Consider the following 57,671-nt stretch of genomic DNA (forward strand, 5'->3'; position numbering starts at 1 on the left):
CCATGTCTGCAGGAACAGGATGACGACGATGACAACGAGCGCCACGGCCTCGAGCAGCGTGTCCACGACCTTCTCGATCGAGGCGCGCACGAACTGCGTCGTATCGTAGACGATCTCGTACTTCACGCCCTCGGGCATCGCCAGCTGCAACTCGTCCATGGTCTTGACGACCTGGTCCGAGATGGTGATGGCGTTGGAGCCCGGCGCCTGGAACACGGGAATGGCCACCGCCGCCTTGCTGTTCAGCAGCGAGCGTAGCGAGTAGTCCGACGCGCCGAGTTCGACACGCGCGACATCGCGCAGACGCGTGATCTCGCCATTGGCGCCGCTCTTGACGATGATGTTGCCGAATTCCTCGGGCGTCTGCAGACGACCCTGGGCGTTGACGTTCAGCTGGATATCGACGCCGGTCAGGCTCGGCGACGCGCCGATCGTGCCGGCGGCGGCCTGCACGTTCTGGGCGCGGATGGCATTGGTGATGTCGCTGGCCGCCAGATTATGCTCGGCCGCCTTCTGCGGATCGATCCAGATGCGCATCGAATAGTCGCCCGACCCGAAGATCTGCACCTGGCCGACGCCCTCGATGCGGGCGAGCCGGTCCTTGACGTTGAGGACGCCATAGTTGCGCAGATAGGTGATGTCGTAGCGATTATCCGGCGATGTCAGGTTCACCACCATCATCAGGTCGGGCGAACTCTTCACCGTCGTGATGCCGAGCGCGCGCACCTCCGTCGGCAGGCGCGGTTCTGCCTGGCTGACGCGGTTCTGCACCAGCTGCTGCGCCTGGTCGGGATTGGTCCCGAGCTTGAAGGTGACCGTCAGCGTCATCACGCCGTCGGATGTCGCCTGGCTGGACATGTAGAGCATGCCCTCGACGCCGTTGATCTGCTCTTCGAGCGGCGTGGCGACGGTTTCGGCGATGACCTTCGGGTTGGCGCCGGGATAGGTGGCGCGCACGACGATCGACGGCGGAACGACCTCAGGATATTCGGAAATCGGCAGCGATCGCATGCCGATCAGGCCGGCGACCACGATGAGGACCGATAGCACACCGGCAAACACCGGACGGTCGACAAAGAATCTGGAGATATTCATTTCAAAGCCCTCTCCGGGATGAAATTTGGGATGCAACGACCCTCTCCGGCGGTTGGGATACCGCCGGTGGGGGTAGAACTGGATGCTTAAAAGGCCCTCTCTGGCCTGCCGGCCATCTCCCCCACAAGGGGGGGAGAAGACGTGTGGCACTGTCCTGCCAAATCCTGGCTTGGGCGGTGCGGCAGACTTAGCCCCTCCCCCTTGTGGGGAGGGGTTGGGGAGGGGTCTTAGCTCTTACTTGGACGCGACCTTCTCTTCCATCTGCGGTGCCACCACCGCGCCCGGACGAATGCGCTGCAGGCCGTTGACGACGATCTTGTCGCCGACGGCAAGGCCGTTTTCGATCACGCGATCGCCACCCTCGGCGATGCCGAGCTGGACCGGCCGGTAGCTGACCTTGTTCTCGGCATCGACCACGAAGACGAACTTCTTGTCCTGATCGGTGCCGATCGCGCGTTCGCTGACGAGGATCTTGGTCTCGGCCTTCGGCTGGCCCATGCGAACCCGCACGAACTGGCCGGGGATCAGCTTGCCACCCGGATTGTCGAACACGGCGCGAACGCCGATCGTGCCGCTGGAGGCATCCACCTGGTTGTCGACCAGCTGCAGCTTGCCCTTGATCGGGGTGCCCTCGTCGGCGAGCGTGCCGACTTCGACGGGGATCTGTTCAAGCGCCGGGACCGCGCCATCGGCGGCCGGAAGCTCGGCGAGCGCCCTGGCGACCATGCCTTCGCTGGCGCTGAAGCTGGCGTAGATCGGATCGACGGAAACCAGCGAGGTCAGCTCCGACGAGGTCGATCCGGCCGCGACCAGATTGCCGACGGTGACTTCGAGCTTGCCGACGCGGCCGGCGACCGGTGCCTTGACCTCGGTATAGCCGAGTTCGAGCTGTGCCGAGCGAAGGGCGGCCTGCGCGGTGCGAAGACCGGCCTGCGCTTCGGTGAATGCGTTCTGCCGCTGGTCCATGTCGCTCTGCGAGATGGTCCTGTTGTCCGAGAGCCTGCGGCCGCGTTCGAGCTCGATCTGCGAGAGGTTGACCTTGGCTTCGGCCGAAGCCACCTGGCCCTCGGCCTGCGATACGGCGGCCTGGTAGGGTGCCGGATCGATGGTGAAGAGCAGGTCGCCGGCCTTCACCAGCGCGCCTTCGCGGAAATGCACCGACTGCACGGCGCCGGCGACACGCGAGCGGATCTGCACGCGATCGACGGCTTCGAGCCGGCCGGAAAACTGCTCCCATTCGGTGACGTCGCGGCTGGCGACGACGGCGATGGTGACAGGCACGGCCGGCGGAGCCGCCTGTGCCTCGGTGGTTGCAGCCGTGGCGGTTGCGCTCATCGGCAGTTCGAAAAACAGTGCTGCGGCTGAAACGGACGCAACAAGGCTCAGACCGGCGCCCACAAGGGCCCAGCGCTTCTTACTGGACGTCATTGGTATTCTCCTTACGGCCCCCACGGCCGAATATAAATCAGGTCTTCAAAGGAACGGGTTGCCTTCGCATATCGCGAACGAAGCTTCCGAATTCATTGGTAATACAATCATGCCAACCCGGAGGCTTGTCTGTTACCCCGCCGTAAATCGACGGCCAGCCTGTCCCGGCGGGAGAGACATGCTGACGAACGGCCACGCCTGCCTGTTTCAGGCGATCGGCGAAGCCAAGCGTTTCATCGCGGAGCGGGTCATCTCCGGCGGTGAAGATCAGTGCGGGCGCGACGCCCGAAATACGCGAGCAGAGGCACGGCGCCGCATAGGGATGACAGCCGCCACCGCTGAGATAATGGCTCCAGCCCTGCGCCCAGCGCTCCCGCATGCCGATGGCATCGGCCTCGCGGATCGACTTCGATCCCATGAACGGATCGACCAACGGCGAGATCAGCACCTGCCCGTCGAGCGCGTCGGCATAGTGGTCTCGCGCCTTGAAGGCGACGCTGGCGGCGATGTTGGCGCCCGCCTCCTCGCCGGCGACGAGCAGTGCGGAATTGCGGTCGCCGAGACCCGAGGCGCGTTTGTTGGCCATGTAGGAAAACAGCGAGTAGCCGACCTCGAGAGGCTTCGGAAAAACGCCGCCGAACGGTGCGTTGTAATCGGCCACGACGACGATGGCGCCGGCCCGCGCAATGCTTTCCGCGACGGCGTTGTCCTGCAGTCCCGAGGACTGGAAAGCACCGCCGTGGAAATACAGGACGATCGGCGAACCCTTGCCATATTCGGCGCCCTGATAGATACGCGTCGACACGGGGCCAATGGCCACCTTGTCGAACACCATGTCTTTCACTTGCACCGTCATCGTATCGATCCTTGCGTCGCTGGTGTAATATTGCTGATGCAACATATTGCCCCAGGCGACGGCTTGCAATTTCTGAAAAAAAGATATTGTTATTCCACTCACGGAATAAGAAGCCTCTATGCGATTACACTGTTCCGTATTTCGAACAATACCGCACTGCAACCTAGTCAGGTGAATTCCGATGGACCAGCTCTCGGCAATGCGCGCTTTCATTCGCGTCGTGGAGACAGGCAATTTCACACGGGCCGCCGACACGCTCGCCATGCCCAAGGCGACGGTGACCAATCTCATTCAAGGGCTTGAAGCACATCTGCATACCAAGCTCCTCAACCGCACCACCCGCCGCGTCATGGTGACCACCGACGGCGCGCTCTATTACGAGCGCGCGGCCCAGATCGTCTCAGAGATCGCCGAGCTGGATGGCAGCCTCACCAACTCGCAGGGGCTTCCCAACGGACGACTGCGCGTCGAGATGGCCGGCGCCTTCGCCGACTGGATCGTCGTGCCGGCGCTCTGCGATTTCTATCAGAAATATCCCGATATCCGCATCGACCTGGGCGTCGGCGACCGGACCGTCGATTACCTCGCGGAGAACGTGGACTGCGCGCTCCGCGCCGGCACGCCGACCGACCAATCCCTGATTGCGCGCCGCGTATCCGAGGTGGAGCTGATCACCTGCGCCTCGCCGCTCTATATCGAGAAGCATGGCGTGCCGGCGAGACCGGAAGAGCTTGAAAACGATCACTATTCCGTAAGCTACTTCCGTGCCCAGACCAACCGGACGCTTCCGTTCGAGTTCCGCAAGGACAACGAGGAGTTGGAGATCAATCCGCGCTACCTCGTCTCCGTCAACGACAGCAGGACCTTCGTGGCGGCAGCCACGAGGGGGCTCGGTATCGCGCAATTACCGCGCTTCATGATCCGCGACGCGCTCGAAAGCGGTGAACTGATACAGGTGCTGCCGGAATGGAACCGTGAACCGCTCGGGCTCTACATCGTCTACCCCCCGAACCGCCACCTCAGCAACAAGGTCCGCGTCTTCGTCGACTGGATGGTCAAGCTCCTGACCGACGCCAAGCTGGACGCCCGCTGACAGAACTGCGGCCCGCGAGGCGTTTACCTTCAACGGGCCGCAACCATGTGTTTTGCCATTTCTTCTTTCACTCTCTGCCGGGTCACCAGGGAACAATGGCTCGGCAGTCGTTGAGGTCTGACGCGCGGAATTGGAGGAGTTCCGCACATCCCTACATTGCTAATATAGACAATCATGATGCAAATGTAAGAGGATATTGCAGGCCCGCCGCCTCAAGCCCGAGCGCTCCCCTATCCTCTTCCAGATGCTGGCATTTTTCAGCACACGATATCCACAACAGGGGCCGGCTCGAAGGCGAGCGGCCCGAAAGCCGCCCACCCCGACGCACAAATCAGATCATGCCGCCATTGGCGCGCAGCACCTGGCCGTTGATCCACGAACCATCGGGACCGGCGAGGAACGACACCGCCGCGGCGATATCCTCGGGCGTGCCGAGCCGCTCCAGCGGGTTCATCTTGGCCATCCGCGCCACCAGCTCATCCGACTTGCCATTCAGGAAGAGATCGGTGGCCGTCGGCCCCGGTGCGATGGCATTGATGGTGATCTCGCGGCCGCGCATTTCCTTGGCCATGATCGCCGTCATCGTCTCGACGGCGGCCTTGGTCGCGGCATAGACGCCATAGGTCTCGAGCTTCAGCCCGACCACCGACGTTGAGAAATTGACGATCCGGCCGCCATCGCGCAGCCGCTTGCCGGCCTCGCGCAGCGTGTTGAACGTGCCCTTCAGATTGACGTCGATCATGCGCTGGAAATGCGCGTCGTCGGCATCTGATATCGGAGAGAGCGCCATGATGCCGGCATTGTTGACCAGCACGTCGACCCCGCCGAACGCCGCCTCGGCCGCGTCGAACATCCGCCGCACGGCCTCCGCGTCGCTGACATCGGCCTTCGCCGTCAGCGCCCTGCCGCCGCGTTTTTCAATCACGACAGCGAGTTCCTCGGCCGGCGTGGCGTTGCCGGAGTAGTTGATCACGACGGTAAACCCGTCGCGCGCAAGCCGATCGGCGACCGCCGCTCCGATGCCTCGGGATGCGCCGGTCACGATCGCGACCCTGTTTTCCGATACCGTCATTGTCGTTCTCCTTGCTTTGAAGCGCGATATCGCGCCGTTGGAGAGAAGATGCCGCTTTTCTCGCGGCGGATAATCATCCATTATTCGCCATCACTATCCGGAAGTAGCGAACAGACAGATGGACAGATTCGATGCCATGCGCGTCTTTTGCCGTATCGTCGAGCGACGCAGCTTCACCGCCGCCGCCGAGGATACCGGCCTGCCGCGCTCGACGGTGACCGACGCGGTCAAGCAGCTTGAGGCCCGCCTCGGCGTCCGCCTGCTGCAGCGAACGACGCGGCATGTGAGCCCGACGCTCGACGGCGAGGCCTATTACCGCCGCTGCCTGTCGATTCTCTCGGACATCGAAGACGCGGAAGGCGCATTCGCCGGCGCCAAGCCGAAAGGCATGCTGCGTGTCGACGTGCACGGCACGCTGGCGCGCCATTTCGTGCTGCCCAACCTGCCCTCTTTCCTCGAGGCCTACCCCGATATCGAACTCTACATGAGCGAGGGCGACCGCCTCGTCGATCTCGTGCGCGAGGGCATCGACTGCGTGCTGAGGGTCGGCATCCCCGCCGATAGCGACATGGTCGCGCGCCGCGTGGCGATGCTCGAAGAGGTGACGCTCGCCTCGCCCGCCTATCTCGCCCGCTACGGAACGCCGGAGCATCCCGACCGGCTCGACGGCCACCGCATGGTCGGTTTTCACTCCAGCGCCACCGGCACGCTGGTGCCGCTCGAATTTCTCGTGAGTGGCCAGATCCGCAATGTCACCTTGCCGGCGACGTTGTCGGTCAACGCCGCCGAAAGCTTCCACGCGGCGGCACGCCTCGGCCTCGGCATCATCCAGGTGCCGCGCTACCATGCCCAGCGCTACATTGATTCCGGCGAACTTATGCCCATCCTTGAGGACTTCCCGCTGACGAAAACGCCGGTTTCGCTGCTCTATCCGCGAAACCGCCAACTCTCGCCGCGCGTCCGCGTCTTCATCGAATGGTTGACGAAGGTCTTCGCGAGGCAAACATAGTCATACGATCAAGACGTCGGCAAACCCCATCACCGGGAGCGAGACCATGACCATCACAGACATATCAGTGAATGCGCGCGAGGGCGGCTTTACCGTCATGTTCGGCGACAAGACCGGCAACAGCATTTCCGTGACGCTTTACAATGCGGCGACACCCGGCCTGACCCGCGACAACGCCGTCGCCCACGCCCGCCATCTGCTGCTCGCGGCGCACGACGGCTCGGCCGGCGACGGTCCCCGCAGCAAGGACGCGGCAACGCTGGAAGAGGAACTGGACGAGGGCCTCGAAGACACCTTCCCGGCAAGCGACCCGGTTTCCGTCACCGGCTCGTCGATCCCGCTGCACGATCCGAAGCCCGGCCGATAGATCAGATGGACGACAGGACAGGCGCGCTCGGCGCGGCACCGATCGCGGGCGAAGCGCTCACCCGCTTCTTCGAGCGCGATGCGATCTCGGTCGCCCGCGAGCTGCTTGCCTGCCGCCTCACCGTCGGCGGCATCGGCGGACGCATCGTCGAGACCGAGGCCTATTTCCCCGATGACGAAGCCTCCCACAGCTTTCGCGGCCCGACGCCGCGCAACGGCGCCATGTTCGGCGGACCGGGGAATGTCTACATCTACCGCATCTACGGCATGCACTGGTGCCTGAACTTCGTCTGCACCCCCGGCTCCGCCGTGCTTATCCGCGCCATCGAGCCCGAGATCGGCATCGCCACGATGATCGAACGCCGTGGCACCGATGCGCTCGCTCAACTCTGCAGCGGCCCTGGCAAGCTCTGCCAGGCGCTCGACGTCACCATCGCCCTCAATGATCGCCTGCTCGACCGCGAACCCTTTTCGCTGACATCGACGGCACCGGCGCCGATCGTCAGCGGAAAACGCATCGGCATCACGAAAAATGCCGAAGCGCCATGGCGCTTCGGCATCTCAGGGTCCCGCTATCTCAGCAAGCCGTTTCGCTGATCACTCCATCACGGCACTGTGGTCCATGGCCGGCGCCACCTTGGGTTTGCGCAGCAGCAACACCAGCGGAATGACCGCCAGCGACATGATCATCAGCAGCTTGAAGTCATCGATATAGGCGATGACAGTCGATTGCAGCGTGATCAGCTCGTTGAGCGCCGCGCGACCTGCGGCGGTGAACGGGCTCATTCCCTGCGCGGCCGCGGCATCGAAAGCCCGGTTGAACGGCGTGACATAGGCGGCGATGTTCTCGTGGTTCACCTGCGCGTTTTCCACCAGCAGCGCCGAGACGATGGAGATCCCCACGCTCGAGCCGATGTTTCGCGACAGGTTGTAGAGGCCGGTCCCGTCGCCGCGCATCTCCGCCGGCAGTGTCGAAAACGCGATCGTCGTCAAAGGCACGAACAGGAAGCCCAGCCCGGCGCCCTGAATGAAGCCGACCGAGATGATCGTCCACTGCGAGACATCGGGCGTCCAGCCCGTCATGTCGTACATCGCCCATGCCGTCAGCCCGAGGCCAAGCACCAAAAGCAGGCGCGTATCCACCTTGCCGATCAGCCGCCCGACGATGAACATGCACAGCATCGTGCCCATGCCGCGCGGCCCCATGACGATGCCCGCCGTGATGACCGGATAGCCCATCAGCGTCTGAAGATAAGGCGTCATCAGCGCCAGCGAGGCCAGATAGGTGATCCCGATCACGAAGATGAAGATCATGCTGACGGAGAAGTTCCGATCGAGAAACAGCTTCGGATTGACGAAGGATTTCTTCGCCGTCAGCGTGTGGACGACAAGCAGATAGAAGGCCGCGGCGCAGATGATCGCCTCGATCATGATCTCGCCCGATGCGAACCAGTTCAGCTGCTCGCCACGATCAAGAAAGAGCTGCAGCGATGCGATGCCGAGGCTCATCATCCCGAAACCGAACCAGTCGAGCTTGGCGAGCGCGTCCAGCTTCGTCTCGGTGACGTAGATCATGATGCCGGCGAAGGCGAGCGCCCCGATCGGCACGTTGATGTAGAACACCCAGCGCCAGCTGATATTGTCGGTCAACCAGCCGCCGATGACGGGGCCGAGCACCGGCCCGACCATGACCGACACGCCGAACAGCGCCATGGCGGAGCCACGTTCCTCGGGCGTGTAGATGTCGAGCAGGATGCCCTGCGACAGCGGCACCAGCGATGCGCCGAACAGCCCCTGCATGAGGCGGAAGGCGACGATCTGGTTCAGCGATTGCGCCAGGCCGCACAGCACCGACGCGACGACGAAGCCGATGATCGCCGTCAGCAGAACCTTCTTGCGGCCGAACTTGGCGGCGAGAAAGCCCGACGGCGGCGTCATGATGGCGGCCGCGACGATGTAGGAGGTGAGCACCCAGTTGATCTGGTCGGCGCTCGCCGAAACGCTGCCTTGGATATAGGGCAACGCGACGTTGGCGATCGTCGTATCCAGCGCCTGCATGATAACGGCAAGGATGACGCAGGCCGTGATCATGCCGCGATTGGCGACCGGGGAAAAGGAGGCGGCGGCGGCGTTACTCATGATCTCCGCCCGAGCGGCCCAGAAGCTTGGACACGAAATCCGGCAGGCCGCGCGCACGACCGGTATCGACATCGACGACGGCGCTCATGCCGACGCGAAGCGGCGGCTTGCCGGCGGCATCCTCGATGCTGACGCGCATCGGGATACGCTGCACGACCTTCACCCAGTTGCCGGTCGTGTTCTGCGCCGGCAGCAGCGAGAAGCTGGAGCCGGAGGCCGGGCTGATGCTCTCGACCTTGCCCTTGAAGGTCACACCCGGATAGCTGTCGACATAGATGGTGGCCGTCTGGCCGGGCTTCACATAGGTGAGCTCGGTTTCCTTCGGGCTGGCGTCGATCCAGAGATTGTTGGTCGCGACCAGCGAGAAGGCCTGCGTCGATGCCTCGAGATAGGAGCCCGGCTGCAGGGAATTGACGTTGGTGGCGATGCCGTCGAACGGCGCCCGGACGACGCTGTGGTCGAGCTGGCGCTGCGCGTCGTCGACCTTGGCCTTGGCTTCGAGATAGAGCGGGTTCTGCTCGGCCGGCTGGTCGGCATTGCCGCCGAGCTGGGCGAGCGTGGCAGCCGCCTGCGCCTTGGCGACGGCAACCTTCTGCTGCCCGGCCTGCAGGTTGTGCTTGGCCTGGTCGAACGCCGTGCGGGTGGCCGCCGAGCTGTTCAGCAGGTTCTGCTGGCGGTCGAATTCGGTCTGGAAATAGGGAATGTCGGCCTCGGCCTGCGTGATCTCCGCCAGCGACTGCTGGTAGCTTGCCTCCAGGTTGAGGATCTGGTTGCGCACCGCGCCGAGCTGCGCCTTGGCGCCGTCGAGCGCGATCCTGAAGGAATCCTGGCGAAGGCTGAAGAGCACCTGGCCCTTCTTCACCGTTTCGTTTTCACGCACGTCGATCGTGTCGACGAGGCCCGAAACGTCGGTCGTCAGGCCCACCATGTCGGCCTTGATATAGGCGTTGTCGGTCGACATCACCTGGCCGCCATTGACGTAATAATAGCCGCCGACCACGAGCGCGACGGGCAGCAGCGCGAAAAGCACCGGGCGGGTCATGCCGCGCTTGCGGCGCGGCGGCGTGGTCACGGGCGGCGCGACGGCGGTGACAGGCGCCGTATTGGAGGATGGCGCCTCGGCGACGGTTTCCTCGCGGGGAGAAACCTCGTTCGTTTCGGCGGCGGTGTTGGCATCGGCGTCGGAAACGACGCGCAGGGGAGTTTTATCAGCCATGGTTGGTCTCGTTTTCGGCCAATGCCAGGGGGGTCCGGCAGGCCTGCACTAGGTTGGTCTTCATCTGCGACAGGATCTGGAAAAGCTGCTCCCGCTCTTCGGCGGCAACATCCTCCAGGGCTTCGCCTCGCGTCACATCGCCAAGTCCGCGCATTTCCGCCAGAAGCGGATGCGCCTCCTCGCGCATGTAAAGCAGCCAGATCCGGCGGTCCGTCGGGTGCTGGCGGCGCTCGATCAGCCCGCGCTCGGCGAGCTTGTCGAGAATGCGTACAAGTGTGATCGGCTCGATTTCCAGCATCTCCGCCAGCCCACCCTGGTGTATCCCCTCGTTGTTGGAGAGATACGCCAGCGCCTGCCACTGCGACGACGTCAGCCCGAGACACTTCGCCCGCTGCTCGAAACGCTTTCGAAGCAGACGTGCGACATCATGCAGGAGGAAGCCGAGGGGCGGATTGCTGTTCATTGAAGACTGCGCCAATAGTAAGCACACTTATAATGTGCCTAGATATATTGAGCAGGTGCAACATACAAGTCACCTCTGCTTGATATTCGTCATATGCGACCAAATTGTCGCACCCGGCTAACGAAAATGCCGGCGAACGCGTGGGAATGGAAGCGTCGCCCGGCACCCTTCATGATTTTATTGGCTCGGAGAATTTCAACCCACCGGGATTTGCAATTCGACGCGCCACCCGTTTATATTGAAATCCAGAGGCTTACCGGGAGAATTGCCCGGCCGACCGATGTCGACAGCATGCACGGCGCAAGCGGCATCCACGCCACGAGCGCCCAAAAGCAGTCCGCCGGCATTCAGACAGCATTGACAATAGGCGAGCGATCCGCGTCGCTCGAGCAGCGCCTGACATGAAACGCATTCCTTCAGCATGATCATGGCGGCGCGTTCGGCCGCCCGAATGGGGAGCCGCCATGCCTTTCTCGCTTCGATACGTCCTGGCCTTCAGCAGCGTCGCCTTCCTCCCCCTCGCCTCGTCCGCCCAGCAGGCCGCCGCCCCGCCCCCGCCGCCCGTCACCGTGGCCAAGCCCGTGGTGCGCGACGTCGTCGACAACGACGAGTTCATCGGCCGCTTCCAGGCGGTCGACGAGGTCGCGGTGCGCTCTCGCATCGGCGGCTATCTGAATGAGGTCGATTTCACCGACGGCGCGCTGGTGAAGAAGGGCGAAAAGCTCTTCGTCATCGACCAGCGCCCCTTCGTCACCGCGCTCAACGAAGCCAATGCCGCGCTCGAAGTCGCCAAGTCCACGCAGACCTACGCCGAGGCACAGTTCAACCGCGCGCAAAGCCTCGCCACCAGCGGCAGCCAGTCGGTCTCGACGCTCGACGACCGCCGGCGCGAATGGCTCACCGCCCAGGCCAATGTTCGCGGCGCCCAGGCAACGGCGGAACGCGCCGCGCTCGACATGGAATACACCACGATATCGGCGCCGCTCAGCGGTCGCATCGACCGCCGACTGATCTCCCCCGGCAATCTGGTGCAGGCCGACCAGACCATCCTGACGACCATCGTTTCGCTCGATCCGATCGATTTCTACTTCGACGTCGACGAACGCCGCCTGCTGAACTTCGCCGATACGGCGCGCAAGCTCGGCAAGGATCTGCAGCAGGGCGGCGGCGGCGTGCCCGTCATCGTGACGATTTCCGACCCGACCGCCAAGCCCTTCACCGGCAAGCTCGACTTCGCCGAAAACCGCATCGACAACGAAAGCGGCACCATCCGCATCCGCGCTCGGCTGGCCAATCCCGACCTGATCCTGCAGCCCGGCCTCTTCGGCCGCGTGCAGGTGGAGGCGTCCAACACCTACAAGGCGATCCTCGTGCCGGACGAGGCGATCGGCTCCGACCAGAACGAACGCGTGGTCTTCGTCGTCGGCCCCGACGGCAAGGTATCGACCAAGCCGGTGCGCCCCGGCCCGCGCCTCTATGGCTACCGCGTCATCCGCGAGGGCCTCGATGGCACCGAGACGATCATCGTCAACGGCCTGATGCGCGCCCGCCCCGGCGCCACCATCACGCCGCAGATGACCGAACTGCCGCAGGAGCGGCGCGACACCCCGCCGGATAACGCCGCGACGGAGACGCCACAATGAGGTTCGCTCATTTCTTCGTCGATCGCCCGATCTTCGCGGCGGTCATCTCGATCGTGCTCCTCGTCGTCGGCAGCATCGCCTATACGCAGCTGCCGGTATCGCAATATCCCGAGATCGCGCCGCCGACCATCGTCGTGCGCACCTCCTATCCGGGCGCCGACCCGCAGACCATCGCCGACACGGTGTCGACGCCGCTCGAACAGCAGATCAACGGTGTCGAGGACATGCTCTACATGTCCTCCTACTCCAGCGCCGATGGCGCCATGTCGCTGACCATCACCTTCAAGCTCGGCACCGATCTCGACAAGGTGCAGGTGCTCGTCCAGAATCGAGTATCGATCGCCCTGCCCCGCCTTCCCGAGGAGGTGCAGCGCCTCGGCGTCACCACCGACAAGAGCTCCCCCGACCTGATGATGGTGGTGCACCTGCTGTCGCCGTCGCATCGCTACGACCAGCTCTACGTCTCCAACTATGCCCGCAACCGCATCCGCGACGTTCTCGTGCGCCTCGATGGCGTCGGCGACGTGCAGGTATTCGGCGAGCGCCAGTATTCGATGCGCATCTGGCTCGATCCGCAGAAGCTCTCGGCCTACGGCATGACCTCCGATGACGTGGTCTCGGCGCTGCGCGACCAGAACGTCCAGGTCTCCGGCGGCAAGATCGGCGCACCGCCGGTCACCGGCCAGAACGCCTTCGAATATACGGTCAGAACCGACGGCCGCTTCTCCGACGTGCGCGAATTCCGCTACGTCATCGTCAAATCGACGGGCGCGGGCCGGCTCGTGCAATTGCAGGACGTCGCCCGCATCGAGCTCGGGGCGCAGGACTACGTCACCAACAGCTATCTCAACAACGACCCCGCCGTGGCGCTCGGCATCTTCGCCCGCCCCGGAACCAACGCGCTCGACACCGCGCGTCAGGTCCAGGCGATCATGAAGGATGTCGCCGAGACCTTCCCGCCAGGTCTGGAGTACCGCATCGTCTACGACACCACCGAATTCATCTCCGACTCGATCTCCGAGGTCTACAGGACGATCGCCGAGGCCGCGATCCTGGTGGCGATCGTCGTTCTCGTCTTCCTGCAATCCTGGCGAACGGCGATCATTCCGATCATCGCCATCCCGGTCTCCCTGATCGGCACCTTCGCCGTGCTGCTCGCCTTCGGCTTCTCGCTGAACATGCTGACACTGTTCGGCCTGGTGCTCGCGATCGGCATCGTCGTCGACGACGCCATTGTCGTGGTCGAGAACGTCGAGCGCAATCTCGCCCGCGGCATGTCGCCGAAGGAGGCCGCCCATGTGACGATGGACGAGGTCGGCACCGCCGTTATCGCCATCTCGCTGGTGCTGATCGCCGTCTTTGTCCCAACCGCCTTCATTCCAGGGATCTCAGGCCAGTTCTACAAGCAGTTCGCCGTGACCATCTCGGTCACCACCGCGATCTCGGCGCTGAACTCGCTGACGCTCTCGCCGGCACTCGCCGGCATTCTGCTGAGACGCCACGATCACCAGCACACGCGCAACAACATCGCGCTGCGTTTCGGACGCGGCCTTGCCAACGGCTTCAACCACGGCTTCGAGCGGCTGAGCTATGGCTACTCGTGGATCATCAGGCATCTGGTCAGAAGCTGGATCGGCATCACCTGCTCGCTGCTCGTCTTCGCCGCGCTGCTCGGCGCCACCTGGTTCATGAGCACCAAGGTTCCGTCGGGCTTCATCCCGACCATGGACCAGGGCTACGCGATCGTCGTCGTCCAGTTGCCCGATGGCGCATCGCTGGCGCGCACCGATGCGGTCGTCAAGCAGGTCGGCGATATCGCCCGCACGGTACCCGGCGTCGGCAATGCCGTGCAGTTCGCCGGCTTCAGCGGCGCCACATTCACCAACGCCTCCAACTCCGGCGTCGTCTTCGTGCCGTTCAAGTCGTTCGCCGAGCGCGAGGAAGGCGGCGAGACCGCCAACAAGATCATCGGCGAGCTGTTCGGTAAGCTGCAGAGCATCCAGGAAGCCTTCATCATCGCCGTGCCGCCGCCATCCGTGCGTGGCGTCGGCAATTCCGGCGGCTTCAAGATGCAGATCCTTGACCTTGAAAATCCCGACATGACGCGCGTGCTCGGCCTTGCCCGGCAGATGATGGGTGCGGCCGCGACGACGGAGGGACTGACCGGCGTCTTCACCACCTTCTCGGATGCCAGCCCGCAATATTATCTCGCCATCGACCGAGACAAGGCCCGTTTCCTCAACGTGCCGATCCCCAACATCTTCAACGCGCTGTCGATCAATCTCGGCGTCGCCTATGTCAACGACTTCAATGCCTTCGGCCGCGTCTACCAGGTCCGCGCCCAGGCCGACCGGCAATACCGCATGGACCGCGAGGACATCTTAGGCCTCAAGGTGCGCTCGGCCACCGGCGCGCTGGTGCCGCTCGGCACGCTGATGGATATCCAGGATTCCAGCGGCCCCGCCCTTGTCCAGCGCTACAACATGTATGTATCCGTGCCGCTGCAGGGCAACCCGACGCCCGGCACCTCGACCGGCGACGCGCTGAAGAAGATGGAGGCGCTGGCCGCCAAGATCCTGCCGCCGGGCACGACCTTCGAATGGACCGAACTCGCCTACCAGGAAACCAATACCGGCAACACGGCGGTCTACATCTTCGCGCTCTCGGTCATTTTCGTCTTCTTGGCGCTCGCGGCGCAATATGAAAGCTGGATATTGCCGCTCGCGATCATTCTGATCGTTCCGCTGGCCGTGCTTGCCGCGCTGATCGGGGTCTGGCTGAGAGGCATGGACAACAACGTGCTGACGCAGATCGGCCTGATCGTGCTGATCGGCCTTGCGGCCAAGAACGCCATCCTGATCGTCGAGTTCGCCCGCCAGGCGGAAGAGGAAGGCAAGTCGCCGGTGGAGGCTGCCGTCGAGGCGAGCCATCTGCGCCTTCGCCCGATCCTGATGACGGCGTTTGCCTTCATCTTCGGCGTGCTGCCGCTCGCCATCGCCACCGGCCCCGGCGCCGAAATGCGCCAGTCGCTCGGCACGGCCGTCTTCTCGGGCATGCTCGGCGTCACGATATTCGGGCTGTTCCTGACACCGGTCTTCTATGTCGCGCTGCGCTCGCTGCGGAGAAAGCCCGCCCGGCCGGCCGAAGCCGCCACCCCGGATACGCAAGCGCCGCCGGCCGAAGCCTCGTCATGAGGCTCGGCGGGCGAGTGTTCCCTCTTTCGAACGCCAGCCCGTGAACAGCTTTCGCAGCGGCTTTTCGATCAGCTCGTAAGCCATGGTTCCCCCTGCCACGCCGGCAACGACGCCGGCCGGCACGATGAGCACCGATGAGAAGCCCATCATCTGGCCCGCCTTGGCAACCACGGAGATCGCGAGCGTGTGCCAGAGATAGATGGAATAGGAAGCGTCGCCGAGATAGGTGAGCAACGGCACGCGGCCGAGGCCTCCGTCGGCCTCGAGCGAGACCATCCCGTAGACCAGCATCAACGCCAGCGGGCCGCAGATCCCGGCATTGAATTCGGCGCCCATCAGATAGATCGCGGCGAAGCCGGAAAGCGAGGCACCCACGCAGGCAAGCCCGAGGCTGATGCCAGCGATCCACCGGCGCAGCCACAGTTCGGCGAGAAACACGCCGCCGAGAAACTCCACGATGATCGGCCGGGTGTAGGTGTAGAGGGCCGGTGTCGCCGGCTGCAGGATCTGGCCAGCCAGGAAGAACCCGCCGAACAGGCCAAACAGGAAGGGCAGCCGCCATTTGCGCGGCAGGAACAGCGCGCCGGCGAAGAGAACATAAAAGAAGATCTCGAAATTCAGTGTCCACCCCTGCACCAGCACCGGCCAGATGTCGCCGGTGCTGGGCGACTGCGCCGGAATGAAGAACAGCGACGCAAGGATGTGCGATGTCGTCAGTTGCAGGTTCGGAAACAGCCCGGCCATGGCGCCGGCGATCATGATTGCCGTCACCAGCCAGTAGGACGGGGCGATGCGGCACAGGCGATCGACGAGAAAGCTCTGCGGCGTCATCGGCCGTCGCTCGCTGATCACCCACATGATGAAGCCGCTGATGACGAAGAACACATCGACACCGGCGGCCCCGATGGCGAAGTGTTCGCCCGACTTCTCGGTCGCATGAAAAACGACGACGGCAAGCGCCGCGAAGGCGCGCAGATATTGGATGCCGTAAAGGGTCTTCATCCGGTTTCCTCAAATGGCCGGTCAATGCCGGCCGACAATGCGGGTGACGCTAATGCGCTAAAGGTTCGGGCTGCGCCTGGCGTGCCCATGCCGAGAAGTCAGGCTGGCGGCGGGCGCTCATCAGTTTTCCGGCGCAGAAATAGAACAGGAACGTTCCGACGGTATAAGGCGTCAGAATGTCGATCTCGACGAAGGAGCGGGTCGTCAGAAGCACGGCGATGGCAAACAGCAGATAGGATTCGTCGTTTCTGACATCTTCGATCAACCGGCGAAGATGCCCCCAGAGGATCGTCAGCAGCGTCAGCACCACGATGATCAACCCGACCAGACCAACCTCCACCGCCGCTTCGATATAGGTGTTGTGGAAGTGGAAGCCGCTGCGCGAGCCGATGAAGAACTCTTCCCAGAGGCGCTCCGGCTCGGAAAAGCCCTGAACCCAATAGGCCTGGTAGCCGACGCCGAAATAGGGATTTTCGGCCGCGGCCGCGATCCCCTGCTGCCACAGATAGGTGCGCCCCGTGAGCGTCGAATCCTTGCCGAATATGCCGAGCACGGCATCGACCGCGCCGAGATAGACACCAGCCACCGCCAGCACGACCAGAGCGGTACCGCCCCCGATCACCAGAAGCTTTCGCTGGTCGGGTGTGAGCGTCAGCACGACACGCAAGCCAACCATCAGCGCAAGCACGACAACGGTGGTCAGGACCGAGGTCGCCGACTGGCATATCGCAAGGACGTAGGCCGAAAGCAGCCCGACGATCGCGGCGACGGCCATCCATAGACGACGTTCGCCGAAGATGAAGACGGTGGCGACGCATGCGATCACGCCGAGCGAGGCATAAAAGCCGAGCTGGTTCTTCGACGCGAATGCACCGACGAAGCTGTAGGTGTTGTCGATCACGTCGAGTTCGTAGCGACCGAATAGCAGCGAATAGACGATGACGAAGGCGATGCCGACGACGATACCGAGCGTCAGCGTCTTGACGTCCATGACCCTGACGGCGATCAGCGCGCACAGCACTTGCGTCAGATACTGGATCGCGGCGCGCAGCGACACGCTGGGCGCCGCCGACCAGAAGACGGACAGGAAGGCGAACGCGGCGAAGGCGTAGATCCAGATGTAGCGGTTGTAGTTGCCGAGCACCTTGCGGTAATCGACCGCGATCAGCGGCAGCCAGAGCGCATAGTAAAGCAGGATCGCCACTTGCCCGAACCTGAGCGAATAGGCGAAGGCAAAAAGCGAAATCGCCACGGCGGAAACGGCATAGGCCACATTCCCGCCGGGCTGGATGAGCGCCGACTTAGCGATACGCATACTGCCTCGTTACCTCATGGCCAGTCCGGCGGTGACCTTGATCAGATCGCCGGGCTGCAACGCGGTGCTTTCCTGCACCGGGATTTCCTTCGGCTTGCCATCCACGTCGCGGATGACCGAATAAGCGATGCTGGCGGCCCCTGTCGACGTGTCGAAGCGAGCCGCGTCCGTCGATTGGGTGAGCGCCTCGGCCATCAACGAATTGCTGGTCGTGAGCTTCAGGTTGAGCTGGTCGATCTGCGCATCAGCGCTTTGCTTTTCCTGCGCCAACTGGGCGTCCCAGTCGTTGCGAAGCGTGATCTCGTCCTGATTGGCCTTGCTGATATCCTGCTTGGCCTTCAGCGAGTTCGTGTCGATGTCGAGCAGCATTGCCTCGAGGTCGGCCGCGCGTTGCTCGGCCGTCATCTTGCGGGCGCTCAGCACCAGCCCCTTCTCGGCGAGATCGTCGACCTTGTCGCGATCGGCCGTGGCCAGCTCCAGCTGGCGGGTCTGGGTCTGGGTCTTCTTGGCCAGCGTCTCGACTTCGCTCTGCAACAGCGCCCTGAGATCGTTGAGCGCCTGAAGCTGCAGGGTCAGCCGCTTCTTGCGCGAGGCCATCAGAGCGGTCTCGCTGTCGACGAGCGCCCGCGCCTCCGGCTTGTCCTTCAATTCGGCCGGAATCTCGAACGTGTCCTTGTTGTCGATTTCGGCCTGCAGGCGGGCCTGCTTCACCAGAAGCCGCGCCCGGTCCGCCATGTAGACGACCGCGTCGCCCTTGGCGTTGATGAAATCGCGAGCGAACCGCTGGCCGGAATCGGCCCGGCGAAGGCCGCCGGCAAGGCTGACGGCCTTGGCGACGGTCAGGTTCGGCGCGAACGGAAACTCACCCGGCTTCTCCACGTCTCCGGAGAGATAGACCGGGCGAAACTCCGACAGTTCGACGGATGCGGACGGCCGGTCCTTCAGGGCGAACTGCTTCTGCAGCGCCACGCCGATCTGCTTGGCGATGGCGTCGGTCGTCTGCCCGGAAGCGGGAAGATCGCCGAGGAATGGCAGCGAAATACTGCCGGACGGACCAACCGTGTAGTCGCCGCTGACGACGGACCAGTCACGGATCGTCCCATCCGCGGTCTGCCATTCGGCCACTCGAATCTTCACTTTATCCATGGTTCCAAGGCGGTAATCTTCCGCGCTGGCAATGAATGAGGACAGCAGGAATGCACTCAACCCGGCAGCGACTGCGACACCGGATCGAAGGGCACGGGATTGCCCAGCCTTGCTGCCAAATAGACGTTCGTTCATATTTTTCCCCGTGTTTCGTCCCGACGGCGCAGCCACAAGACGGCTCGTCGGGCCTCAAGGATGCCGTTAGTAGCTTCCGCGCTGAGCGCAGACGGCGGGAATGGTCTTTGCGATGATCGCAACGTCCCGTGCCATCGACCAGTTTTCGACGTAGTGGGTGTCGAAAGCGACGCGAGCGGCATAGGAGACATCGTTGCGTCCGCTGACCTGCCACAGACCGGTAAGGCCCGGGCGGGACTGCAGATAGAAGACGGCGGCGTGCTCGTACATTTCAAGTTCGTCTTGAACGACGGGACGCGGGCCGACGACACTCATCTCGCCGCGAATGATGTTGAAGAGCTGGGGAAGCTCATCAAGGCTCAGCTTGCGCAGCACGGCGCCAACGGCAGTGACCCGGGGATCGTTCTGCAGTTTGCGCGTGGCGCGCCACTCTTCCATGGCTGCAGGGTTGTTGCGCAGGTAGTCCTGCAGCACCTTGTCGCCATTGGTCACCATTGTCCGGAACTTCAGGCAACGGAATTCCTGGCCGTTATGGCCGATACGGCGATGTCCATAGAAGGCCGGACCCTTGTCCGTGAGCTTCACAAGCAGCATCACCATCAAAAAGATTGGGCTCAAGAACAAGAGCCCGAGGCAGGCGGCGGACACATCGAATGCCCGTTTTGCGAAGCCGCCTGTGGGCGGAAACGCGTTTTCGTGAACTGCGCCATAAAATGGCGAACTGTCCGATCTCGTCGCAGACTTCATAGAGGTAACTCCACTTATGTTTGCCGTTTGGTCGGTTAAGGCTCAGGACGCTAAGCTAGCGCTGACGAGTTGGGAGTGTATGAGCGGATTTTGTTTTTTTAAGCCACGTTTTTAAAACCGCTCGTTATCGAACGTTTTTGGAAACATTTGTTCAACTTTTTGTATTTCAGGGATCGCTGAAACATATTTAGATTCCACCAAAGCGATCAAAACTATATTTGGAGATCGAAATAAAATGTCCCACGACTTCTTATCAATACAGCGACACCGAAGTTTACAGGGGTAACCGATCTCGGTCCAAAGTTCTTGGGTGCGGGCATCACTTCTCGAACAGACCTGTTTTTAGACTTGCGGAACGACGTTTTATTGCATCGCAACATCAATTTTGCGCCGCACTCACAAATCGTTTGAAATTAAAACTTTGTAATAAAAGTTGAATGCGAAACGCGTCCACTACACCCCTGCGGGTATCGATTGTGGCATAAACAAGAACGTGCATTGCCAAATTCGATGCAACCCTCACATCGAAACCCAACTTTAACGATCTTTTTCGATTGCCGGGGCCGCCGGGCCGATAAGTGGCATTTTTACCAATACCCGGAACAAACCTTTAAGATGACGCTTGTAGTTACTGAATACAGGCGCAAAAGACGTCTTCACCGCTTTAGTTATATGACGAAGTCCTGTAAAAAGAATCTACAAAAGGGTCCTGGTGGGGCCGCGTATTCAATGGCTGTTCATTGAAGGGCACCATCTGGGGAGGCAACAAATGTATGCACCTCGCGTTTTTGTCAGCATGTTGGGCGCACTCGCCGTGTTCGCCGTCGCGACCTATTGGCTGAGCGGCTCTTTATCCGGCGCCCTCATCAAGACCGCGATCTGTGCGATCCTGCTGCAGGCGGGCTATTTCGGCGGCGTGCTTTATCTTGTCTGGAAGGAAGGCAAGGAGCGCAGCGGCGCCAAGCGCACGGCCGGCCGCGCGGAAGAGGCCGAAAAGCGGCACGTACCGCCCTTCAACAGCTCCGAGCCGTTCAATCGCTAAGCGCTGAGGGCAGCTAAGACCCCCGTTCGTCGCTCACGAACCCACCCTTCGTAACATCATGTGAAGCGTTCTCCGTTGTCTGCTGCGCTGCAACGTCCTAGGTCTTGGGCGAAACAACGGAGGTAGAGCGTGGCTGAAACAGCTAGCATATGCGTCATCATCGCCGCCAAGAACGCGGCCGATACGATCGAAATCGCCGTCAGATCAGCACTTCTCGAGCCTGAGGTCGCCGAGGTCGTGGTCGTCGACGACGGCTCGAGCGATTCCACCGCCGAGGCCGCCGAACGCGGCAACGACGCCACCGGCCGGCTGAAAATCGTCAGGTTCGAGAAGAACAGAGGCCCGTCAGCCGCGCGCAATCATGCCATCGACATCTCCACGGCGCCGCTGATCGCCATTCTCGACGCCGACGATTTCTTCTTCGCCGGCCGCTTCTCCCGCATGCTCTCGGACAATGATTGGGAGTTCGTGGCCGACAACATCGCCTTCGTCGATGCCGACACGGTCGCCCAGGCGCCGCAGAAGCTCGATCGCTTCGCCGAAAACCCCCTCTATCTCGACCTGACAACTTTCGTGGACGGCAACATATCCAAGCGTGGCGTGCGCCGCGGCGAGATCGGCTTCCTGAAGCCCGTCATGCGGCGAAGCTTTCTCGACAAGCATCGGCTCCGCTACCGCGAGGACATGCGTCTCGGCGAGGATTACGATCTCTATATCCGCGCGCTCGCGCTCGGCGCCCGCTACAAGGTGATCCACAGCTGCGGCTACGGCGCCGTCGTGCGCGGCAATTCGCTGAGCGGCAGCCACCGCACGGAAGACCTGCGCCGCCTTTACGAGGCGGACCGCGCTCTGTTGAAGGATTTCAAGTTGAAGCCGATGGCGGCCGAAGCCGTGCGCCGGCACGAACAGCACATTCGCGCCAAATACGAACTGCGCCACTTCCTCGACATTAAGAACCAGTCGGGCGCCGGCGCGGCCCTCGCCTATGTCGCGACCCATCCCCTAGCCTTCCCGGCGATCGCCGGCGGCATCCTCGCCGACAAGACCGAGCGCTGGCGCAACCCGGATGGGGTGGCGGTCACCTCAAGCGGCGACCGCCTTCGCTATCTGCTCGACGCACCGGCCGAATAAAGCGATAGGGTCAGGACCGGCTACTTCACCAGTTTGCCCGCGGCCAGCTGGAATGCACTCTGGATCAGCCGCGGGTCCTGCACCAGCCAGCGGGCGAGCAGGCCGAAATCGGGCCGGCGGCGGCGCTTGAGCTGCCCCACCTGCCCCCACAGCGCCTGCTTGCGCGCCCGGCTCTTGTACGACTTGATGGTCGCGATCTCGCGCGGGCGCGACGCGAAGCGGCTCTCCAGCCTGTCGAGCGCCATCCAGGTGATGAACTGCTGCTTGAGATATTCCGGCGACGTGTTGTCGACGCCGTGGAAGATGTTGATCCCCTCGCCGCGCAGCGCCCCCGCATCGGCGCAGAGCAGAACCTGCCTGGCCGCGAGCATGCAGTCGCAGAAGAACAGGACGTCCTCGGCCGCCAGCCGCAGCGCCGCGTCGAAACGCACGCTCCCGATCAAGGGACGGCCGATCACCATGCACGACATGTGCAGGAAGGCCCAGTCGTTGATCATCACGCCCGCGATATCGGGAACGTCGAGGATGACGGGCGTCTCCATCAGCCGCCGCGCGCCGTCGATCTTTTCGAGCGCCGCGATCCCGAAGTGATAGTCGAACTCCGCTCCGCCCTCGATCGACGCCCAGTAGCAGTCGCCACCGAGCGTATCCATGGCCGTGAACGCGTTTTTCAGATGATCCGGCGTCCAGATATCGTCCGAATCGAGAAACGCCACATAGCGCGTGCCGGCCGCGACATGATCGAGCCCGGTATTGCGCGCGCCACCCGGCCCGGCGTTCGGCTGGCTGACGACGGTGATTCGCGCCAGCTCCTCGGCAGTCAGCGGCGCCAGTTCGCTTGCCGGCGCATAGGGCGACTGATCGTCGACGACGATGATATCGAAGTCCTGAAAGCTCTGCGCGAAAGCCGACGCGAGCGCCCGTCTGAGGATGCCGTCATCCCGCTGGTAGAACGGGATAATGATCGTGAAAGTCGCCATACTCTCTCCCTGAGAGGTTCGAATTGGTGCTTCGGCCGGTGGTTATAGCCGTGCCATTTAGGCTAGCTGCTGCACCGCACAAGCATCAGGGGCATTTCGGCCGAAATTTGTCAAAGGCCGCACGACGGCCCACCGCCGCGCCCCGATCCTGAAACGCTTCATTCCGGAGCAGAGCGCCCCATTCCGACCATAAATGGTGAACCAGTTGCGGACGGCTACTGTAACATTTCCTCCCATTCGATAAAAACTTTCGTGCGCCGCACCACGCATTTTGCGCCTAAGCCGGTGAATATAATCATTTTCTTGAATGCACTGCTCACACTGGCTTCTCGGCGACGGGACAACACTCCAGCCGCGCATTTTTCGCGCGCCGTTACGGCAAGTAGTACCTGTCACGAAACGCCGTCCGTGATCACTTTTGCTGCAGTGCCATATTTTCTTCCGTGAATTCGCCCTAACTTCCCTCGCTGCGGGCTGAAGTCTGCTCTGATTGAAACGGTTGCAAAGGGGAGCTGCGACCCAAAAGGGGTGACTGACAACGTGAATGTTGATACCAACGTGTCCTCACGGATCAACCTGATGCGGATTGTGCTCATTTCGGGCATCGTCTTCGTACACATACCATTCAGCGACCAAAGCAGTCCCTTCATCGGGGCCTACGGCGCCTTCGACTGGCTGAGAGTATTCCTGGCGGAAGCGCTGTTTCGGGTTGGCGTGCCGGCCCTGAGTGCGATTTCCGGCTATCTCCTGTTTCGCGGCGGCATGGAGAATTTCAGCTACCTGAAAACGGTGCGCACGAAATCCAAGACCGTGCTGCTGCCATTCCTCTTGTGGAACGGCCTGTTCTTCCTGGCGATCCTGCTGGCGCTCGGCGTCGGCCTCGGTGAAGGATACGTGCCGAGCCCGTGGCAGGCCTCCGTGCGCGAGCTGATGACCCAGCTTTTCGCCGCCGAGGATTTTCCGGTCAACGTGCCGCTCTATTTCCTGCGCGACCTCTTCATCTGCATCCTGCTGTCGCCATTGCTGGCATGGCTGATCATCCGTGCGCCGCTCGTGACGCTGGCGACATTGCTGATCATCGCCGTCATCCCGGATGGCTCGGTCTACATCGTCCTCAAGCGGTCGATCCTGTTCTCTTTCAGCCTGGGCATCTACATCGGTCTCAACAAGATCGACCTGAGGGCGCTGGACCGGTTCGCCTCGCTGGGCACGACATTGCTGCTACTCAGCTGCGCGGCGCTGGCCACCATCATCTACATGACCGGCCCGAGCCTGCCGGGCTGGGTTCAGTTCCTGCGCAACTCGCTCGCCATCTTCGGCGCGCTCGGCTTCTGGCTGCTGTCAGCGCGGCTGATCGAGACCCAGATCGGCCAGCGGCTGTCGAAGACCGGCAGCCTGAGCTTCTGGATCTTCTGCGCCCACTATCCGCTGCTGATCTTCATGTGGATCGTCTGGGGCAAGGCGGGCATCAGCTTCTATCCCGTCTTCTTCATTCTTTCGCTCGTGGTCCTCTTCCCGTTCCTGATTGTCTCGAACGACCTGTGCCGCAAGATCGCCCCCCGTCTATACGGCGTCATGACCGGTGCGCGGACCAAGAAACCCTATGAAAAGGCGGCGTCGGCGGGCGCGGCTCATTCCAAACTCATCACACAGCAAAGGTGACACATGACGACCAAGATCGCCCATGCGCGAAAACCTTGCCCCATCTCCGGCCCGACGCTCGCCGCCATCGGCACGCTGCTGCTCGGCGTCTCTCCGGTGCTCGCCCAGCAGGCAGCCCAGCAACCGGGCACCGCATCCTTCATCGAGAATTTCGACAAGCTCGACCGTAGCATCTGGTACATTTCCGACGGCTGGAACAACGGCCCGCACCAGAACTGCACCTGGTCGAAAAACCAGGTGAAGGTCGAAGGCGGCGCGTTGCAGCTCTCGTTCGCCGAGGGCCAATCGAAGGACCGCAGCTATCTCTGCGGCGAAATCCAGACCAAGAAGCGCTTCGGCTACGGCACCTACGAGGCCCGCATGAAGGCGGCCACCGGCTCCGGCCTGAACTCCGCCTTCTTCACCTACATCGGCCCGACCGACAAGCAGCCGCACGACGAGATCGACTTCGAGGTTCTCGGCAAGAATTCCGGCGAGGTGCAGGTCAACCAGTACATCAAGGCCAAGGGCGGCAACGAGAAGCTGGTCCCGATCGGCTCCAAGGCCGATGAAGGCTTCAACGACTACGCCTTCGTCTGGGAACCCGGCCGGCTGCGCTACTATCTGAACGGCAAGCTGGTTCAGGATGTCACCGATCCCGCGAAGATCCCGACCAGCCAGCAGAAGATTTTCTTCAGCCTCTGGGGCACCGACACGTTGAAGGACTGGATGGGCAAGTTCGCCTACACCAAGCCGACATCGCTGGAGGTCGAGCGCTTCGCCTACACCGCCCCCGGCGACCAGTGCCAGTTCCCTGAATCGATCGCATGCACGCTCAACTGACGAGCGCCGAAGGCGCGCAAACGACAAGGAGTGCCATGCTCAAAGTCCTGTATCTCGTGCATGATCTGGCGGATCCCGCCGTCCGGCGGCGGGTGCTGATGCTGCGCGAGGGTGGCGCGCAGGTGACGCTCGCCGGCTTCCGGCGCGGCGAAAACCGCCTCGCCGAAGTGCACGGCATCACGCCGATCGAACTCGGCCGCACCGCCGACGCCAAGTTCGCGCAGCGCATCGGCGCGGTCGCAAAGGCGATGAGCGGACTGAAGGGCCTGCTGAAGACGGTCGAAAAGCCTGACGTCATCATCGGCCGCAACCTCGAGGCGCTCGCCGTCGCCGATCGCGCCAATGCGATGTTCGGCGGCGATGTGCCCGTCGTCTATGAATGCCTGGATATTCACCGGCTGCTGTCGCGCGACGACATCGTCGGAAAGATCATGCGCGGCGCCGAGGCCCGCTTCGGCCGCCACGCGCGGCTGATCATGACCAGCTCGCCCGCCTTCATCGAACACCACTTCGCGCCGCGCTCCGGCATCAAGGCCGAAACGCTGCTGATCGAAAACAAGGTCATATCGATCGACCAGACGGTCCAGCCGACCATCGCCCGGCCGCTGAAGCAACCCGGCCAGCCGTGGAAGATCGGCTGGTTCGGCGCGCTGCGTTGCCGCAAGTCCCTGGCGATGCTCGCCGAGTTCTCGCGCCTGATGGAAGGCCGTGTCGAGATCGTGCTGCGCGGCCGCCCCGCCTATTCCGAATTCGAGGATTTCGACGGCTTCGTCGCCGCCGAGCCCTATCTCCGCTTCGAAGGCCCGTATCGCAACCCCGAGGATTTGAGGGCGATCTACGACGACGTCCATTTCTCCTGGGCGATCGACTTCTTCGAGGAAGGCCTGAATTCCAGCTGGCTGCTGCCGAACCGGCTCTACGAAGGATGCCTCTACGGCACCGTTCCGATCGCGCTCGAAGGCACCCAGACGGCGCGCTTCCTGCAAGACAAGGCGATCGGCCTTGCTCTTCCCGACGCGAGCCCGGCAGCACTGCGCACGCTGTTCGAAACCATGACCGGCGAACGCTACCATGCGCTCGGCGACGCCGTTGCCTTGACAGATCAGAAAACCTGGCTCGCCGACCGCAGCGACTGCGAAGCGCTCGTCGCCAGCCTTTCCCGCCTTGTGCCTGCTGCCGTCGAGAGGGGCGACAGCAGTGCATCCGCACCGAAAACCGTATCTCAAGAAGGGTGGACAACCATGAAGCCTGATGCCAGTGCCAGCGTCTCCAGTCTCATAATCATCCCCTGTTTGAACGAAGAGAAGCACATCGAGCCGCTGCTCGCCAAGCTGAGCCGCGAGATCGACCATATGAACGCAACGATCGTCGTCGCCGACGGCGGCAGCAAGGATGCGACGCGCGAGATCGTCGCCCGCATCAGCATGGCCGATCCGCGCATCGTGCTGCTCGACAATCCGCGCCGCCTGCAAAGCGCCGCCACCAATCTGGCGGTCGCCACCTTCGGCCGCGACTACGACTATCTCATCCGCATCGACGCTCATGGCGATTATCCGGATGATTATTGCCGCCGCCTCGTTGAGGAAGCGGTCGAGACCCAGGCCGATTCCGTCGTCGTGTCGATGGAGACCGTCGGCTTCGGCATGTTCCAGAAAGCCACCGCCTTCGCCCAAAACTCCAAGCTTGGAAATGGCGGCTCGAAGCATCGCGAGGGTGCGAAGGGCCATTGGACCAATCACGGCCACCACGCCCTGATGCGCATCGCCGCCTTCGAGGCCGTCGGCGGCTACGACGAGACCTTCAGCCACAACGAGGACGCCGAACTCGACTATCGCCTGAAGAAATCGGGCTACGGCATCTGGATGACCGACAAGACGCGCATGGTCTATTACCCGCGCTCCAGCGTCGCCACGCTGTTCAGACAGTATCTCGGCTATGGTCGCGGCCGCGCCAAGAACATCCTCAAGCATGGCAGCATGCCGAATGTTCGCCAGATGCTGCCGCTTCTGGTCGTTCCCGTCTTCATCGGCGCGTTTCTGGCCGTGGTGAACTGGGCCGCCGTCATTCCGTTCAGCCTCTGGGCGGTCGCCTGCGTCGGCTACGGGTTCTGGATGGCGATCGGCCAGCGCAACCCCTACGGCCCGCTGGCCGCCGTATCGGCCATGGTGATGCATTTCGCCTGGTCGGCCGGTTTCTGGATGGAACTCCTGAGCTTCCGCGGCAGAAGGGTGGCATCGTGAACCAACCGAAACAGACGAGACAATTGCAGATCGACATCGGCATCTGCACCTATCGCCGCGCGTCGCTCGACGAGGCGCTGCTGTCGCTGGCCGTTCTGGAGGTCCCTCCCGGCGCGCGGCTGCGCATCATCGTCGCCGACAATGACAAGACCCCGAGCGCCAGGGAGCGCGTCGATGCGCTTCGTCCGCGCATCGCCCACGAAATCGCCTATGTGCATTGCCCGGCGTCGAACATCTCGATCGCCCGCAACGCCTGCCTGGATAACGCCACCGGCGATTTCCTGGCCTTCATCGACGACGACGAGGATGCGAGCGAGGATTGGCTGGTCGAGCTGCTCTCGACCGCCCGCGCCACCAAGGCCGACGCCGTTCTCGGACCCGTCCGCAGCGTCTATGCCGACAGCGCGCCGCGCTGGATGCGGGTCGGCGACTTTCACTCGACGCTGCCCGTCTGGGTCGATGGCGAGATCCGCACGGGCTACACCTGCAACGTCCTGCTGCGCCTCTCTTCGCCCAGCCTCGCCGGCCGCCGCTTCAATCTCGCGCTCGGCCATACGGGTGGAGAAGACACGGAATTCTTCAGCCACATGCATGAGGCCGGCGGCAAGATCGCCTTTGCCGAGAAGGCCTATGTCTACGAACCGGTGACCGAAAACCGCGCCGATCTGTCCTGGCTCGCCAAGCGCCGATTCCGTTTCGGCCAGACCCATGGGCGGCTGCTGCAGGAGACGAGTTCCGGCCTCAACCGGCCGAAGCAGATCGCGCTGGCCACGGCCAAGGCCGGCTTCTGCTACGCGGCCGCCTTGGCCTGCATCTTCTCGGCCGTGCCGCGCTACCGCTACGCCCTGCGCGGCATCATGCATTCGGGCGTCGTCAGCGGCCTGCTCGGCGTGCGCGAAATCCGCCAGTACGGAACGGCGGAGGCCGCATGAAGCAAGACATACCCGACGTCAGCTTTATCATCGCCGCGTATAATGCGGCGGCGACGCTCGGAAAGGCGATCGACAGCGCGCTTGCCCAGCGCGGCGTCACGGTCGAGGTCATCGTTGCCGACGATTGTTCCGCCGACGAAACGAAGGCTATCGCCGAAAGCTATGCCGACCGCAACGTCCGGCTGATCGCGCTTGCCCGCAATGGCGGGCCGTCCGCGGCGCGCAACGCCGCAATCTCGGCCGCCACCGGCCGCTGGCTGGCGGTGCTCGATTCCGACGACACGGTCGATCCGGACCGGCTGCGCAGGATGATATCACGCGCCGAGAAGGCGGGCGCCGAAATCGCCGTCGACAATCTCCGCGTGATCAGGGCCGACGGCACGCCGGCTGAAACCATGTTCGCCGAGGACGCGCTGGCGCGGATGCCGACGCTCACCCTCGCCGCCTTCATCCGTTCCAACGCGCTTTTTCAGACCACCCATAATTTCGGCTATCTGAAGCCGATCTTCCAGCGCGCCTTCATCGAAAGCCACGCGCTTCGCTTCGACGAAAGCCTGAAGATCGGCGAGGACTATCTCTATCTCGCCAGCGCCATGGCGCTCGGCGGCCGCTGCGTTTTCGAACCGCTGGCCGGTTACGACTACAACATTCGCGAAGGGTCGATCTCGCGTGTTCTTTCGCTTCACCACATCGACGCCATGATCGAAGGGGATAAGGCCTTCCTTCGCAATCACACGCTGGATGTGGAAGCAGCAGCGGCCCAGGAGTTCCGGGCAAAGAGCCTGCTTCGGGGAAGAGCCTTCCTCGTTCTCGTCCAGAATATCAAAGACCGGTCGATCCTTGGAACGATCAGAACAGCCTGGGGCACCCCTTCCGCTGTCGGGCATCTCAGCATGCCCATCGCAGCACGGGCCAATCGCGTCATCGCGTCGCTCCGCAAACTGATTGGCCCGCAGGCCGACCTTACAGCCATCGATGGCACGACCCGTTCCCGCAAAGGATAGAGCCATGAACCAACGGAACCTCACCTTGCACAGCTCTCTGCCAAAAGCGCCCGAAGACTCCGATTCCTTCATCGACATCGATCGCCTGATCGCGATCCTGATGCGCCGTATCGGCTCGATCGCGCTCTGCGTCGGAGTGACGGTGACGCTGGCGGTGATCTATCTTCTATTCTCCACATCGCAATATACGTCAATGACGCAGATCCTGCTGGATGACAGCATGACCAGGTACGCGCAGGACGCCACCCCGGTGGCGAACTCGCAGCAGGTGGACATGCAGATCGCCAGCGCCGTCGAGATCCTGAAGTCCAACCAGCTGGCGCTGCGCGTCGTCGATGCCGAGAACCTGCAGGACAACAGCACCATCCTCGATCCGCCCGCCTCCCCTGTTGGCCTGATCAAGTCGGGCATCAAGCTGCTTGCCAGCGCCGTGCTTCCCGGCAGCCCTCCGGTCTCCGAAGACGATGCCCGCGCCGGTCGCCGCCAGAAGGCCGCGGCGCTCATCCAGCAGGCGCTCACGGTGTCTCGCGTCAACCGAAGCGCGGTTCTCGCCGTCTCGTTCCGCTCGACGGACAAGCTGCTCGCCGCGCGCATCACCAAGGCCTATGCCACCGCCTATCTCAGCGACCAGCTGAACGCCAATTTCGACGCGACCGAAAGCGCCTCCGTCTGGCTGCAGCAGCGCCTGACCGATCTGCGGGAACGTTCGCAGCAGGCAGCGCTCGAAGCCGCGAATTTCAAGGCGAAGAATGGCCTGACCTCCGCCAATGGCGAGCTCATGTCCGAGCAGCAGCTGGCCGATCTCACCAAGCAGCTGATCGTCGCCCAGTCGGACGCGGCCAGCACCTCGGCGCGCTACAACCAGTTCAAGCAGATCATCGACCTCGGCCCCGAGGGAGCGGTCAACAACGCGGCCATCTCCTCCGGTCAGGCCAACAATTCCGTCATCCAGGACACGCGCACGCGCTACATCAATGTCAGCAAGCGCGAGCAGGAAGTCACGACGAATTTCGGCGCCGATCATCCGCAGGCCGTGGCGCTGCGCGCGGAAAAGGAAGACCTGACCCGCCAGATCTTTCAGGAGCTGCAGCAGCTGGCTTCGAATGCCCGCAACGAATACGAGGTCGCCCGCTCGCGCGAGGCATCGCTGCGCAAGAACATCGACAACCTGACCGGCAAGAACTCGGAGGCCGACAAGTCCATCGTTCAGCTGAACGACCTGGAACAGCGCGCCACCGCGCTGAAGACGCTCTACGAATCCTACCTCGGCAAGTATGAGGAGGCGGCGCAGCAGCAGTCCTTCCCGATCGCCAAGGCACGCGTCATCTCCGAAGCCGGCGTCCCGGTATCGCCGTCCAGCCCGAAGCGGACGATGACGCTCGGCCTTGCGATCGTTCTCGGTCTGATGGCCGGCGGCGGCCTGGTCGTGTTCCAGGAATTCCGCGAACGCTTCTTCCGCGTCGAAAGCGATGTCCGCACCATCCTCGGCCTGAAATTCCTGGGCTACCTTCCGCTGGTCGGCAAGCCGCCGCGCGAAAGGAAGATCTTCCGAAACCCGAGCCAGCTCGCGCCCGAGCCCGGCGATCCGGTCAACGACGACGGCGCGACCTTCGAGCGCATCATGCGTGTCGTTCTGGAAGCGCCGCGCTCGGTCTTCGCCGAGACGCTCCGCAATGCCAAGCTTGCCAGCGACGTCATGTTCCAGGGTCGCTCCGACCGCGTCATCGGCGTCGTCTCGGCGATGCCGGGCGAAGGCAAGTCGACGACAGCCGCCAATTTCGCGGCGCTCCTGGCTTCAAGCGGCAAGCGCACGCTCCTCATCGACGCCGACCTTCGCAATCCGGGCCTCACCCGCATGCTGAAGTCGCCGCCGCAGCACGGCCTCGTCGAAGCCGTTCTCGGCGAGATCCCGTGGGCCGGCGCCGTGAAGGTCGATCCGACCACGAAGCTCGCGATCCTGCCCGTCATCTCCAACGACAACCTGATGCACACCAGCGAATTGCTGGCATCGCAGGGCATGTTCAATCTGATGGAAAACGCCCGCAAGATGTTCGATTACATCGTCGTCGACCTTGCGCCGCTCGGCCCCGTCATCGACGCCAAGGCCTTCGCGCCGCAGGTCGATGGCTTCCTGTTCGTCACCGAATGGGGTGAGACGCCCACCAACCTGGTGCGCGATGTCCTCAACGCCGAGCCGCAGATCAAGTCGAAGATCCTTGGTGTGATCCTCAACAAGACCGACATGGCCGAACTCGGCAAGTTCACCAACTTCGGCGGCACCGAGCGTTACCGCCACAAGTATACGAGCTACTACACCGAAGAGACGCCGAAGATGCGCGAAACCGCCGAAGCGGACGCCTGATCAAGCGAAACCACGCCTGATCAGGTTGAGAACAGGCGCACCTCGCCCTGCCACAACCGCGCGACAGTCAACCTGTCGCTGCGGAAGGCGCCGGTGTCGAGGTTGAGCCGCATCTCCTGCACGTCGGGCTGATCGACCGGCGTGTGCCCGTGAACGACCAGCTTCGGCAGCGGCAGATCGCTTTCGAAAAAGCGGTGCCGGATGAAGACGAGATCGTCGTCCTGCTGATTGTCGATCGACCGCGCCGGATCGATGCCGGCATGCACGAACAGCACCGCCGGCGTGTCGAGCAGGATCGGCAGCGAGCGCAGGAACTCGATATGCGCCTTCGGCAGCGAATCGCGGATGAACGCATCGCGCTTCGAAGCCGTGCGAAACAATCCGGGCATCTGGTTGGGGTCGATGCCGTAGGAGTGCAAGAGAGCGTCCGCGCCGGTCATCATCCAGCTGTCGTAGGACATCTTGCCGTCGATATAATCGAGCATCATCATTTCATGATTGCCCGTCAGGCTGATGCGATCGAAACCATCGGGTACCGGCTGCATCAGGTGCGAAATCACCTGCGCCGACGCCGGCCCGCGATCGATATAGTCACCGAGCGTGATGATCAGCTTGCGTCCCGGCAGGCGCGACGCATCCTCGAAGATCGCCTGCTCGGCCTGTCGCAGAAGATCGAGCCTGCCGTGAATGTCCCCAATCGCGTAGATCGGCATGTCGCCGGGATCGAGCTGGAGCCGTGTGCGAGGGTTCGACGGCATATGTAACCTCATGCTGCATAATATCATGGGTCGCGGGGGTCGCGCCTTTCGTCAGGCAGCGGCGAACACGACCCAAGACAGCGCCCACGCGGGCAATGGACTGTCAGTAACACTCTTATTTCTTAAAAAACACGCGCTATCTTCGCGCGGCTCCCCCGCCAAGGGCTCCCGATCACCATATAGTGAGCATCCTATGAATCGACAGGCCGGCATGGGACAGGTCTGACGGCCGAGATCATCGGAAATTCGCCGCCGTCCGTCAGGCGAGCGACATCGGCGCGGTCTCGTCGCTCTCGGTCCACTTGGCGCCGGAGGCGACGAACTGCTCGAGCGTCATGTTGTCGAGGATATCGGCGATCGCATCGCGCACGTTGGTCATCGACCGACGCACCTGACAGGTCTCCGGATCGGAGCAGTCGTCGCAGGCTTCGAACGCGGTACGGCTGGCGCAGCGGATGGGCGCGAGCGGACCGTCGAGCGTGCGGATCACATGGCCGATCCTGATTTCCGATGCCGCGCGCGACAGCGAATAGCCACCACCCGGCCCCTTCTTCGATCGCAGGATACCGACATTGCGCAGTTCGAGGAGGATCGTGTCGAGGAACTTCTTCGGAATATTGTTGCGGGCCGCCACATCGTTGATGAATGCGGTTTCGCCCGGTGCGAGCCGTGCGAGATCGACCAACGCCTTCAGGCCGTATTTTCCTTTTTTCGTTAGCATTTCCGGCTACCTTCAGCTCCCACGTGATCCCCTATCCGGCAGGCAATAGCGCTGAATCCGTGAAGAGACAACAAATCACATCGTTTATAGAGTTTATATGGCGAGGTGTTGCCCTACGGCCCCTCGGAAGACGGCCGATCCACCGCCGGAGGCGAGGTCGCTGCATCTGGATTTGGGCCATCGCTTTTGAAAACGGCAAAAGCGAGGGCAATCATCGCGACCACGAAGGCCGCCGCTCCGATCAGCGCCCAGACGGAGAGCCTGCGGCCCTCGCTCAGCATCCGCTCTTCCGTATCCTCCAAACGACCGGGCCGTTCGGCGGCCTGATCCATCAACGGTTTATTAGTCGGACGATCGTCGTGCTCTCGCATATGCACCTCCCGGCAGGCGCCGCGCCGGTGTTCAGATCAGAGGGTCGCGGCCCTGCGCGATACTCCGGTTGAGTTCATCGGCGATATCGCGCGCATCTTCCCGGGAGAGCCCGACCAGATCGCGACCATCCGTCGCCGCCGGCAGCGAGGTCATCGAATCCACGACCGTCCACCGCCCCGAGGCCTCGCGGCGGATCTCGTAACGCAACGGTTCGTCAGGACCATCACACTCCACGAGCACATACCTCCGTAAGCTATGCTCTCTTATCTGTGCCACCGGCACGCTTAGGCAAGGATGCCGCGACCAACTCCGTCAGTCCGCGACATCAGGAACGTTGGCCTTCAACTCCTTGATCCAGACCCGCGCATTGCCATCCGACGGCGCGCGCCAGTCCCCGCGCGGCGAAAGCGAGCCGCCCGACGTGACCTTCGGCCCGTTCGGCGATGCCGAGCGCTTGAACTGGCTGATCGTGAAGAAACGGAAGAGAAACACTTCCATCCATTTCTTGATCACGGGAAGATCGAAGGCGCGGCGCTTGTCCCGCGGGAAATGCGGCGGCCAGACACCGGCCTCGGCATCCCTCCATGCGCAGTAGGCGAGGAAAGCCACCTTCGACGGGCGCAGCCCGAAACGGGTGGTGTAGAACAGCGCGAAGTCGTGCAGGTCGTAGGGACCGATCTTGTCTTCCGTACTTTGCATCACGCCGTTCTCGTCGGCGGGAACGAGTTCCGGCGAGATCAGCGTGCCCAGGATGCGTTCCAGCGTCGCCTTGGCATCGGCGTCGAAGTCGCCGGTGCGGATCACCCAGCGGATGAGGTGCTGGATCAGCGTCTTCGGAACGGAAGCGTTGACATTATAATGGCTCATCTGGTCGCCGACCCCGTAGGTCGACCACCCCAGTCCGATTTCCGAGAGGTCGCCCGTGCCAAGCACCAGCGCGTTGCGCTGGTTGGCGGCGCGGAACAGGAAGTCGGTGCGCAGGCCCGCCTGCACGTTTTCGAAGGTCACGTCGTAGACCGGCTGCCCGCCGGAGAACGGATGCTTGAGGTCGCGGAGTAATTGCAACGCCAGCGGCTTGATGTCGATCTCTTCCGCCGTCACCCCGATGCTGCGCATCAGCGCCCAGGCATTCGATTTTGTCTCGTCGCCGGTGGCAAAGCCCGGCATGGTGAAGCACAATATGTCGGAGCGCGGCCAGCCGAGCCTGTCATAGGCGCGCGCCGCCACCAGCAGCGCATGCGTCGAATCGAGCCCGCCCGAGATCCCCAGGCAAAGCCTCTTGATGCCCGTCGAACGCAGGCGCTTCATCAGGCCCTGCACCTGGATGTTGAAGGTTTCGTAGCAATCCTGGTCCAGCCGGCTCTCGTCGGCCGGAACAAACGGAAACCGCGCCACGTCCCGCTCGAGCCCGATATCGCCCCGAGGCGCCTGGAACTGGAAGCCGATCCTCCGGAACGCGCGGTCCGGCGTGAGATTGAGTGTCGCGGCATCGTTGAAGGTGCCGGTGCGCAGGCGCTCCAGCCGCAGCCGCTCGACATCGATATCGGCGACGCACATCTGCGACGTCATCGGGAAGCGCTCGGTCTCCGACAGCATCGAGCCGAGTTCGTAGATGCAGGCCTGTCCGTCCCAGGCCAGATCGGTCGTCGATTCCCCCGGCCCGGCGGCGGAATAGATGTAGGCGGAAAAGCTGCGCGACGATTGCGCGGCGCAGAGCAGCTTGCGGGTCTCGGCCTTTCCAACGGTGATGTTGCTGGCCGACAGGTTGGTGAGGATGAGCGCGCCGGCTAGCGCGCCGAAATCGCTCGGCGCGGCGGGCGCCCAGAGGTCCTCGCAGATCTCGATATGGAAGGTGAAATCCGCCCGGTCCTCGGCCGCGAAAATCATGTCGATGCCGAACGGCACGGTCTCGCCGGCAACCCGGATCGTCTGATCACGCACGGTCCGCCCGGAGGCAAACCAGCGCTTCTCGTAGAATTCGCGATAATTCGGCAGATGCACCTTCGGCACGACGCCGAGGATGCGGCCGGCGTGAATGGCGACGGCGCAGTTATAAAGTCGCCCCTCATGCTGCAGCGGCGCCCCGATCAACAGAACCGGCGTGAGCGCGGCGCTCGCCGCCACGATCTCGGCGATCGACGCATCCACCGCCTTCAGAAGCGCGTCCTGTCCGAGAAGGTCGTCGATCGCGTAGCCTGATATCCCGAGCTCCGGAAACACCATCAGTCCGACGCCGCGCGCGTGGCCCTGCCGCGCCATGTCGAGCGTCGCCTTCGAATTGAAATCGGGATCGCCGATCTCGCAAATCGGCGTGCAAGCCGCGACGCGGACAAATCCCTGATCATAGACCGAATAGAAATTCACGAATGCCTCCAGCAGCCAAGCGCTTCACGAAGACCAATACATCCAAATGCGGCGGCGCAAAACCGCATCTCTTTGCAAAGCTGACCCCTGTTGGCGTCATCTTTGCAAACCTGCGGCGTATGTCTCAACAGGAATTTCACCGAGGGTTGCATGGCCCGCGAATATATCGCTTACATAGGCGAAAAATTACAAAACTGTCATAAAACTATGGGGGTCCGCCCCTATATCGGCCCCCGCGCGCCCTTCAGTTTCTCACCATCAGAGTTCCGAATGCCAAACCTCGCCCCCGTCCACGCTGGACTGCTCCGGGAAACCATCCCCGGTGAGCGGCGCGTGGCGTTGACGCCCGAGGATGTCGGCAATCTCTCCACGCGCATTGCGATCAGCTTCGAGCCCGGCTGCGGCACCGCGGCCGGTTACGAGGACGAAGCCTATGTCGCCTCGGGCGCGCGCCCGGCCAGCCGCGAGACGATCGCGCGCGAGTGCAATCTCTTCGTCGGCATCCGCAAGCCGCTCGACGCGCACGGCTTCGCCGGATCTCCGACCCTGATCTTCCTCGGCTCACCACTCGACGCCGGCGAACCGGCAGCCCGCGGCCTCATGCTCGACCTCGCGCGCCTTGAAGGCATCGCGGACGCCGGCTGCATGGACGTGGCGACCAGGCAGGCGACCATCTGCGGCCATGCCGCCGTTCTGGAAGGCGCCCGCCAACTCGGCGTCGGCCATCCGATGCTGGTGATGGATGGCGCCCGCGCACGCCCGATCAAGATGGCGACGCTCGGCGCCGGCGCGGCCGCACTCCAGGCGATCGCCACCGCCAGACGCCTTGGCGCCCTCACCTATGTCTTCGGCTTCAACGACGGCGACCGCAGCCGGGCTGAAGCGCTGGGTGCGAAGTTCGTGATGATGGATCCGGCACTCAGCCGCCCAGGCGCCATGACGCCCGACGCGCTCCTCGGGGCCAGCCGCAAGCAGCTCGCCGGCCAGCTGCGTGAAATGCAGCTGATCATATCCAGCGTCGGCGGATCGACCGGACGCGCACCTGTTCTGATCGACGACGCCTCGCTCCCGCTCCTGGCATCCGGCACGGTCATCGTTGATCTCGAGGCCCCCGCCGGTGGCAATTGCGCGATGACAAGGGCAGACGAGATCGTCCTCCTTGCCGACATCAGCATTATCGGAAAAACTACTTTAGCGAGCATCGATGCACGCCAGTCCAGCCGCGTGTTCAGCGAAGGCCTTCGCAAGCTGCTGGAGCGCCTGACGACATCGGACGGCCGCCTGCTGCTTGACCTCAAAGACCCGGCAACCCATCGCCTGCTCGGCGAGCGAATCGCCGGTGCGAGCACCGAATCGTGACCGAAGGACAACCGTAACTCGGCCGCTATATTGCATCGCAGCACGACAGGCGTGCATAAGCATTTATCCATATATATCTGAGATAGCTTGATTTTTGAGATCGGCTGGCTGATAGTCCTGTTGTCGCTGTCACAAAAGTTGCCATTCTGCAACACCGTCCTTTTGCATCGCAAATATGACGGATTATGACTGTATCTGTAATTGATACATTTAAGCCAAAATGTAATTTGCAGCCACGGAGACATCACGTCCCCGTGAGGGCTTGTTTGAAATTGGGGTAGGTAGGGCCGTTATCGGCAGCAGTGACCTGTGCCCAATCCTAAATAGATTGGACTCAACTATGACTATTCGTATGATGCTCATCAGCTCGGCAGCGGCTCTCGCAGCCGTATCGGGCGCTCAGGCTGCCGACGCTATCGTCGCTGCTGAACCGGAAGCCGTAGAATACGTTCGCGTTTGCGACGCTTACGGCACCGGCTACTTCTACATCCCGGGCACGGAAACCTGCCTCAAGGTTAACGGCTACATCCGCGTGCAGGTCAACGCCAGCCCGGACGCTAGCGGCACGTCTGATTGGGACGCCGTTACCCGCGGTCAGCTGCAGTTCACGGCTAAGAGCGACACCGAATACGGCCCGCTCACCGGCGTTATCGTTCTGCAGACCAATGCAGACAACGCTTCGAGCCAGGTCGCCAAGCTTGACTCCGCTTATATCGACATCGCCGGCTTCCGCGCTGGTCTGTTCTACAGCTGGTGGGACGATGGTCTCTCGGGCGAAACCGACGATATCGCCTCGGCCATCACCCTGCACAACTCCATTCGTTACCAGTATGAAGCCGACGGCTTCTACGCTGGCATCAGCGTCGACGAACTGGAAGACAGCTACTACAAGGCCGGCGAAACCGCCAACAACTTCGGCGTTGCCGCTGCTATCGGTGGTAAGGCCGGCGCCTTCACCTACCAGATCATCGGCAGCTACGACACCGACAACGAAGAAGGCGCTGTTCGCGCCATGGGCACCGTTGCAATCGGCCCGGGCACGCTCGGCCTCGCAGGTGTCTATTCTTCCGGCCCGAATGCTTACTACCAGAAGTCTGAGTGGGCACTGGCCGCCGAATACGCCATCAAGGCAACCGACAAGCTGAAGATCACCCCCGGCTTCCAGTACTACGGCAACTACGGCATCGTCGCTGGTGACTTCGACAACAACAACGACGCTTGGAAGGCCGGCGTAACGGTCGACTATCAGATCGTTGACAACTTCTACGCCAAGGCGACCGTCAACTACCTCGAAACCGACAAGGCTGACGGCGTAACCACGGGCTTCTTCCGCCTGCAGCGCGCGTTCTAATAAATCTTCGGGCGCCACTCTTCGCTCACGCTGGATCACCCGATCCGGCGTGAGCGGAGGATGGCGCCCGAACCAGACGTTTCTGATCAGATTGACCTCCGATCAGTTTACGGAAGGTGGCGCGGTTTCCCTGCCGAGCCACCTTTTGCTATTGGATATAGAGGCTACTCCGCGGCGGCACGCCGCTCTGCCGCGCTTGTCTCGTCTGCCACGAGCTTTTGCCGCTCCACGTCGAGACGACGCAGCTCCGCCACGCTATCCTCCACGGTCACCGATCCCAGCATATCGACAACCGCCTGCTCCGCCCGGTCGCAGAGATATTCGGAAAGATCGCCGATATTCTCGCCCACCAGACCGGCATGCGGGATTTCGTGGCGCGTCGCCCAGAGCTTCTTGCTTCCCGTCACGGCTGCGTAGATCTCGCTGAGCAGGATCTCCTTGCTCGCGCGTGCCAGCCGTATGCCGCCCTTCCCGCCTGGCACCGAAACGAGGATGCCGTTTTCCGTGAGCGGCGCCAGCAGCTTGCGCACGAAGCTCGCATTCGTGTCCAGCCCCACCGCAAGCGATTGGCTCGTCGAGCGTACGCCGGCTTCGTCGTTGACGGCAACGCTGACGACGATCTGCATCGCCGTGGAAAAACGCGTATCGATCATGCGGATCTTCAGCCTTGGGTTAAGGCAACAGGTGGCGAGGACATGGATGCACTGGGCCACACGCTGCAGCGGTAGGAGAAGTGATATTTCCCCTCAAATTGCATTGTCAATGAACAGCACCCGGAATCACACTTGTTTGATATTAGCGATCGCGTGATTATGCTAGAGCCAGCCGATGCGCCGGAGCGCCCACAGCGTCGCGATCGACGTGACCGTCACGAAGCCGACGATGACGATAAACGCCCAGGTGTCGTTGACCCCGGGTATCCCGCCGACATTCATGCCGAACAGCCCGGCCACGACGCTCGGCGGCAAAAGCAGCGCCGCAAGCGCCGCGAGCCGGTTCGAATTGCGGGCGATGCGCTCGCTGATCACGGTCGACAGGTCGTCGTGCAGAATGCCGGTGCGGTCGCGGATCGCGTCGAGATATTCGATGAAGCGCATCAGCTTGTCGATCACCTCGCGCAGTCTCAGCTTGTCGCGCTCGATGAGCCACGGCGCGTCGTCATGCTCGATCCGGTTCAGCGCATCGCGCTGCGGCGCCAGATAGCGGCGCAGCTGCACGGAACCGCGGCGCAGAAGCTTCAGCCGCTCGCGAACCTCGCCCGCCTCGCCGTGAAAGACCATCTCGTCGAGTTCGTCGACCTCCTCGTCCATCCCGTCGAGAACCGGTTCGAGGTCGCGCACCAGCTTTTCGCCGATCAGCGCCAGGAGATCGCCGCTGCGCTGCGGCCCCTTGCCCTTCTCCAGCGCCGCCCGGATATCGCGAAGCGCGGTGATATAGTGGCCGCTGTCGCGCAGCGAAACGACGCGGTCTCCGTCCACCCACAGATGCAGCGGCACGAGATCGAGCTCCGAATGCTGCTCCTCGGCCTCATCAGGGGCGGTGGCGCAGACGCCGCGCAGGATGATCAGCAATCCGTCATCGACGGGCTCGACGCGCGGCCGCGTCTCCTCCTCCAGCAGGGCTTCCGCCACGAAACTATCGAAACCGCCTTTGCGGTTCACCCATTCGGCGGCGGCCGGATGGTCGCGTTCCAGATGCAGCCAGATCACGCCATCGCCGGGCTTCCAGGCGCAGACACCGTCCATGTCGATCTGCCTGCAGCCGCCGCGCCCATCAAGGAGCAACGCGAAGCGTATCCCTGGTTCGACACCGTAACTTGCCATCGGCGCACTCGCAGTCTTCATTGCCGGTCCTTGCCCGCCGGGGGTGACGGAAACAGAGCCAACTCTCTGAATATTAGCGGGATTCTACCATGTCGCGGAAAGGACGCAACATCGTCCCCGCCCGACCGAACGGGCCATGTCCGGAACGCCGCGAAAGCGCCTGCCACCCTCGCCTTCCATCCACAGCCCACATGGCTCTGGTCGTGCAGTTTGATAATTATGTCGTAGACAGGCTCTACACGTCGCGTTTCTATCCCTAAAATCCGATCTCAATATTCAATCAGGGTCGCACTCAATGGCAGAGTTTCCTAAGCAGGCTAAGGTCGTCATCATCGGTCTCGGCGGCATCGTCGGCGCATCCATCGCCCATCACCTGATCGAGCGCGGATGGGACGACATCGTCGGCATCGACAAATCGGGCATACCCACGGACATCGGCTCGACCGCCCACGCCTCGGACTTCTGTTACACCACGTCACACGATTATCTCTCGGTCTGGACCACCCAGTATTCGATCGATTTCTACGAGAAGATGGGCCACTACTCCCGCATCGGCGGTTTGGAAGTCGCCCGCACCGGCGACGACGCCTGGATGGAAGAGATCAAGCGCAAGCTGAGCTCCGCCAAGGCCTTCGGCACCCGGGCGCATTACGTCTCGCCCGCTGAGATCAAGCAGATGTTCCCGCTGATCGAGGAAGATCAGGTCCAGGGCGGCATGTTCGATCCCGACGCCGGCCTCGTCATCCCGCGCTCGCAGACCGTTGCCGGCAAGCTGGTCGATGCCGCCGAGAAATCCGGCAAGCTCAGGATGTTCGGCAACACGCCGGCCCAGTCGCTGATCGTCGAGGGCGGCCGCATCAAGGGCGTCGTCACTCATCGCGGCACCATCATGGCCGATCACGTCATCGTCTGCGCCGGCCTCTGGGGCCGCCTGATCGCCGAAATGGTCGGCGAGGACCTGCCGGTCATGCCGGTCGACCACCCCCTCACCTTCTTCGGCCCCTATAACGAGTTCGAAGGCACGGGCAAGGAAATCGGCTACCCGCTGCTGCGCGACCAGGGCAACTCCGCCTATATGCGCGACACCGGCGACCCGAAGACCACCGAAGGCGGCCAGATCGAGTGGGGCTACTACGAGACCACCAATCCGCGCATGTGCCACCCACGCGAGCTTCTCGAAAAGCACGAGGCGCGCCTCTCGCCCTCGCAGCGCGACCTGGAAATGGAGCAGATCCTCGAGCCGCTCGAGCGTGCCATGGAACTGACGCCGATCCTCGGCGAACTCGGCTATAATGAAGGCCATTCCTTCAACGGCCTGCTGCAGGTCTCCGCCGCCGGCGGCCCCTCCTGCGGCGAGAGCCAGAAGGTGCGCGGCCTCTGGTACTGCGTCGCCATCTGGGTCAAGGACGGTCCGGGCTACGGCAAGCTCATCGCCGACTGGATGACCGACGGCCGCACCGAGATCGACCACAACTCGATCGACTACTCGCGCTTCTACCCGCACCAGCTGACCGAGGACTTCATCGCCGGCCGCTGCTACGAAGCCGCGCAGAAGATCTACTTCCCCGCTGTCCACACCCGCGAACCTTACGCGTCGGGCCGCAACGCCAAGCGCTCGCCCTTCTACGAGCGCGAAAAGGAGCTCGGCGGCTACTTCATGGAGCTCGGCGGCTGGGAACGCGCCCATGGCTACAAGGCCAACGAGCACCTGCTGGAGAAATACGGTTCCCAAGTTCCGGTGCGCGAAAACGAGTGGGACAACCGCCACTTCTGGCGCGTCTCCAACGCCGAGCATCTGGCGATGAGCGAGGATTGCGGCATCGTCAACCTCAGCCACTTCCACATGGTCGACCTTGAGGGCCCCGATCATGTCGAGCTGCTCGAATGGCTCTGCGCCGCCAAGATCGGCGGTGACGCCAATATCGGCAAGGGCATCTACACCCACTTCCTCGACGACGAGGGCATGGTGCGCGCCGACTTCACCGTCATCCGCATGGCCGACCGCTGCCGCCTCATCAACGGCGCCGATGCCGGCCCGCGCGACTTCCACTACATGAAGCGCGTGGCCGAGGATCGCGGTCTCGACGTGACGATCACGGACGTCTCGGAAAAGTTCATCACGATCGGCATCTGGGGCCCGAATGCCCGCGACACGCTGAAGAAGGTCGTGGCCGATCCGGCGGCACTCGATCCCGAAAACTTCGCCTTCGCGGCCATCAAGCCGATCGAGATATCAGGCAAGACGGTCACCGCCTTCCGCATCTCCTATGTCGGCGAGCAGGGCTGGGAACTGCACATGAAGTACGAGGATGGCCTCGCCGTCTGGGACGCGCTGCGCGCCACCGGCGTCATGCCCTTCGGCGTCGAGACCTACGCCAACTCGCGCCGCATGGAAAAGTCGCTGCGCCTGCAGAACGGCGACCTTCTCACCCAGTACAATCTGCTGGAAGCCGATCTCGCCCGCCCGAAGGTCAAGGAAGCCGATTTCCGCGGCAAGGCCAAGCACCTGGAATACAAGGCCCGCGAACACCAGCCGGCGATGCTCTGCACCCTCGTCATGACCGAAAACACCGACAGCAAGGGCGTCAAGCGCTACCCCGTCGGCTCCATGCCGGTCATGGACCCTGAAACAGGCAAGACGCTGGTCGATAGCCTCGGCCGCATCTCCTACACGACCTCGGTCGCCTACGGTCCGACGGTCGGCAAGAACATCGCCCTTGCCTATCTTCCGCAGGAATACTGCCAGGTCGGCCGCAAGCTGAACGTCGAGTATTTCGCCGAGACCTATCCGGTCGAGGTCGTCAGCGTCGGCTACAAGCCGATCTACGACCCGGAGAACCTGAAGCCGCGCACCTGATCGCGCCCTGCTTTTCAAGGCATAAGCAAAACAGCCCGCGGGCTCTCTCCCGCAGGCTGTTTCATTTTCAGTCTCATGGAGAGAACCGGCCGCGCATCACTACGCAGCCGGCCTCCTGTCCTAGCGCTTCTCTTCGCGAACGGCCGAAACGTCGGCGGCCGAAACGGCGGCCGCCTTGTTGTTCCAGCCTTCGCGCAGGAAGGTCGCGAGTGCGGCGACTTCGTCATCCGAGAGGCGGTTTTCGTAGCCTTGCATGCGCAGCTTCATCGGGCGATCCGGCGTCGAGGGCAATTCGGCGCCTTGCAGGATCACGCTGATCAGGCCCTTGGGCGACGGTGCCGTGACCAGCGAGTTGCCGTCCAGCTCCGGGAAGGTCTCGCCGGCGCCCTTGCCGCTCACCATGTGGCAGGCAGCGCAGTTGTCGAGGTAGAGGCGCGGGCCGAGCGGCATGTCGGGCTTTGCCTCCGACAGCAGCGTTTCGGTCGCCGTCACCTCGGCCTTCTCCGGCTGTGTGGTCGGAGCGGAGGAACCATCGCCGCCGATCTTCTTCAGATAGGTGGCGATCGCGAGGTTGTCGTCCTTCGTCATGTACTGAAGCGAGTCGCGAACGACGAGCATCATTTCGCCGGTAGCGCTCGAGTGAGCGTTGCGGGCGGTCGACAGATAGGCTGCAAGCTCCTCGGTGCTCCACGACTGCACGGCACTTGCCGGACCGCGAAGGTCGGGCGCCGTGAAGCCGTCGATCTCGCCACCGGAAAGGAAGGCCTTGTCCTTCGCGCTCGTGCCGGACGAAATCATCAGCGGGTTGCGCTGCGTGTGGCAGGTCGAGCAGTGTCCCGGCCCCTCGACCAGATAGGCACCGCGATTGAACACGGCATCCTCGCCCTGGGTCGGCTGGAAACCGGCCTTGCCGAGGGCGAGCCAGTTCCAGGCGCGCAGGCCGAAGCGCAGGTTGAACGGGAAAGCGAGGTTGGTTTCCGGCACCGTGCTGGAGACCGGCTGCACCTCGTTCATGAAGTAGTCGTAGAGCGACACGACGTCTTCTTCCGAGAGCTTGCGATAGCTGTCGTAGGGCATCGCCGGATAGAGGTGCGTGCCGTTGGGCGTCACGCCGTCGTAAAGGGCGGCGCGGAAATCGGCGAGCGTCCAGTTGCCGATGCCGGTGTCCTTGTCGGGCGTGATGTTGGTGGTCCAGATCGTGCCCATCGGGCTCTGGATGGCGCGGCCGCCGGCGAAAGGCTTGCCGCCCTCGGAGGTGTGGCAGGCCATGCAGTCCGATGCACGCATGACATATTCACCCTGCCCCTTGGCCGGCTTGAAGTCGGCGGCGAGCTCGGTGACCGGGCCTGTGCGCTGCACCGGCACGAAGATGAAGGCGACAAGGGCGGCAACGCCCAGAACGACGAGCACGCCGAGAACGCGAATGAGTTTCTTCATCTCTGTTCTCCTTATGCCAGCGGCCGCGGGTTGGGCAGGTAATCCTTGCGGATGTGATATGCCGCCCAGTAGGCCAGACCGCCGACCATGCCGGTCGGGTTGTACTGCGTGTTCTGCGGGAAGGTGCTGGCGCCCATGACGAAGACGTTATGCGCATCCCAGGACTGCAGGTACCGGTTGAGAACCGATGTCTTCGGGTCGTCGCCGGTGACGGTGCCGCCGGTATTGTGGGTCGTCTGGTAAGGACGGACGTCGAACATGGCGCCTTCCTTCTTGAAGCCTTCCTGCATCGTGGTCGGGTTCATCGACTTGGCGATCGGTTCCATCTTCTGCTTCATGAACTGCGTCTGGCGGATTTCGTTGTCGTGCCAGTTGTAGGTCATGCGCAGCATCGGACGGCCGTGGCGGTCCTTGTAGGTCGGGTCGAGGTCGAGGTAGTGGCCGCGATAGGACATGACGGAGCCGTGGGCGCCGATGTTCATCGCATGGCCGTACCACTCGCCAATGCCCTTCTTCCAGCCTGCGCCCCAGCTCGGGGTGCCAGCCGGCAGCGGCATGGTGTGGCCGGGCTGACCATTGGTCTGGCCGGCACGCCAATAGGCGCCGCCGACGAAGCCTTCCTTGGCGAAGTCGATATTGTCGATGCCGAAATCGTCGATGCAGAAGCCGTTGGCGCCCGTGCCGATGAAGGGGTTGAACTCCTCGTCCTTGAAGAACAGCGTGTAGCCGCCGGTGATCTGGTAGGCGTAGTTACGGCCGACGACACCTTCATTGGTGTTGGGATCGTAAGGCTGGCCGATCCCCGACACCAGCATCAGGTGAACGTTGTTCAGCGAGAAGGCGGTGAGGATGACGAGGTCGGCCGGCTGGAAGACCTCTTCGCCCGTCTTGTGGTCGAAATAAGTGACACCCGTCGCCGTCTTGCGGTCGGCGGCCATCTCGACGCGCAGCACTTCAGCCTGCACGCGGTATTCGAAGTTCGTCTTGCGCTTCAAGGCGTCGATGATCGCCGTCTGGGGAGAGGACTTCGAATAGTTGTAGCAGCCGTAGCGCTCGCAGAAACCGCAATGGTTACACGGTCCCATCTGCATGTTGTATTCGTTGACATAGTCCTTCGAGGCGATACCGCCGGGGCTCGGGAACGGATGATAGCCCGCCGCCTTCGCCGCATCGCGGAACTTCACGCCATCCCAGGTCGACGCCATGGCCGGCATCGGATAGTCGTTGGAACGCGGCGCCTCGAACGGATTGCCGCCCTCGACGATCTTGCCGTTGACGTTGCCGGCCTGGCCGGAAATGCCGGCGACCTTCTCGAAGCGGTCGAAATGCGGTTCGAGCTCTTCGTAGGTCATCGGATAGTCCTGGATCGTCATGTCCTCGGTCATGACGCCGGCGCCGAATTTCTCGGTCACGTAGGACTTCAGGCGATATTCCGACTGCATCGGACGCCAGTTCAGCCCGTTCCAGTGGGTACCGGCGCCGCCGACGCCGGTGCCGAGCAGGAAGGTGCCGAGGCTGCGGTAAGGCAGCGCGGTTTCATCCAGCGAACGGCGGATGGTGACCGTCGTGTTCGCCGGCTTTTCCATCATGCCGTAGCGGATGCCGTATTTCAGCTCGTCGATCATGTTCGGATACTGGAAATCGGGAACGGTCGCCTGGTCGTGACCACGCTCCAGCGCCAGCACTTCCAGGCCTTCGTTGGCCAGTTCCATGCCCATGATCGCGCCGGTCCAGCCGAAGCCGACCAGAACGACGTCTTTCTTCTTTTCTGTACGTGCCATGACGGTTAGCCCCTTTCGCCGGAGATCGAGACGGGGCCAAGCGGATACTTGACGTTATGCTTTCCAACCCACTCCTTGTAGCTGCCGCGGGCGCCCGGGAAGCCGATATACTTCCAGGCAGCCATGCCGTGGTTGCCGCCATACATCGGGTCGGAGAAGTAGCCTTCCTTGGTGTTGGCAAGCAGGATGCCGAAGAAATCGCGCAGCTCGGGCTTGATCTTCATCTCGTCCTTCTGGAGCGAGGTCAGCGCCTTGTCCTGCGTCGCCGCGTCGAGCTCGGCGAAGATCTTGCCGTGGGTGGTCTTGCACCACTCGTCGAAGAACGGGATGGCCTGCTGGTAGATTTGAAGCGGGTTAAGCGGGGTCTGCCAGCCGCGCAGCGGGCTCGCCGCCGGCTCGTATGGTCCGACCATGTACCAGTCGGACGCCTTGCCGTAATCGCCGGCGAGCTGCTTGTCGATGAAGACGGGCACGCGGGTCTCGATCGCGCCGGGGCCATCGCCCTCCGACGGGATCAGTCTCGCGACCGCTGCCATGACGAAGGCCCACTCGGTGGGCGTCAGACAGTCCGGTTTGTATTCGGTGAGGGCGACGGGTTCGGGTTTGGCTTCGGCTTTTGCCGCGCCGGCAATGCCGGCAATGGCCGCGGTCGCCGCGGAAGCTTTCAGGAAGCTTCTGCGGGACGGCCGGCCCGGGAGGTCTCTCATGATTGGCTCCTTCGTGGCTGTGGGAGTCAGCCACTTTGGTTTTGCTGAGCGTCACTTCAGCGCGGGGCAAATTGACGCTAGCGGCCTACGCCCGCTTGTCCCGGGTGACAAGCGCCGGCACGCTCAATCGTGTTCTATTTTAGGCAGAATGAGAACTTTTTTGCACATGTACAAACATCTGAAACACAAAGACGCGAGAATTTGTTGATTTGTGGAATTTTCTACTCATGAATTATCGGTCGATCGGCAACGGCGGACACACGACAACGGCGGACACATGGGAAACGCCCGCTCGGTGCCGGGCGGGCGTTTCGCAGGCGATGTGGATGACGATCAGTTCAAGCCCGAGGTCCCGACCAGCACCGGCTTTTCGCTGTAGTCCCGCGCGAACAGCCGCTTCAGGGCGGCGACCTTCGGCAGGTCGTTGATGACGATGTAGGGATAATCGGGATTGTTCGTCAGGAAGTCCTGATGGTACCCCTCCGCGACATAGAAGGTCTTGCCCGGCTCGATCTTCGTCACGATCGCCGCATCGAAAACCTTGGCGCGGTCGAGCTGGTCGATATAGGCCTTCGCCACCTTTGCCTGCTCGTCACTGGCGGGAAAGATGGCCGAGCGGTATTGCGTGCCCGTATCCGGGCCCTGGCGGTTCAGCTGCGTCGGATCGTGGGCGACCGAGAAGTAGATCTGCAGCAGCCGGCCGTAGCTCACCGTCTTCGGATCGAACACCACCTGGACGGATTCCGCATGGCCCGTGTCGCCGCCGCTCACCGTCTCGTACCGTGCCGTGCCCTTCGCCCCGCCGGCGTAGCCCGACGTGGCGCTGACGACGCCCTTGACGTGCTGGAAAACACCCTGCACGCCCCAGAAGCAGCCGCCGGCGAACGTCGCCGTCTCGCGACCGCCTGCCGCCGGCTCGTCGAGAGCGGGCGGCGGGATCACATGCACTTCCTTGGCGACCGACGGCGTCAACTGCAGCGCCAGCCCGCCCGCCAGCGCGATTGCCGCGCCGAGGACGATAGCGCGGATCGGACGCCGCGTTCTGGATATGTCGTGACTGTTCATGATGCTTTCCTCTCAGCCGGATGGAAGGTCAAGGCAACGCCGTTGAGGCAATAGCGCAGACCGGTGGGCTTCGGTCCGTCGTCGAAGACATGGCCGAGATGGCCGCCGCAGCGGCCGCAATGCACCGCCTCGCGCACCATTCCGAAACTCGTGTCGCGCGTCGTGCCGACGACCTGCCTGTCGAGCGGCGCCCAGAAGCTTGGCCAACCCGTGCCGCTGTCGAATTTCGTCGCCGAGGAGAACGCATCCTGCCCACAGCCCGCGCAGGCGAAATTGCCCTTGCGCTCCTCGTGCAGCAACGCGCTGGAGAACGGCCGCTCGGTGCCCTGGCCGCGCAACACTTCATACTGGTCGGATGTCAGCATGGCGCGCCATTCGGCATCGCTGCGATTGACGGCGAAGGCCTCGGCGGACGCGCTCCTCGAGCGCCCGAGGAAGAGGGGAAGACCGATCGCGGCAAGCCCCGCGCTCAGCATCAGTCGGCGTCTGTTCAGCATCTCGCGGTCTCCCCGGATGACGTTCCCAAATGACGGTCCCAAATGACGGTCGTCGTATCTTGGAGTATCTACGCTCGCGACGGCGCATTTGTTACACACCGGACGCGCGGGAAACGAAAAAGGCGCCGGCTTCATGGCCGACGCCTCGATGGCATCCAGGGCATATGGCGATGCGCGATCAGACCGGACGATGCAGGAAAGCCGGCATGTCGGCGCCATCGGCGAGCTTCGAGAGATAGAGCCGCGCCGTATCGAGCGCCTCGCGGATCGTCACGTCCATGTCGAGATAGCGATAGGTGCCGAGGCGGCCGACGAAGGTGACCCCCCGCTCCTTTTCCGCCCGCGTGACATATTGCGCCAGCTGCTCTTTTTCCTCGACCATCCGGATCGGATAGTAGGGAATATCATCAGGCCCGCAGGCGCGCGAGAATTCGCGGTAGCAGACCGAACCCTGATGCTCCTCCCAGGGGGAGAAATGCTTGTGTTCGGTGATACGGGTAAAAGGCACCGAGGCGTCGCCGTAGTTCATCACCGCGCAGCCCTGGTAATCGCCGTCATAGCTGAAGCGCTCGAAATCGAGCGTCCGGTAACCGAGCCGCCCTGCCTCGTAATCGAAATAGCCGTCGAGCTGGCCGGAATAGAAGACATGGCTCGCATCCGCATGCTCGGCGCGCTCGAACCGCTTGCTCAGCGTTACGTGGATATTGGGATGGTCGAGAATGCGGCCGATCATGTCGGTGTAGCCATTCTCGGGCATGCCCTGGAATTTGTGGAAGAAATAGTTGTCGTCGTAGTTGAAGCGCACCGGCAGCCGCTTCAGGATCGAGGCCGGCAGCTCGGTCGGCGAGCAGCCCCACTGCTTCTCGGTGTAGCCCTTGAAGAAGGCCTCGTAGAGATCCTTGCCGACGAAGCGCATGGCCTGCTCCTCGAAGGTCTGCGGGTCTGCGATCGTCTTGTCGGCCTGCTCCTCGATGAACGCCTTCGCCTCGTCCGGGCGCAGGGTCTTGCCGAAGAACTGGTTGATCGTGTGCAGATTGACCGGCAGCGAGTAGACGCGGTCCTTGCTCGTCGTCTTCACCCTGTTCTTGTAGGGCATGAAGGTCTGGAAGCCGTTGACGTAGTCCCAGACCTCGGCGTCATCCGTGTGGAAGATGTGCGGCCCGTAGACATGCACCATCACGCCGGTATCGGCGTCGCGCTCGGTGTGGCAGTTGCCGGCGATATGGTCGCGGGCATCGAGGATCTCGACCTCGTGACCCGCCAGCGCCAGCTCCCGCCCGATCACGGCGCCCGACAATCCGGCGCCGACGATCACGATCTTTCCATTCCCCTGCATGTTCAGGAATACCCCTTTTCCCACGGTCTTGCGGCAAACCCGCCGCGTAAGACCGGCATCGACACACGTTGAGCGGCGGTAGCTTTACGCCGCCGGCTCCGTCCACAGGCGCGTATCGATGGCAAGCGGCGCGTAGTCGTTCCACTGCGCCAGCTTCTCGCGATAGCGGCGACGGTAGCTCGCATCGTCCTCGAACTCGTCGAGCGTCTGCACCAGTTCGGCGCCGATCTCGTAATAGGCGTCGAGGTTGTTGAGATCCGGCGTCGGCGTCTCGCCGCGCTCGGCTTCGCCCTGCATCTGCCAGAACAGCTCTTCGAGACGACGGGCCAGCCCCGGAATGTCGCGCAGCGCACTGCCCTCGCGCTTGTCCTTCAGCGACTGGCGGATGGCCGCCAGGCTCGCGCGATCCTTGGCGAAACCGATGGCGCGCTTGACGTAGTCGTCAGGCCCGCTGCAGGCGAGCTCCGGCACGCCGGCGGCGGCAACGATGCTGTTGCAGAAGCGCGAGGCGAAGCTCTTGCCCGGAACCGTGAGGACCGGCAGGCCCATGGTGATGGCATCGCCCGCGGTCGAGTGCGCGCCATAGGGGAAGGTGTCGAGGAACAGATCGGCAAGCCCGATGCGCGCCAGATGATGCGCATTCGCGGCCTTCGGCGCGAAGATGATCCGCTCGGCGGCGATACCCGCCTTGACGGCGGCCTGAACCAGACGGTTGTTCACCGCGTCGTCGGCAGCCAGCAGCCAGAGCACGCTGCCCGGCGTCGCCTGGAGAATGGTCATCCAGCGCGCGAAGCACGCCTCGCTGGTCTTCTGCATGCCGTTGAAGCAGGCATAGACGAAGGCATCCTCGGGCAGACCGGCCTGCGCGCGCGTCGGCTGCGCGGCGATCTGCCGCTTGCGGTCGATCGGCTGGTTGCAGGCGATGCGCAGCACCTTCTCGGAGTAATAGATTTCGTTCTCGACAGGCACGATCGTCTCGTCGGCGATCATGTACTGGTGAACCGGGCTTCCCATCGAACCGGGGTAGCCGCAGAAATTGACGATGACAGGCGCCGGACGATAGGCGAACAGCTTCGTGCGGGCATGCTTGGTGTAGCCGTTGACGTCGATCAGGATGTCGATCTCGTCGTTGCGGATCAGGTTGGCGGCATCGGTGTCGCTGAGCGCGCTGATATCGCGCCAGCCGTCGACGGCAGCCTTGATACGCTCCTGCGTCGCGTCATTGGTGCGCGGCTCGCCGCAATAATAGCCGAAGATCTCGACCGTCGTCTTGTCGTGCAGCTCCAGCACTTCGCTGAGCGCGAAACCGACGGCGTGATCGCGCAGATCCGAAGATACATAGCCGACGCGCAGACGCTGGCCGGTGCCGGTCTTCACTCGCGCGGGCTTGCGCGGGAACGCGGCAAGGTTCGGGCGACCGACGAGGGTCTTGTTGTAGCGATAGGCCTTTGCCAGCTGATAGAACGGATCGTCGGCGTAGCAGGAAAGCGTCAGCGTCGACATGGCGTCGAGCAGCTGGCGCGCGCTGACATGGATCGACGGCGTCAGGATCGGCCACTTGCACTGCCGCTGGCGCAGCGACGTCCAGTGCTGCCCGGCCTCGGGCCGGTTCGGCTGCAGCTCGATCGCCTGCCACAGCGTGGTCTCGGCGGCCTCCAGCAGCCCGCCGCCCTCGAGCACGCGGCCGATATGCTGCAGCGTCATCAGCCGATGCTCGATACGCTCGCTGGTAATGTCGGCGGTCGCATCGGCGTAGCCGCGCCATTGTTCGACGGCCTGATGGCCGAGGCCGCAGTCCTCGAGCGCCCTGCCGAGGTTGATATGCGCCGGGCCGAAGCGCGGGTCGATCTTCAGGCAGGCACGCAGCGCGCTGATCGCCCCGGCCATGTCGCCGGCCTGCCGCGACACAACGGAATAGTTGAAATAGGCAAGATGCAGCAGCGGATTGTTGTCATTGAACGCGATCCACGTCTTGTAGAGCTCGACCGCCTGCTGCCGCTGGTCCGCGTTCGCGAGACCCTCGGCGATGGAGATCAGATCGCCAAGCGACAGGCGTTGATGACGTGCCTGCTCCAAAATGTTTGCGATTGGAGAGACTTGGCTCGATGCAATGGCGGTGTTCGCGTTCATGGACGTCCTACGGCAAGGCGGCCGGATGGCCGGTGTGTGAACAGACGCATGACAGCGTCGTGCCCCTTGCTATCGGATAGAGCTTGCGTCGGGCTGGCTGATCGGCGCGCGTGGCAGCGTGGAACGCCTGATATCAAGGCGGTTCGGCGGGATAGACCGGAACGAAAAACGCCGCCCGATGTGATCGGGCGGCGTCCTGTTCCGGTTTGTATCAGGCTTAGACGTTCAGCGCTGCGTAGGCTGCGATGATCGCTTCGGCTTGGGCGTTGTTCAGGGCCGGCACCTGGGTCGAGGTGAAGGCGCCGAGCTGGTCGCTGTTCATGGCCGCGATGTCCTCGGTCTGCAGTCCGGCCAGGGCCTTGGTGCTGATCGCCGCGATTTCGTCGGTCGTGAAGGTCGCGATGTCCTCGCTGGACATTGCGCTGATTTCCGCCGAGCTCAGCGCCGCGATCTGCGTGCTGTCGAAGGCCTGGATCTGGTCGGTGGTCATTGCCTCGATCTGGGCCGAGGTCAGCGACGTGACCTGGCTGGTCTTGAGGCCAGCGACCTGGATCGTGGTCAGGACCGCGACGTCGGCGGTGGTCAGCGCCGCGATCTGCTTCGAGTTCAGGACGCCGATCTGATCGGTGCTCAGGGCGACGATCTTGTCGGTGGACAGGGATGCGATCTGACCGGTGGTCAGAAGCGCGACCTGGCTCGTCGTCAGCGCCTTGAACTGATCGGTGCTCATTGCATCAATGCTGGCCGAGGAGAGCTCGGTGATAGCCTTGGTGCTGATGGCAGCGATCTCGTCGTTGGTGAAGGAGACGATATCGTCCGTCGACATGGCGCCGATCTGGGCTGCGGTGAGAACCGCGACCTGACCGCTCGTCAATGCCTTGACCTGATCGGAGGACATGGCGGTGATCTGGTCCGTGGTCAGTGCCGCGACCTGGGCCGTCTTGAGGATGGCGACGTTGTCGGTGGTCAGCGCACCTACTTCGTCGGCGGTCAGAGCCTTGATCTGGCCCGACGTCAGCGCCCCGACCTGATCCGAAGACAGGATGGCGATGTTGTCGGTCGTGATCGCGCCGATCTGGCTGCTCGTCAGCAGAGCGACCTGGCTGGTCTTCAGAGCGGCGATCTGCGCGCTGCTGAGGACATTGATGTCGTCCGTGGTCAGGCCGGTCAGGGCCTTGGTGCTGATGGCGGCGATCTCGTCGGTCGAGAAGGCCGAGACACCGTCGGTCGACATGGCACCGAGCTGTGCCGAGGTCAGGACACCGATCTGGTCGCTGGTCAGAGCCTTGAGCTGATCGGAAGTCATCGCCGTGATCTGCGCGGTGCTGAGGGCGGCGACCTGGCCGGTCTTCAGCAGTGCCACGTTGTCGGTGGACAGAACCGCAAGGTCAGCCGCGCTGAGGGCCGCGATCTGCTTCGAGTTCAGGGCACCGATCTGGTCGCTGCTCAGGGCAACCGCCTTTTCGGTCGAGAGAGACGCGATCTGCGCGGTGCTCATCAGGGCCACCTGGCCGGTGGTGAGCGCAGCGAACTGAACCGTGTCGAGTGCCTCGATCGTGTCGGTCGACAGAGCCGCGATGATCTTGGTGCTGATCGCGGCGATTTCGTCGGTCGAGAAGGTCGCGATGTCGTCGGTGGACATCGCGGCGAACTCGTCGGCGGTCAGGACACCGATCTGGGCGCTGGTCAGAGCCTTGATCTGGTCGGAGGACATGGCGCCGATCTGCGTGTTGTTCAGAGCGGAAACCTGGGCCGACGACAGCAGCGCGACATTGTCGGTGGTGAGAGCCGCGACTTCGTCCGTGGACAGCGCCGCGATCTGGTTCGACTTCAGGGCGCCGACCTGATCACTGGTCAGAACCGCGATGTTGTCGGTCGTCAGCGCGGCGATCTGGCCGGTGCTGAGCAGCGCGATCTGGCCGGACGTCAGGGCTTTCACCTGGTCGCCGCTGAGTGCGTTGATATCGGCCGTGGTCAGACCGGCCAGCGCCTTGGTGCTGATCGCCGCGATCTCATCGGTCGAGAACGACGAGATATCGTCTGTCGACAGGACCGCGAGCTGGGCCGAGTTCATCGAACCGATCTGGGTGGCGGTCAGCGCGGTAACCTGGTCGTCCGTGAGGGCGACGAGCTGGTCCGTGGTCAGGGCCGCGATCTGGCCGGTCTTCAGAAGAGCGACGTTGTCCGTGGAGAGGACAGCGATGTCCGCCGTGGTCAGGGCCGCGATCTGCTTGGAGTTCAGGGCGCCGAGCTGGTCGCTGCCGAGAGCGGCCATCTTTTCGGTCGAGAGAGACGCGACCTGGCTGGTGGTCAGAAGCGCGACCTGGCTCGACTTCAGAGCGGCGAACTGGGCCGTGTCGAGAGCGCCGAGGCTTTCGGTCGAGAGCTGAGCGATCGCCTTCGTGCTGATCGCGCCGACTTCGTCGGTCGTGAACGTCACGATGTCTTCGCTGGACATGGCACCGATCTGGGTGGCCGTCAGAACCGCGACCTGATCGCTGTTCAACGCGCCGATCTGTTCGGTGGACATCGCGCCGATCTGCGCCGTCGTCAGGGCGGCGACCTGAGTGCTCTTCAGGATGCCGACATTCGCGGTGGAGATCGCGGCGACTTCATCGGTCGACAGCGAGGCAAGCTGGCTGGTGCTCAGCGCCAGGATCTGGTCGCTCAGCAGCTTGGTGATGTTGTCGGTCGACAGCGCGTTCAGCTGGATCGTGCCAAGTGCCGCGATCTGGCTCGACTTCAGGGCAACGACCTGGTTGCTGTCAAGGGCGCCGACGGCTTGCGTGGACAGACCCGACAGCGACTTCGTGCTGATCGCGGCGATTTCGTCCGTGGTGAAGGTCGAGATGTCTTCGCTGGACAGAGCGCCCAGCTGGCCGGAGGACAGTGCGCCGATCTGGGTGCTGGTCAGGGCCTTGATCTGATCGGACGTCATTGCGTCGACCTGGGCGCTGCTCAGGGCGGCGATCTGCGTCGTCTTCAGGATTGCGACGTTGTCCGTGGTCAGAGCCGCGAGTTCTCCGGTGGAGAGCGCCGCGATCTGCTTGGAGTTCAGGGCGCCGACCTGGTCGCTGCCGAGAGCGGCCATCTTTTCGGTCGAAAGCGATGCGACCTGGCTGGTGGTCAGAAGCGCGATCTGGCTCGACTTCAGGGCGGCGAACTGGATCGTGTCGAGAGCGCCGAGGCTTTCGGTCGAGAGCTGGGCGATGGCCTTCGTGCTGATCGCGCCGACTTCGTCGGTCGTGAACGTCACGATGTCGTCGCTCGACATGGCGCCGATCTGGGTGGCCGTCAGCGCGGCAACCTGGACGCTCGTGAAGGCGCCGACCTGTTCGGTGGACATCCCGTCGATCTGCGCGGTCGTCAGGGCGGCGATCTGCGCGGTCTTCAGCAGCGCGACATTGGCGCTCGAAAGAGCGGCGACGGCGTCGGTGGAGAGACCGGAGATCTGCTTGGAGGTCAGCGCGCCGACCTGGTCGCTGGTCAGGAGAGCGACGTTCTCGGTGGAGATGGCGCCGAGCTGATCGCTGCTGAGGAGAGCGATCTGGCTCGACTTCAGCGCGACGATCTGACCGCTGCCGAGGGCGGCGATGTCGTTGGTGGTCAGGCCCGTGAGAGCCTTGGTGCTGATGGCCGCGATTTCATCCGTGGTGAAGGCGAAGACGCCGTCCGTCGACATCGCGCCGAGCTGTGCCGAGCTCAGCACGCCGATCTGGGTGCTGGTCAGCGCCTTGATCTGGTCGGACGACATCGAACCGATCTGCGTCGAGCTGAGGGCCGCGATCTGCGCGGTCTTCAGAAGAGCGACGTTGTCGGTCGAAATCGCGCCGATCTCGTCGGCGCCGAACGCCGCGATCTGCTTGGAGTTCAGGGCGCCGATCTGGTCGCTGTTCAGGAGAGCGACGCTGTCCGTGGTGAGCGCGCCGATCTGGGCTGTGCTGAGAAGAGCGACCTGGCTCGACTTAAGGGCGCCGATCTGCAGGCTGTCGAGAGCGCCGATGACGTCTGTCGAAAGGCCGGAGAGAGCCTTTGTGCTGATGGCGGCGATTTCGTCGGTCGTGAAGGTTGCGATGTCTTCGGTCGAGAGGGCGGCGAGTTCCGAGGAGGTCATCGCGCCGATCTGCGCGCCTGTCAGCGCGGAAATCTGCTCGGAAGACATGGCGGCGATCTGGCTGTTGCTCAGAGCCGCGATCTGCGCGGTCTTCATGATGGCGACGTTGTCGGTGCTGAGCGCGGCGACATCATCGGTGGTCAGAGCCGAAAGCTGCTTCGAGGTCAGGGCGACGACCTGGTCGCTCTTCAGCGCGCCGATCTTCTCGGAACCCAGAGAGGCGATCTGCGACGTGGTCAGGAGCGCGACCTGGCTGGACTTCAGGGCGGCGAACTGGGCGGTGTCGAGGGCACCGAGCGTAGCGGTCGAGAGGCCAACCAGGGTCTTCGTGCTGATGGCCGCGATTTCGTCGGTGGTGAAGGTCGCGATGTCTTCGGTGGTCAGGGCGCCGAACTGCGCGGAAGAGAGCGCCGCGGTCTGGGCCGAGTTGAATGCGCCGACCTGGTTGGCGTCAAGCGCCGCGAGCTGGTCGGTGGTGAGAGCCGCGACCTGCGTCGACTTCAGCGCGACGATCTGGTCGGTGGAAAGCGATGCGATCACTTCGGTGGCAAGCGAAGCAAGCTGCTTGGAGCCGAGAGCGCCGATCTGCGAGCCGGTCAGAACGCCGATCTGGTCGGAGCTCAGGGCGCCGAACTGGGCGCTGCTGAGCAGAGCGATCTGGCTGGTCTTGAGCGCGACGATCTGGTTGCTGGTGAGGCCTGCCATGCCATCGGTCGTCAGACCGCCGAGCGCCTTGGTGCTGATGGCCGCGATCTCGTCGGTCGAGAACAGCGCGATGCCTTCCGAGGAGATGGCGCCGAGCTGAGCCGAGGTGAGGACCGCGGTCTGCGTGGAGGTGAGAGCGGCGATCTGGCCGGTGGAGAGAACGGAGATCTGCGAGCTGCTCAGCGCGCCGACCTGCGTGC

45 protein-coding genes and 1 pseudogene (2 of these 46 only partly in view) are annotated in these 57,671 nt (G+C 63.0%); 19 read left to right on the forward strand and 27 right to left on the reverse strand.

Annotated features, from left to right (window positions below; genetic code table 11):
• The 3 genes from GGQ67_RS13220 to GGQ67_RS13230 all read right to left on the reverse strand — a co-directional run.
• Positions 1-1,095: the 5' end (the start) of an efflux RND transporter permease subunit gene (locus GGQ67_RS13220; RefSeq protein WP_183900616.1), read on the reverse strand. The gene continues 2,109 nt to the left of window position 1, outside the view; only the first 1,095 of its 3,204 coding nucleotides appear in the window; it begins with the start codon at positions 1,093-1,095; its stop codon lies off the left edge, out of view.
• Between the two features lie 234 nt (positions 1,096-1,329).
• Positions 1,330-2,523, reverse strand: a complete 1,194-nt coding sequence (locus tag GGQ67_RS13225) for an efflux RND transporter periplasmic adaptor subunit (protein ID WP_183900617.1) — start codon at positions 2,521-2,523, stop codon at positions 1,330-1,332.
• Positions 2,524-2,560: 37 nt separating this feature from the next.
• Positions 2,561-3,379: an alpha/beta hydrolase fold domain-containing protein gene (locus GGQ67_RS13230; RefSeq protein WP_183900618.1), complete on the reverse strand. Its 819-nt coding sequence runs from the start codon at positions 3,377-3,379 to the stop codon at positions 2,561-2,563.
• 181 nt (positions 3,380-3,560) lie between these two features.
• Here GGQ67_RS13230 and GGQ67_RS13235 point away from each other — a divergent pair, with 181 nt between their 5' ends.
• Positions 3,561-4,472 carry a LysR family transcriptional regulator gene (locus tag GGQ67_RS13235; RefSeq protein ID WP_183900619.1) on the forward strand — a complete coding sequence of 304 codons (912 nt, stop codon included), beginning with the start codon at positions 3,561-3,563 and terminating at the stop codon, positions 4,470-4,472.
• Between the two features lie 331 nt (positions 4,473-4,803).
• Here GGQ67_RS13235 and GGQ67_RS13240 read toward each other — a convergent pair whose 3' ends face one another.
• The gene (locus tag GGQ67_RS13240) at positions 4,804-5,544 is read right to left on the reverse strand and encodes an SDR family oxidoreductase (protein ID WP_183900620.1); all 741 of its coding nucleotides are present in this window, start codon (positions 5,542-5,544) and stop codon (positions 4,804-4,806) included.
• A 118-nt stretch (positions 5,545-5,662) separates the two neighbouring features.
• Between GGQ67_RS13240 and GGQ67_RS13245 the strand changes: the two genes are divergently transcribed.
• Genes GGQ67_RS13245 through GGQ67_RS13255 form a run of 3 tightly spaced genes read left to right on the forward strand, consistent with a single transcriptional unit; the run spans position 5,663 to position 7,516 of the window.
• A complete protein-coding gene (locus tag GGQ67_RS13245) occupies positions 5,663-6,553 on the forward strand; it encodes a LysR family transcriptional regulator (protein ID WP_183900621.1) in 891 nt (296 codons plus the stop codon).
• Between the two features lie 46 nt (positions 6,554-6,599).
• Positions 6,600-6,920, forward strand: coding sequence for a hypothetical protein (locus GGQ67_RS13250; RefSeq protein WP_183900622.1), 321 nt, complete (start codon positions 6,600-6,602; stop codon positions 6,918-6,920).
• A gap of 5 nt (positions 6,921-6,925) precedes the next feature.
• Positions 6,926-7,516, forward strand: a complete 591-nt coding sequence (locus tag GGQ67_RS13255) for a DNA-3-methyladenine glycosylase (protein ID WP_183900623.1) — start codon at positions 6,926-6,928, stop codon at positions 7,514-7,516.
• Here the strand turns inward: GGQ67_RS13255 and GGQ67_RS13260 are convergent, their stop codons facing one another.
• From GGQ67_RS13260 to GGQ67_RS13270, 3 genes are read right to left on the reverse strand one after another with little or no spacing between them, the layout of a single operon-like run.
• Positions 7,517-9,058 carry a DHA2 family efflux MFS transporter permease subunit gene (locus GGQ67_RS13260; RefSeq protein ID WP_183900624.1) on the reverse strand — a complete coding sequence of 514 codons (1,542 nt, stop codon included), beginning with the start codon at positions 9,056-9,058 and terminating at the stop codon, positions 7,517-7,519.
• Positions 9,051-10,274 carry an HlyD family secretion protein gene (locus GGQ67_RS13265; RefSeq protein ID WP_183900625.1) on the reverse strand — a complete coding sequence of 408 codons (1,224 nt, stop codon included), beginning with the start codon at positions 10,272-10,274 and terminating at the stop codon, positions 9,051-9,053. Before GGQ67_RS13265 ends, GGQ67_RS13260 begins: the two co-directional genes overlap by 8 nt.
• The gene (locus GGQ67_RS13270; RefSeq protein WP_183900626.1) at positions 10,267-10,737 is read right to left on the reverse strand and encodes a MarR family winged helix-turn-helix transcriptional regulator; all 471 of its coding nucleotides are present in this window, start codon (positions 10,735-10,737) and stop codon (positions 10,267-10,269) included. The genes GGQ67_RS13265 and GGQ67_RS13270 overlap by 8 nt, the downstream gene beginning before the upstream one ends.
• A 126-nt stretch (positions 10,738-10,863) precedes the next feature.
• On the opposite strand from GGQ67_RS13270, the gene GGQ67_RS13275 reads away from it, so the two are divergent.
• The 3 genes from GGQ67_RS13275 to GGQ67_RS13285 are packed head-to-tail and all read left to right on the forward strand — an operon-like array spanning position 10,864 to position 15,574.
• Positions 10,864-11,142, forward strand: coding sequence for a hypothetical protein (locus GGQ67_RS13275; protein WP_183900627.1), 279 nt, complete (start codon positions 10,864-10,866; stop codon positions 11,140-11,142).
• A 59-nt stretch (positions 11,143-11,201) separates the two neighbouring features.
• Positions 11,202-12,380: an efflux RND transporter periplasmic adaptor subunit gene (locus GGQ67_RS13280; RefSeq protein WP_183900628.1), complete on the forward strand. Its 1,179-nt coding sequence runs from the start codon at positions 11,202-11,204 to the stop codon at positions 12,378-12,380.
• A complete protein-coding gene (locus tag GGQ67_RS13285; RefSeq protein ID WP_183900629.1) occupies positions 12,377-15,574 on the forward strand; it encodes an efflux RND transporter permease subunit in 3,198 nt (1,065 codons plus the stop codon). Before GGQ67_RS13280 ends, GGQ67_RS13285 begins: the two co-directional genes overlap by 4 nt.
• On the opposite strand, the gene GGQ67_RS13290 is transcribed toward GGQ67_RS13285, so the two are convergent.
• The 4 genes from GGQ67_RS13290 to GGQ67_RS13305 form a co-directional block, all read right to left on the reverse strand.
• Positions 15,569-16,576, reverse strand: a complete 1,008-nt coding sequence (locus tag GGQ67_RS13290) for an acyltransferase family protein (protein ID WP_183900630.1) — start codon at positions 16,574-16,576, stop codon at positions 15,569-15,571. The two genes, GGQ67_RS13285 and GGQ67_RS13290, sit on opposite strands and share 6 nt — an antisense overlap.
• A gap of 49 nt (positions 16,577-16,625) precedes the next feature.
• Positions 16,626-17,891, reverse strand: coding sequence for an O-antigen ligase family protein (locus tag GGQ67_RS13295; protein WP_183900631.1), 1,266 nt, complete (start codon positions 17,889-17,891; stop codon positions 16,626-16,628).
• Positions 17,892-17,900: 9 nt separating this feature from the next.
• The gene (locus GGQ67_RS13300; RefSeq protein WP_183900632.1) at positions 17,901-19,172 is read right to left on the reverse strand and encodes a polysaccharide biosynthesis/export family protein; all 1,272 of its coding nucleotides are present in this window, start codon (positions 19,170-19,172) and stop codon (positions 17,901-17,903) included.
• 66 nt (positions 19,173-19,238) lie between these two features.
• The gene (locus GGQ67_RS13305) at positions 19,239-19,919 is read right to left on the reverse strand and encodes a sugar transferase (RefSeq protein ID WP_183900633.1); all 681 of its coding nucleotides are present in this window, start codon (positions 19,917-19,919) and stop codon (positions 19,239-19,241) included.
• Between the two features lie 769 nt (positions 19,920-20,688).
• Here GGQ67_RS13305 and GGQ67_RS13310 point away from each other — a divergent pair.
• Positions 20,689-20,961, forward strand: a complete 273-nt coding sequence (locus GGQ67_RS13310) for an exopolysaccharide production repressor protein (protein WP_183900634.1) — start codon at positions 20,689-20,691, stop codon at positions 20,959-20,961.
• A 129-nt stretch (positions 20,962-21,090) separates the two neighbouring features.
• Positions 21,091-22,092 carry a glycosyltransferase gene (locus GGQ67_RS13315; protein WP_183900635.1) on the forward strand — a complete coding sequence of 334 codons (1,002 nt, stop codon included), beginning with the start codon at positions 21,091-21,093 and terminating at the stop codon, positions 22,090-22,092.
• 20 nt (positions 22,093-22,112) lie between these two features.
• Here the strand turns inward: GGQ67_RS13315 and GGQ67_RS13320 are convergent, their stop codons facing one another.
• Positions 22,113-23,072 (reverse strand): glycosyltransferase family 2 protein, encoded by a 960-nt coding sequence (locus GGQ67_RS13320; RefSeq protein ID WP_183900636.1) that lies wholly within the window; start codon positions 23,070-23,072, stop codon positions 22,113-22,115.
• A 579-nt stretch (positions 23,073-23,651) separates the two neighbouring features.
• On the opposite strand from GGQ67_RS13320, the gene GGQ67_RS13325 reads away from it, so the two are divergent.
• The 7 genes and pseudogenes from GGQ67_RS13325 to GGQ67_RS13355 all read left to right on the forward strand — a co-directional run bounded on the left by GGQ67_RS13325 (position 23,652) and on the right by GGQ67_RS13355 (position 32,094).
• Positions 23,652-24,734 carry an acyltransferase family protein gene (locus GGQ67_RS13325; protein ID WP_210279629.1) on the forward strand — a complete coding sequence of 361 codons (1,083 nt, stop codon included), beginning with the start codon at positions 23,652-23,654 and terminating at the stop codon, positions 24,732-24,734.
• A 3-nt stretch (positions 24,735-24,737) separates the two neighbouring features.
• Complete coding sequence (gene exoK, locus GGQ67_RS13330; RefSeq protein ID WP_183900638.1) at positions 24,738-25,556, forward strand: endo-1,3-1,4-beta-glycanase ExoK; 819 nt, start codon at positions 24,738-24,740, stop codon at positions 25,554-25,556.
• A 35-nt stretch (positions 25,557-25,591) separates the two neighbouring features.
• Positions 25,592-26,734 (forward strand): annotated as a pseudogene (locus GGQ67_RS25605) (glycosyltransferase family protein); the annotation flags it as partial.
• Between the two features lie 63 nt (positions 26,735-26,797).
• Positions 26,798-27,796, forward strand: a complete 999-nt coding sequence (locus tag GGQ67_RS13340; RefSeq protein ID WP_183900673.1) for a glycosyltransferase family 2 protein — start codon at positions 26,798-26,800, stop codon at positions 27,794-27,796.
• Positions 27,793-28,728, forward strand: coding sequence for a glycosyltransferase family 2 protein (locus GGQ67_RS13345; RefSeq protein WP_183900639.1), 936 nt, complete (start codon positions 27,793-27,795; stop codon positions 28,726-28,728). Before GGQ67_RS13340 ends, GGQ67_RS13345 begins: the two co-directional genes overlap by 4 nt.
• Positions 28,725-29,732 carry a glycosyltransferase family 2 protein gene (locus GGQ67_RS13350; protein WP_183900640.1) on the forward strand — a complete coding sequence of 336 codons (1,008 nt, stop codon included), beginning with the start codon at positions 28,725-28,727 and terminating at the stop codon, positions 29,730-29,732. Before GGQ67_RS13345 ends, GGQ67_RS13350 begins: the two co-directional genes overlap by 4 nt.
• 4 nt (positions 29,733-29,736) lie before the next feature.
• On the forward strand, positions 29,737-32,094 hold the full coding sequence (locus GGQ67_RS13355; RefSeq protein WP_183900641.1) for a polysaccharide biosynthesis tyrosine autokinase: 2,358 nt from the start codon (positions 29,737-29,739) through the stop codon (positions 32,092-32,094).
• A 20-nt stretch (positions 32,095-32,114) separates the two neighbouring features.
• On the opposite strand, the gene GGQ67_RS13360 is transcribed toward GGQ67_RS13355, so the two are convergent.
• The 5 genes from GGQ67_RS13360 to GGQ67_RS13380 all read right to left on the reverse strand — a co-directional run bounded on the left by GGQ67_RS13360 (position 32,115) and on the right by GGQ67_RS13380 (position 36,309).
• A complete protein-coding gene (locus tag GGQ67_RS13360) occupies positions 32,115-32,852 on the reverse strand; it encodes a metallophosphoesterase (RefSeq protein WP_183900642.1) in 738 nt (245 codons plus the stop codon).
• 259 nt (positions 32,853-33,111) lie between these two features.
• Positions 33,112-33,573, reverse strand: coding sequence for an RrF2 family transcriptional regulator (locus tag GGQ67_RS13365; protein WP_183900643.1), 462 nt, complete (start codon positions 33,571-33,573; stop codon positions 33,112-33,114).
• 113 nt (positions 33,574-33,686) lie between these two features.
• Positions 33,687-33,905, reverse strand: coding sequence for a hypothetical protein (locus GGQ67_RS13370; RefSeq protein ID WP_183900644.1), 219 nt, complete (start codon positions 33,903-33,905; stop codon positions 33,687-33,689).
• A gap of 70 nt (positions 33,906-33,975) precedes the next feature.
• The gene (locus tag GGQ67_RS13375) at positions 33,976-34,179 is read right to left on the reverse strand and encodes a hypothetical protein (RefSeq protein ID WP_183900675.1); all 204 of its coding nucleotides are present in this window, start codon (positions 34,177-34,179) and stop codon (positions 33,976-33,978) included.
• 78 nt (positions 34,180-34,257) lie between these two features.
• Entirely contained in the window at positions 34,258-36,309 is a 2,052-nt protein-coding gene (locus GGQ67_RS13380; protein WP_183900645.1) for an NAD(+) synthase, read from the reverse strand.
• Positions 36,310-36,579: 270 nt separating this feature from the next.
• Here GGQ67_RS13380 and GGQ67_RS13385 point away from each other — a divergent pair, with 270 nt between their 5' ends.
• Together GGQ67_RS13385 and GGQ67_RS13390 are read left to right on the forward strand one after the other, a co-directional pair.
• Positions 36,580-37,668 (forward strand): Rossmann-fold NAD(P)-binding domain-containing protein, encoded by a 1,089-nt coding sequence (locus tag GGQ67_RS13385; RefSeq protein ID WP_183900646.1) that lies wholly within the window; start codon positions 36,580-36,582, stop codon positions 37,666-37,668.
• Between the two features lie 340 nt (positions 37,669-38,008).
• Positions 38,009-39,019, forward strand: a complete 1,011-nt coding sequence (locus GGQ67_RS13390) for a porin (protein ID WP_183900647.1) — start codon at positions 38,009-38,011, stop codon at positions 39,017-39,019.
• A 164-nt stretch (positions 39,020-39,183) separates the two neighbouring features.
• Here GGQ67_RS13390 and GGQ67_RS13395 read toward each other — a convergent pair whose 3' ends face one another.
• Together GGQ67_RS13395 and GGQ67_RS13400 are read right to left on the reverse strand one after the other, a co-directional pair.
• A complete protein-coding gene (locus GGQ67_RS13395; protein ID WP_183900648.1) occupies positions 39,184-39,672 on the reverse strand; it encodes an RrF2 family transcriptional regulator in 489 nt (162 codons plus the stop codon).
• Between the two features lie 162 nt (positions 39,673-39,834).
• On the reverse strand, positions 39,835-40,863 hold the full coding sequence (locus GGQ67_RS13400; RefSeq protein WP_183900649.1) for a zinc transporter ZntB: 1,029 nt from the start codon (positions 40,861-40,863) through the stop codon (positions 39,835-39,837).
• Positions 40,864-41,137: 274 nt separating this feature from the next.
• On the opposite strand from GGQ67_RS13400, the gene GGQ67_RS13405 reads away from it, so the two are divergent.
• A complete protein-coding gene (locus tag GGQ67_RS13405; protein WP_183900650.1) occupies positions 41,138-43,699 on the forward strand; it encodes a GcvT family protein in 2,562 nt (853 codons plus the stop codon).
• A gap of 120 nt (positions 43,700-43,819) precedes the next feature.
• On the opposite strand, the gene GGQ67_RS13410 is transcribed toward GGQ67_RS13405, so the two are convergent.
• The 8 genes from GGQ67_RS13410 to GGQ67_RS13445 form a co-directional block, all read right to left on the reverse strand.
• Positions 43,820-45,136: a cytochrome c gene (locus GGQ67_RS13410; RefSeq protein ID WP_183900651.1), complete on the reverse strand. Its 1,317-nt coding sequence runs from the start codon at positions 45,134-45,136 to the stop codon at positions 43,820-43,822.
• An 11-nt stretch (positions 45,137-45,147) separates the two neighbouring features.
• Entirely contained in the window at positions 45,148-46,917 is a 1,770-nt protein-coding gene (locus tag GGQ67_RS13415) for a GMC family oxidoreductase (protein ID WP_183900652.1), read from the reverse strand.
• Positions 46,918-46,922: 5 nt separating this feature from the next.
• Entirely contained in the window at positions 46,923-47,624 is a 702-nt protein-coding gene (locus GGQ67_RS13420; protein WP_183900653.1) for a gluconate 2-dehydrogenase subunit 3 family protein, read from the reverse strand.
• A gap of 333 nt (positions 47,625-47,957) precedes the next feature.
• Positions 47,958-48,689 carry a peptide-methionine (S)-S-oxide reductase MsrA gene (gene msrA, locus GGQ67_RS13425; protein WP_183900654.1) on the reverse strand — a complete coding sequence of 244 codons (732 nt, stop codon included), beginning with the start codon at positions 48,687-48,689 and terminating at the stop codon, positions 47,958-47,960.
• Positions 48,686-49,186, reverse strand: coding sequence for a peptide-methionine (R)-S-oxide reductase MsrB (msrB, locus tag GGQ67_RS13430; protein WP_183900655.1), 501 nt, complete (start codon positions 49,184-49,186; stop codon positions 48,686-48,688). The genes msrA and msrB overlap by 4 nt, the downstream gene beginning before the upstream one ends.
• A 178-nt stretch (positions 49,187-49,364) precedes the next feature.
• A complete protein-coding gene (gene glf, locus GGQ67_RS13435; RefSeq protein WP_183900656.1) occupies positions 49,365-50,522 on the reverse strand; it encodes a UDP-galactopyranose mutase in 1,158 nt (385 codons plus the stop codon).
• 84 nt (positions 50,523-50,606) lie between these two features.
• Complete coding sequence (locus tag GGQ67_RS13440) at positions 50,607-52,652, reverse strand: O-linked N-acetylglucosamine transferase, SPINDLY family protein (RefSeq protein ID WP_183900657.1); 2,046 nt, start codon at positions 52,650-52,652, stop codon at positions 50,607-50,609.
• Between the two features lie 217 nt (positions 52,653-52,869).
• Positions 52,870-57,671, reverse strand: partial view of a beta strand repeat-containing protein gene (locus GGQ67_RS13445; protein ID WP_183900658.1) — the 3' portion only. The gene runs 436 nt beyond the window's last position; only the last 4,802 of its 5,238 coding nucleotides appear in the window; its start codon lies off the right edge, out of view; it ends in the stop codon at positions 52,870-52,872.

The sequence above is a fragment of the Rhizobium metallidurans genome, from assembly GCF_014196505.1.
GTDB lineage: Bacteria > Pseudomonadota > Alphaproteobacteria > Rhizobiales > Rhizobiaceae > Rhizobium > Rhizobium metallidurans.

What these genes read in the sequence shown, in the direction of transcription:
- GGQ67_RS13305 (WP_183900633.1), bottom strand. Translation starts at nt 19,919, where the DNA reads ATGAAGTCTGCGACGAGATCGGACAGTTCGCCATTTTATGGCGCAGTT.
- GGQ67_RS13370 (WP_183900644.1), bottom strand. Translation starts at nt 33,905, where the DNA reads ATGGATCAGGCCGCCGAACGGCCCGGTCGTTTGGAGGATACGGAAGAG.
- GGQ67_RS13365 (WP_183900643.1), bottom strand. Translation starts at nt 33,573, where the DNA reads ATGCTAACGAAAAAAGGAAAATACGGCCTGAAGGCGTTGGTCGATCTC.
- GGQ67_RS13395 (WP_183900648.1), bottom strand. Translation starts at nt 39,672, where the DNA reads ATGATCGATACGCGTTTTTCCACGGCGATGCAGATCGTCGTCAGCGTT.
- GGQ67_RS13240 (WP_183900620.1), bottom strand. Translation starts at nt 5,544, where the DNA reads ATGACGGTATCGGAAAACAGGGTCGCGATCGTGACCGGCGCATCCCGA.
- GGQ67_RS13290 (WP_183900630.1), bottom strand. Translation starts at nt 16,576, where the DNA reads ATGAAGACCCTTTACGGCATCCAATATCTGCGCGCCTTCGCGGCGCTT.
- GGQ67_RS13310 (WP_183900634.1), top strand. Translation starts at nt 20,689, where the DNA reads ATGTATGCACCTCGCGTTTTTGTCAGCATGTTGGGCGCACTCGCCGTG.
- GGQ67_RS13400 (WP_183900649.1), bottom strand. Translation starts at nt 40,863, where the DNA reads ATGAAGACTGCGAGTGCGCCGATGGCAAGTTACGGTGTCGAACCAGGG.
- msrA (WP_183900654.1), bottom strand. Translation starts at nt 48,689, where the DNA reads ATGAACAGTCACGACATATCCAGAACGCGGCGTCCGATCCGCGCTATC.
- msrB (WP_183900655.1), bottom strand. Translation starts at nt 49,186, where the DNA reads ATGCTGAACAGACGCCGACTGATGCTGAGCGCGGGGCTTGCCGCGATC.
- GGQ67_RS13255 (WP_183900623.1), top strand. Translation starts at nt 6,926, where the DNA reads ATGGACGACAGGACAGGCGCGCTCGGCGCGGCACCGATCGCGGGCGAA.
- GGQ67_RS13350 (WP_183900640.1), top strand. Translation starts at nt 28,725, where the DNA reads ATGAAGCAAGACATACCCGACGTCAGCTTTATCATCGCCGCGTATAAT.
- GGQ67_RS13265 (WP_183900625.1), bottom strand. Translation starts at nt 10,274, where the DNA reads ATGGCTGATAAAACTCCCCTGCGCGTCGTTTCCGACGCCGATGCCAAC.
- GGQ67_RS13300 (WP_183900632.1), bottom strand. Translation starts at nt 19,172, where the DNA reads ATGAACGAACGTCTATTTGGCAGCAAGGCTGGGCAATCCCGTGCCCTT.
- GGQ67_RS13385 (WP_183900646.1), top strand. Translation starts at nt 36,580, where the DNA reads ATGCCAAACCTCGCCCCCGTCCACGCTGGACTGCTCCGGGAAACCATC.
- GGQ67_RS13440 (WP_183900657.1), bottom strand. Translation starts at nt 52,652, where the DNA reads ATGAACGCGAACACCGCCATTGCATCGAGCCAAGTCTCTCCAATCGCA.
- GGQ67_RS13360 (WP_183900642.1), bottom strand. Translation starts at nt 32,852, where the DNA reads ATGCCGTCGAACCCTCGCACACGGCTCCAGCTCGATCCCGGCGACATG.
- GGQ67_RS13405 (WP_183900650.1), top strand. Translation starts at nt 41,138, where the DNA reads ATGGCAGAGTTTCCTAAGCAGGCTAAGGTCGTCATCATCGGTCTCGGC.
- GGQ67_RS13420 (WP_183900653.1), bottom strand. Translation starts at nt 47,624, where the DNA reads ATGAGAGACCTCCCGGGCCGGCCGTCCCGCAGAAGCTTCCTGAAAGCT.
- GGQ67_RS13250 (WP_183900622.1), top strand. Translation starts at nt 6,600, where the DNA reads ATGACCATCACAGACATATCAGTGAATGCGCGCGAGGGCGGCTTTACC.
- GGQ67_RS13355 (WP_183900641.1), top strand. Translation starts at nt 29,737, where the DNA reads ATGAACCAACGGAACCTCACCTTGCACAGCTCTCTGCCAAAAGCGCCC.
- GGQ67_RS13225 (WP_183900617.1), bottom strand. Translation starts at nt 2,523, where the DNA reads ATGACGTCCAGTAAGAAGCGCTGGGCCCTTGTGGGCGCCGGTCTGAGC.
- GGQ67_RS13260 (WP_183900624.1), bottom strand. Translation starts at nt 9,058, where the DNA reads ATGAGTAACGCCGCCGCCGCCTCCTTTTCCCCGGTCGCCAATCGCGGC.
- exoK (WP_183900638.1), top strand. Translation starts at nt 24,738, where the DNA reads ATGACGACCAAGATCGCCCATGCGCGAAAACCTTGCCCCATCTCCGGC.
- GGQ67_RS13230 (WP_183900618.1), bottom strand. Translation starts at nt 3,379, where the DNA reads ATGACGGTGCAAGTGAAAGACATGGTGTTCGACAAGGTGGCCATTGGC.
- GGQ67_RS13325 (WP_210279629.1), top strand. Translation starts at nt 23,652, where the DNA reads ATGCGGATTGTGCTCATTTCGGGCATCGTCTTCGTACACATACCATTC.
- GGQ67_RS13280 (WP_183900628.1), top strand. Translation starts at nt 11,202, where the DNA reads ATGCCTTTCTCGCTTCGATACGTCCTGGCCTTCAGCAGCGTCGCCTTC.
- GGQ67_RS13320 (WP_183900636.1), bottom strand. Translation starts at nt 23,072, where the DNA reads ATGGCGACTTTCACGATCATTATCCCGTTCTACCAGCGGGATGACGGC.
- glf (WP_183900656.1), bottom strand. Translation starts at nt 50,522, where the DNA reads ATGCAGGGGAATGGAAAGATCGTGATCGTCGGCGCCGGATTGTCGGGC.
- GGQ67_RS13270 (WP_183900626.1), bottom strand. Translation starts at nt 10,737, where the DNA reads ATGAACAGCAATCCGCCCCTCGGCTTCCTCCTGCATGATGTCGCACGT.
- GGQ67_RS13235 (WP_183900619.1), top strand. Translation starts at nt 3,561, where the DNA reads ATGGACCAGCTCTCGGCAATGCGCGCTTTCATTCGCGTCGTGGAGACA.
- GGQ67_RS13390 (WP_183900647.1), top strand. Translation starts at nt 38,009, where the DNA reads ATGACTATTCGTATGATGCTCATCAGCTCGGCAGCGGCTCTCGCAGCC.
- GGQ67_RS13275 (WP_183900627.1), top strand. Translation starts at nt 10,864, where the DNA reads ATGCCGGCGAACGCGTGGGAATGGAAGCGTCGCCCGGCACCCTTCATG.
- GGQ67_RS13245 (WP_183900621.1), top strand. Translation starts at nt 5,663, where the DNA reads ATGGACAGATTCGATGCCATGCGCGTCTTTTGCCGTATCGTCGAGCGA.
- GGQ67_RS13410 (WP_183900651.1), bottom strand. Translation starts at nt 45,136, where the DNA reads ATGAAGAAACTCATTCGCGTTCTCGGCGTGCTCGTCGTTCTGGGCGTT.
- GGQ67_RS13415 (WP_183900652.1), bottom strand. Translation starts at nt 46,917, where the DNA reads ATGGCACGTACAGAAAAGAAGAAAGACGTCGTTCTGGTCGGCTTCGGC.
- GGQ67_RS13285 (WP_183900629.1), top strand. Translation starts at nt 12,377, where the DNA reads ATGAGGTTCGCTCATTTCTTCGTCGATCGCCCGATCTTCGCGGCGGTC.
- GGQ67_RS13295 (WP_183900631.1), bottom strand. Translation starts at nt 17,891, where the DNA reads ATGCGTATCGCTAAGTCGGCGCTCATCCAGCCCGGCGGGAATGTGGCC.
- GGQ67_RS13340 (WP_183900673.1), top strand. Translation starts at nt 26,798, where the DNA reads ATGAAGCCTGATGCCAGTGCCAGCGTCTCCAGTCTCATAATCATCCCC.